At 71.8% G+C, this 56,256-nt stretch carries 53 protein-coding genes (2 of these 53 cut by a window edge); 23 read left to right on the top strand and 30 right to left on the bottom strand.

The genetic code is table 11. From position 1 onward, the window contains the following. Positions 1-453 carry the 3' portion of a beta-ketoacyl synthase N-terminal-like domain-containing protein gene (locus tag OG959_RS21585; RefSeq protein WP_326660806.1) on the top strand. Its footprint begins 678 nt before the window's first position, so only the last 453 of its 1,131 coding nucleotides appear in the window; its start codon lies off the left edge, out of view; its stop codon occupies positions 451-453. 139 nt (positions 454-592) lie between these two features. Continuing rightward, positions 593-2,269 carry a phytoene desaturase family protein gene (locus OG959_RS21580; protein ID WP_326660804.1) on the top strand — a complete coding sequence of 559 codons (1,677 nt, stop codon included), beginning with the start codon at positions 593-595 and terminating at the stop codon, positions 2,267-2,269. A 71-nt stretch (positions 2,270-2,340) separates the two neighbouring features. On the opposite strand, the gene OG959_RS21575 is transcribed toward OG959_RS21580, so the two are convergent. Then, positions 2,341-3,111, bottom strand: coding sequence for a 3-oxoacyl-ACP reductase family protein (locus OG959_RS21575; protein ID WP_219567258.1), 771 nt, complete (start codon positions 3,109-3,111; stop codon positions 2,341-2,343). Between the two features lie 276 nt (positions 3,112-3,387). Here OG959_RS21575 and OG959_RS21570 point away from each other — a divergent pair, with 276 nt between their 5' ends. From OG959_RS21570 to OG959_RS21535, 8 genes are all read left to right on the top strand, one after another. Further along, positions 3,388-4,404 carry a Gfo/Idh/MocA family protein gene (locus tag OG959_RS21570; RefSeq protein WP_326660801.1) on the top strand — a complete coding sequence of 339 codons (1,017 nt, stop codon included), beginning with the start codon at positions 3,388-3,390 and terminating at the stop codon, positions 4,402-4,404. Beyond that, positions 4,401-5,615, top strand: coding sequence for an ATP-grasp domain-containing protein (locus tag OG959_RS21565; RefSeq protein ID WP_326660798.1), 1,215 nt, complete (start codon positions 4,401-4,403; stop codon positions 5,613-5,615). Before OG959_RS21570 ends, OG959_RS21565 begins: the two co-directional genes overlap by 4 nt. A 39-nt stretch (positions 5,616-5,654) precedes the next feature. Beyond that, positions 5,655-6,938, top strand: a complete 1,284-nt coding sequence (locus OG959_RS21560) for an ATP-grasp domain-containing protein (RefSeq protein ID WP_326660796.1) — start codon at positions 5,655-5,657, stop codon at positions 6,936-6,938. Then, entirely contained in the window at positions 6,925-8,202 is a 1,278-nt protein-coding gene (locus tag OG959_RS21555; protein WP_326660794.1) for an MFS transporter, read from the top strand. The genes OG959_RS21560 and OG959_RS21555 overlap by 14 nt, the downstream gene beginning before the upstream one ends. A 92-nt stretch (positions 8,203-8,294) precedes the next feature. After that, positions 8,295-8,897, top strand: coding sequence for a phosphoribosylanthranilate isomerase (locus OG959_RS21550; protein WP_326660792.1), 603 nt, complete (start codon positions 8,295-8,297; stop codon positions 8,895-8,897). Between the two features lie 174 nt (positions 8,898-9,071). Beyond that, on the top strand, positions 9,072-10,484 hold the full coding sequence (locus OG959_RS21545; protein WP_326660790.1) for a phenylacetate--CoA ligase family protein: 1,413 nt from the start codon (positions 9,072-9,074) through the stop codon (positions 10,482-10,484). Next, the gene (locus tag OG959_RS21540) at positions 10,481-11,209 is read left to right on the top strand and encodes a hypothetical protein (protein WP_326660788.1); all 729 of its coding nucleotides are present in this window, start codon (positions 10,481-10,483) and stop codon (positions 11,207-11,209) included. Before OG959_RS21545 ends, OG959_RS21540 begins: the two co-directional genes overlap by 4 nt. Beyond that, positions 11,206-12,477: an amidohydrolase family protein gene (locus tag OG959_RS21535; protein ID WP_326660786.1), complete on the top strand. Its 1,272-nt coding sequence runs from the start codon at positions 11,206-11,208 to the stop codon at positions 12,475-12,477. Before OG959_RS21540 ends, OG959_RS21535 begins: the two co-directional genes overlap by 4 nt. Before the next feature lie 23 nt (positions 12,478-12,500). On the opposite strand, the gene OG959_RS21530 is transcribed toward OG959_RS21535, so the two are convergent. From OG959_RS21530 to OG959_RS21460, 15 genes are all read right to left on the bottom strand, one after another. After that, on the bottom strand, positions 12,501-13,166 hold the full coding sequence (locus OG959_RS21530; RefSeq protein ID WP_326660784.1) for a flavodoxin family protein: 666 nt from the start codon (positions 13,164-13,166) through the stop codon (positions 12,501-12,503). Beyond that, positions 13,136-13,735, bottom strand: coding sequence for an anthranilate synthase component II (locus OG959_RS21525; RefSeq protein ID WP_326660782.1), 600 nt, complete (start codon positions 13,733-13,735; stop codon positions 13,136-13,138). Before OG959_RS21525 ends, OG959_RS21530 begins: the two co-directional genes overlap by 31 nt. Next, positions 13,732-15,228, bottom strand: coding sequence for an anthranilate synthase component I family protein (locus OG959_RS21520; RefSeq protein ID WP_326660780.1), 1,497 nt, complete (start codon positions 15,226-15,228; stop codon positions 13,732-13,734). Before OG959_RS21520 ends, OG959_RS21525 begins: the two co-directional genes overlap by 4 nt. Before the next feature lie 141 nt (positions 15,229-15,369). Then, on the bottom strand, positions 15,370-16,035 hold the full coding sequence (locus tag OG959_RS21515; RefSeq protein WP_326660778.1) for a phenylalanine--tRNA ligase beta subunit-related protein: 666 nt from the start codon (positions 16,033-16,035) through the stop codon (positions 15,370-15,372). Further along, positions 16,032-17,345 carry a Gfo/Idh/MocA family protein gene (locus tag OG959_RS21510; protein WP_326660776.1) on the bottom strand — a complete coding sequence of 438 codons (1,314 nt, stop codon included), beginning with the start codon at positions 17,343-17,345 and terminating at the stop codon, positions 16,032-16,034. The genes OG959_RS21515 and OG959_RS21510 overlap by 4 nt, the downstream gene beginning before the upstream one ends. Before the next feature lie 66 nt (positions 17,346-17,411). Beyond that, on the bottom strand, positions 17,412-18,527 hold the full coding sequence (locus tag OG959_RS21505) for an Ldh family oxidoreductase (protein WP_326660774.1): 1,116 nt from the start codon (positions 18,525-18,527) through the stop codon (positions 17,412-17,414). A 45-nt stretch (positions 18,528-18,572) separates the two neighbouring features. Beyond that, positions 18,573-19,880, bottom strand: coding sequence for a M20/M25/M40 family metallo-hydrolase (locus tag OG959_RS21500; RefSeq protein WP_326660771.1), 1,308 nt, complete (start codon positions 19,878-19,880; stop codon positions 18,573-18,575). Continuing rightward, positions 19,873-20,775, bottom strand: coding sequence for a sugar phosphate isomerase/epimerase family protein (locus tag OG959_RS21495; protein WP_326660769.1), 903 nt, complete (start codon positions 20,773-20,775; stop codon positions 19,873-19,875). Before OG959_RS21495 ends, OG959_RS21500 begins: the two co-directional genes overlap by 8 nt. Before the next feature lie 5 nt (positions 20,776-20,780). After that, positions 20,781-21,905, bottom strand: a complete 1,125-nt coding sequence (locus OG959_RS21490) for a DegT/DnrJ/EryC1/StrS family aminotransferase (RefSeq protein ID WP_326660767.1) — start codon at positions 21,903-21,905, stop codon at positions 20,781-20,783. Next, complete coding sequence (locus OG959_RS21485) at positions 21,902-23,062, bottom strand: DegT/DnrJ/EryC1/StrS family aminotransferase (protein ID WP_326660765.1); 1,161 nt, start codon at positions 23,060-23,062, stop codon at positions 21,902-21,904. The genes OG959_RS21490 and OG959_RS21485 overlap by 4 nt, the downstream gene beginning before the upstream one ends. After that, positions 23,059-23,856, bottom strand: a complete 798-nt coding sequence (gene trpA, locus OG959_RS21480; RefSeq protein WP_326660763.1) for a tryptophan synthase subunit alpha — start codon at positions 23,854-23,856, stop codon at positions 23,059-23,061. Before trpA ends, OG959_RS21485 begins: the two co-directional genes overlap by 4 nt. Further along, a complete protein-coding gene (gene trpB, locus OG959_RS21475) occupies positions 23,853-25,040 on the bottom strand; it encodes a tryptophan synthase subunit beta (RefSeq protein WP_306070574.1) in 1,188 nt (395 codons plus the stop codon). Before trpB ends, trpA begins: the two co-directional genes overlap by 4 nt. Continuing rightward, the gene (locus OG959_RS21470) at positions 25,037-25,834 is read right to left on the bottom strand and encodes an indole-3-glycerol phosphate synthase TrpC (protein WP_326660759.1); all 798 of its coding nucleotides are present in this window, start codon (positions 25,832-25,834) and stop codon (positions 25,037-25,039) included. The genes trpB and OG959_RS21470 overlap by 4 nt, the downstream gene beginning before the upstream one ends. Continuing rightward, a complete protein-coding gene (gene trpD / locus OG959_RS21465) occupies positions 25,834-26,907 on the bottom strand; it encodes an anthranilate phosphoribosyltransferase (protein WP_326660757.1) in 1,074 nt (357 codons plus the stop codon). Before trpD ends, OG959_RS21470 begins: the two co-directional genes overlap by 1 nt. Then, positions 26,907-28,247, bottom strand: a complete 1,341-nt coding sequence (locus OG959_RS21460) for a nucleotide sugar dehydrogenase (protein ID WP_326660755.1) — start codon at positions 28,245-28,247, stop codon at positions 26,907-26,909. The genes trpD and OG959_RS21460 overlap by 1 nt, the downstream gene beginning before the upstream one ends. A 107-nt stretch (positions 28,248-28,354) precedes the next feature. Here OG959_RS21460 and pdxR point away from each other — a divergent pair, with 107 nt between their 5' ends. Further along, the gene (pdxR, locus tag OG959_RS21455; protein WP_326660753.1) at positions 28,355-29,755 is read left to right on the top strand and encodes a MocR-like pyridoxine biosynthesis transcription factor PdxR; all 1,401 of its coding nucleotides are present in this window, start codon (positions 28,355-28,357) and stop codon (positions 29,753-29,755) included. Between the two features lie 35 nt (positions 29,756-29,790). On the opposite strand, the gene OG959_RS21450 is transcribed toward pdxR, so the two are convergent. From OG959_RS21450 to OG959_RS21440, 3 genes are all read right to left on the bottom strand, one after another. Further along, positions 29,791-30,465: a response regulator gene (locus OG959_RS21450; protein ID WP_236064333.1), complete on the bottom strand. Its 675-nt coding sequence runs from the start codon at positions 30,463-30,465 to the stop codon at positions 29,791-29,793. Beyond that, entirely contained in the window at positions 30,449-31,549 is a 1,101-nt protein-coding gene (locus OG959_RS21445; protein ID WP_326660751.1) for a sensor histidine kinase, read from the bottom strand. Before OG959_RS21445 ends, OG959_RS21450 begins: the two co-directional genes overlap by 17 nt. Positions 31,550-31,612: 63 nt before the next feature. After that, complete coding sequence (locus OG959_RS21440) at positions 31,613-32,251, bottom strand: 4'-phosphopantetheinyl transferase family protein (protein ID WP_326660749.1); 639 nt, start codon at positions 32,249-32,251, stop codon at positions 31,613-31,615. A gap of 550 nt (positions 32,252-32,801) precedes the next feature. On the opposite strand from OG959_RS21440, the gene OG959_RS21435 reads away from it, so the two are divergent. Next, a complete protein-coding gene (locus OG959_RS21435) occupies positions 32,802-33,713 on the top strand; it encodes a UbiA family prenyltransferase (protein WP_326660747.1) in 912 nt (303 codons plus the stop codon). A 288-nt stretch (positions 33,714-34,001) separates the two neighbouring features. Continuing rightward, on the top strand, positions 34,002-34,940 hold the full coding sequence (locus tag OG959_RS21430) for an ACP S-malonyltransferase (protein WP_326660745.1): 939 nt from the start codon (positions 34,002-34,004) through the stop codon (positions 34,938-34,940). A gap of 158 nt (positions 34,941-35,098) precedes the next feature. Here OG959_RS21430 and lysS read toward each other — a convergent pair whose 3' ends face one another. Further along, on the bottom strand, positions 35,099-36,865 hold the full coding sequence (lysS, locus tag OG959_RS21425; RefSeq protein WP_326666531.1) for a lysine--tRNA ligase: 1,767 nt from the start codon (positions 36,863-36,865) through the stop codon (positions 35,099-35,101). Between the two features lie 169 nt (positions 36,866-37,034). On the opposite strand from lysS, the gene argS reads away from it, so the two are divergent. Then, positions 37,035-38,819, top strand: coding sequence for an arginine--tRNA ligase (gene argS / locus OG959_RS21420; RefSeq protein ID WP_326660743.1), 1,785 nt, complete (start codon positions 37,035-37,037; stop codon positions 38,817-38,819). A gap of 69 nt (positions 38,820-38,888) precedes the next feature. Here argS and OG959_RS21415 read toward each other — a convergent pair whose 3' ends face one another. After that, positions 38,889-39,317, bottom strand: coding sequence for a hypothetical protein (locus OG959_RS21415; RefSeq protein ID WP_326660741.1), 429 nt, complete (start codon positions 39,315-39,317; stop codon positions 38,889-38,891). A 246-nt stretch (positions 39,318-39,563) separates the two neighbouring features. Between OG959_RS21415 and OG959_RS21410 the strand changes: the two genes are divergently transcribed. The 4 genes from OG959_RS21410 (at position 39,564) to OG959_RS21395 (ending at position 42,867) form a co-directional block, all read left to right on the top strand. Continuing rightward, positions 39,564-39,974 (top strand): ATP-binding protein, encoded by a 411-nt coding sequence (locus OG959_RS21410; RefSeq protein ID WP_442805754.1) that lies wholly within the window; start codon positions 39,564-39,566, stop codon positions 39,972-39,974. A gap of 104 nt (positions 39,975-40,078) precedes the next feature. After that, positions 40,079-40,366: a DUF4190 domain-containing protein gene (locus OG959_RS21405; RefSeq protein ID WP_326660739.1), complete on the top strand. Its 288-nt coding sequence runs from the start codon at positions 40,079-40,081 to the stop codon at positions 40,364-40,366. 128 nt (positions 40,367-40,494) lie between these two features. Further along, positions 40,495-42,060 carry a hypothetical protein gene (locus OG959_RS21400; RefSeq protein ID WP_326660737.1) on the top strand — a complete coding sequence of 522 codons (1,566 nt, stop codon included), beginning with the start codon at positions 40,495-40,497 and terminating at the stop codon, positions 42,058-42,060. Positions 42,061-42,069: 9 nt separating this feature from the next. Next, the gene (locus OG959_RS21395; protein ID WP_326660735.1) at positions 42,070-42,867 is read left to right on the top strand and encodes a DUF4253 domain-containing protein; all 798 of its coding nucleotides are present in this window, start codon (positions 42,070-42,072) and stop codon (positions 42,865-42,867) included. Between the two features lie 6 nt (positions 42,868-42,873). On the opposite strand, the gene OG959_RS21390 is transcribed toward OG959_RS21395, so the two are convergent. Together OG959_RS21390 and OG959_RS21385 are read right to left on the bottom strand one after the other, a co-directional pair. Then, positions 42,874-43,851, bottom strand: a complete 978-nt coding sequence (locus tag OG959_RS21390; RefSeq protein WP_326660734.1) for a MarR family transcriptional regulator — start codon at positions 43,849-43,851, stop codon at positions 42,874-42,876. 376 nt (positions 43,852-44,227) lie between these two features. Next, positions 44,228-45,658 (bottom strand): helix-turn-helix domain-containing protein, encoded by a 1,431-nt coding sequence (locus tag OG959_RS21385; RefSeq protein ID WP_326660733.1) that lies wholly within the window; start codon positions 45,656-45,658, stop codon positions 44,228-44,230. 417 nt (positions 45,659-46,075) lie between these two features. On the opposite strand from OG959_RS21385, the gene OG959_RS21380 reads away from it, so the two are divergent. Then, entirely contained in the window at positions 46,076-46,837 is a 762-nt protein-coding gene (locus tag OG959_RS21380; RefSeq protein ID WP_326660730.1) for a DUF4232 domain-containing protein, read from the top strand. Positions 46,838-46,889: 52 nt separating this feature from the next. Continuing rightward, on the top strand, positions 46,890-47,615 hold the full coding sequence (locus tag OG959_RS21375; RefSeq protein ID WP_326660728.1) for a DUF4232 domain-containing protein: 726 nt from the start codon (positions 46,890-46,892) through the stop codon (positions 47,613-47,615). Here the strand turns inward: OG959_RS21375 and OG959_RS21370 are convergent. Beyond that, positions 47,609-48,040, bottom strand: a complete 432-nt coding sequence (locus OG959_RS21370; RefSeq protein WP_326660726.1) for a DUF3224 domain-containing protein — start codon at positions 48,038-48,040, stop codon at positions 47,609-47,611. The two genes, OG959_RS21375 and OG959_RS21370, sit on opposite strands and share 7 nt — an antisense overlap. Before the next feature lie 108 nt (positions 48,041-48,148). Here OG959_RS21370 and OG959_RS21365 point away from each other — a divergent pair, with 108 nt between their 5' ends. Then, a complete protein-coding gene (locus OG959_RS21365; RefSeq protein ID WP_326660725.1) occupies positions 48,149-48,949 on the top strand; it encodes a HEAT repeat domain-containing protein in 801 nt (266 codons plus the stop codon). A gap of 18 nt (positions 48,950-48,967) precedes the next feature. Here the strand turns inward: OG959_RS21365 and OG959_RS21360 are convergent, their stop codons facing one another. Continuing rightward, the gene (locus tag OG959_RS21360) at positions 48,968-49,363 is read right to left on the bottom strand and encodes an ATP-binding protein (protein WP_326660724.1); all 396 of its coding nucleotides are present in this window, start codon (positions 49,361-49,363) and stop codon (positions 48,968-48,970) included. A 152-nt stretch (positions 49,364-49,515) separates the two neighbouring features. Between OG959_RS21360 and OG959_RS21355 the strand changes: the two genes are divergently transcribed. Then, on the top strand, positions 49,516-50,301 hold the full coding sequence (locus tag OG959_RS21355) for a helix-turn-helix domain-containing protein (RefSeq protein WP_326666527.1): 786 nt from the start codon (positions 49,516-49,518) through the stop codon (positions 50,299-50,301). Next, positions 50,298-50,537: a DUF397 domain-containing protein gene (locus OG959_RS21350; protein WP_306070592.1), complete on the top strand. Its 240-nt coding sequence runs from the start codon at positions 50,298-50,300 to the stop codon at positions 50,535-50,537. Before OG959_RS21355 ends, OG959_RS21350 begins: the two co-directional genes overlap by 4 nt. A gap of 31 nt (positions 50,538-50,568) precedes the next feature. On the opposite strand, the gene hemB is transcribed toward OG959_RS21350, so the two are convergent. The 5 genes from hemB to OG959_RS21325 form a co-directional block, all read right to left on the bottom strand. Next, positions 50,569-51,567, bottom strand: a complete 999-nt coding sequence (gene hemB, locus OG959_RS21345; RefSeq protein WP_219573197.1) for a porphobilinogen synthase — start codon at positions 51,565-51,567, stop codon at positions 50,569-50,571. A 115-nt stretch (positions 51,568-51,682) separates the two neighbouring features. Further along, a complete protein-coding gene (locus tag OG959_RS21340) occupies positions 51,683-53,350 on the bottom strand; it encodes a bifunctional uroporphyrinogen-III C-methyltransferase/uroporphyrinogen-III synthase (protein ID WP_326660720.1) in 1,668 nt (555 codons plus the stop codon). Continuing rightward, a complete protein-coding gene (hemC, locus tag OG959_RS21335) occupies positions 53,347-54,333 on the bottom strand; it encodes a hydroxymethylbilane synthase (protein WP_326660718.1) in 987 nt (328 codons plus the stop codon). The genes OG959_RS21340 and hemC overlap by 4 nt, the downstream gene beginning before the upstream one ends. Continuing rightward, entirely contained in the window at positions 54,330-55,826 is a 1,497-nt protein-coding gene (locus OG959_RS21330; RefSeq protein WP_326660716.1) for a glutamyl-tRNA reductase, read from the bottom strand. The genes hemC and OG959_RS21330 overlap by 4 nt, the downstream gene beginning before the upstream one ends. Continuing rightward, positions 55,823-56,256: the 3' portion of a redox-sensing transcriptional repressor Rex gene (locus OG959_RS21325; protein ID WP_326660714.1), read on the bottom strand. The gene runs 340 nt beyond the window's last position; 434 of the gene's 774 nt are visible here — the last part of the coding sequence; the start codon falls outside the window, past its right edge; its stop codon occupies positions 55,823-55,825. The genes OG959_RS21330 and OG959_RS21325 overlap by 4 nt, the downstream gene beginning before the upstream one ends.

The raw sequence follows: 56,256 nt of genomic DNA, 5'->3' as shown, positions 1-56,256 counted from the left end.
GTCGTCCGGGCCGAGGAGTCCGCCGGTGAACCGGTCCTCGCGGAGCTGCTGGCCTGCGAGGTCGGCTTCTTCGGCTGGACCGGGGTCAACCGGCGGACCGGGCTCGGCCGCGGTCTGACGAACGGCCTGGTCACCGCGATCAACCGGGCCCTGGAGCGCAGCGCGGTGGCTGCGGAGGACGTGGCCGATGTGTCCCTGGGCGCCGGTGACCACATCGGGCTCGACCGGGTGGAGGAGCGTGCTGTGCGGCTCGCCCTCGGCCGTCTGCCGGACCCGGTGCGGGTCACCGAGGTGCTCGGCGAGACGTACAGCGCCGGCGGGGCCATGCAGTTCGCGGCACTCCTCGCCCGCTGGCAGGACTCCCCGGGCAGCGGGAAGCCCCGTATCGGCCTGATCACCTCGGTCGGCCACGACGGAAACGCCGGTGCGCTGGTCGTGCGCGAGCGGGTCTGACCCGCGACAGGAACGTCAGCCCCGCCTTGGTCCTGTCTGGAGTTCCAGCGCGGGAGAAGAAGCGGCGTCCGGTGCCGGACGCCGCGACGCCGCGGGGGAACTCCGGACAGGACCTACAGGAACAGGACGGTTGAGCCGCATGGTGAAGCGGGATGAGTGGGACGCCATCGTCGTCGGAAGCGGCATGGGCGGCCTGGTGTGTGCGGCGTACCTGGCCGTGAGCGGCCGCCGCGTCCTCGTACTGGAGCAGCACGACGTGGCAGGGGGGAACAGTCATGTGTTCCGCCGCCGCCGGGCCTACGAGTTCGACGTGGGCGTCCACTACCTGGGTGACTGCGGTCCGGGAGGGCTGCTGCCGGCGATCTTCTCCGGCCTGGGCCTCGAAGGCCGGGTGACCTACCGGGAGATGGACCGGGGCGGCTTCGACCGGATCGTGCTGCCCGGTCTCACGGTCGACGTGCCCGTGGGCTGGGAGGCGTACACGAAGCGGCTGACCCAGGCACTGCCGGGCCGGCGGGAGGGCATCGAGCGGTTCACCCGGATCTGCGCCGCCGTCGGTGCGGAGACCCGTTCGATGATGCTGTCGGACGGTGAGCCGTCGCTGGCCGGCCTGCTGGCGCGCACCCCGGTCACCGCCGAGTGGGGCCGCCGTACGCTCTCCGAGCTGTTCGACCACTGCGGGCTGGACCCGCGGGCGCGTACCGTGCTCGCCGCCCAGTCGCCCAACTACGGGATGGGGCCGCGCCAGGCCACCGTCTCCACCCACGCCGCCGTCACCGACCACTATCTGCGGGGCGCCTACTACCCCGAGGGCGGCGGCCAGGTGCTCGCCGCGGCGCTCGTCGAGGCGCTGGAGGCGCACGGCGGGGAGCTGCGGACCAAGAGCCGGGTGGAGCGCATCCTCGTCGAGGACGGCAGGGTCACCGGGGTGGGGATGACGGGCGGCGACGTCCACAGCGCTCCCCTGGTGGTGTCGAACGCCGACTACTCCCGGACCGTGTTCGACCTCGTGGGAGAGGAGCACTTCGGCCGCCGGGTGGTGTCGAGGACCCGGCAGGCGAAGATGGCGCTGCCGCTGGCCACGCTCTACATCGCCACCGACAAGGAGCTGCCGGCCCGTCCGAACGCCAACCTGTGGTGGTACCGGGACGACGACATCGAGGCCTACTACGAGCAGGTGGCGAAGGAGACCATCAGTCCGGTGCCCTTCCTCTTCGCGTCGTTCGCCTCGCTGAAGGACCCGGGTACCGCGGCCGTCTGCCCGCCGGGGCACAGCAACTTCCAGGTGATGACGCTGTGTCCGCCCGGATACGAGTACTGGGGGGTGGACAAGGGCCCGGCGGCCGGTGAGCGCTACCGGCGCAACGAGGGCTACCAGCGGCGCAAGGCGGAGCTGACCGAGGCGATGCTGAGCACGGCGGAGGAGGCGCTCGGCCCGTTCCGGGAGAACATCGTGCACCTGGAGACGGCGACCCCCATCACCCACGAGCGCTACACGCTGGCCACCGGCGGTACCCCGTACGGGCTGGCCGAGTGGGGCGGCACGGGCAGCCGCCCCGACACCCGCACCAGCATCGAGGGCCTCCACATGGTGGGGACCAACACCCGCCACGGCACCGGTATCACGGGCTCCGCGGCCGGCGGTATGGCGCTGGCCGGTCAGCTCCTGGGCCGCGGTCTGATGGCCGAGGTCCACCGCGGGGCGCTCCTGGGCGACCCGGACCTTCTCCCGGAGCGTGCGGAGGGCTGGGACCCGCTGGCCGTCTCCCGCGGTTCCGGCAGGCAGGGCGCCCGCGGTCTGGCCCGGATCGGCTGATGGAAGGAGCGCGGGAAGCCCCGGGGAGATGCTCCCCGGGGCTTCCCGCGTTGCCGGGCGGTGGAGCTGGACTACTTCGCCCGGCCGAGGCCGAGCTGGCCGGCCCATCCGCCGTCCACGCGCAGCAGTTCACCGGTGATGTACGTGGAGTCCTCGCCGGCCAGGAAGGACACCGCGCCGGCCACCTGCTCCGGGGTCGCGAACTCGCGCAGCGGCAGCTGCCGTTTGATGGCCTTGCCGCCGTCCTTCTCCAGCAGTCCGCCGATCAGGTCGGTGGTGGTGAACCCGGCGAGGACCGCGTTGACCCGGACCTCGAAACGGGCCAGCTCGACGGCGGCGGCCCGGGTGAAGGCGTTGACGGCGCCCTTGGACGCGGAGTAGTTGGACTGCCCGACCCAGCCTCCCTCGCCCATGACCGACGAGATGTTGATGACGTTGCCGTCGCGCTGGGACATGAAGTGACCCGCGACGGCCCGGGTGCAGTGGTAGACGCCGCCGACGTTGACCTTGAGCACCTCCCACCAGTCCTCGGGCGACTGGTCGAATATGAGCCCGTCCTGCGCCACTCCGGCGTTGTTCACCAGGATGTGCAGCCCGCCGAGCCCGGCCATGGTCTCGTCCACCAGTCGCTGGGCGGCGTCCGGGTCCGACACGTCGGCCTGAAGGGCGATCGCCCGCCCTCCCAGGGCGGTGATCTCCTCGACCGTGCGCTCGGCCTCGTCCTTGCGGGAGCGGTAGTTCACGGCGACCGCGGCACCGTCGGCCGCGAGACGGAGCGCGATGGCCCGTCCGATGCCGCGGGAACCACCGGTGACCAGGGCGGCCCGGCCTTCGAGGCTCATCGATTGACTCCTTCTCCAGGTGAATCTGATGGGTGCCGCAATGCGTGGCGAAATTCCGAGTACGTCGAACAACCGTATCCAGCATGCCTGTTGGGAATACCGCCGACCGATACCACCTCGGCGGCCGCACATGTTCCTTTCGAGGCACGAACAGGCACCACCAGCCGCGGAAAAGCCTTCCAAGTGGTCCGCCAGGGGTCCGGAGAATTGGCCTGGAAGTACCTCCCGGCCCGCTGCGAAGCTCCTTTCACTACGACAGCGAAGGGCGGTAAACAGATGAGGAAGAAAGGCAATTCACCTTCCGTCATCGTCGGATACGGACACGCGGGCCGCGATCTGCACCATCGCGCGCTGCGGGACATCACGGGCGGCCGGTCGACGGTGATCGCCGTCGATCCCCGGCCCGCCGAGGTGGCGGGAGGGGAATGGGTGCCGGACGTCCGCAGCGCCGTGACGGCGCTGTGGGCGGCGGGTCACCGGGTGGCCGACGCCGTCTTCCACGTGGCGGTGCCGCCCGACGCCCACCGGGACTGCCTGGAGCAGCTCCTGCACGTCGGGGCGCAGCGTTTCATCCTGGAGAAGCCGATCGCGCACACCGTGCAGGAGGCCGCCCATCTGGTGGACCTGACGGAGGCCACCGGGGCCGTGGTGCTGCCGATGAGCGTCTGGCCGGCCAGCAGGGTCACCGAGGCCGCCGAGGAGCTCGTCGCCTCGGGGACGATCGGTGAGCCGGTCTCGTACCACATGGAGCAGAGCAAGCCGCGCTTCCGCCGTTCGCTGCAGACCCAGGGGCACGGCAGTGCCTTCGAGGTGGAGCTGCCGCACCAGCTGCTGCTCGCCCTGCATCTCGCCGGGCCCGTCGCGGAGGTCACCGGCTCGCGCGGCTGGGACCTGCCGCTGCCGTCCGGCCGGCTGGCCAGGCTGGGCGGTGCCGAGGTCACGTTGCGGCACGCCTCCGGCGTACGGACCACGTTGTACACCGATCTGGCCTCGCCGGTACGCCGGCGGCGGCTGCACATCCACGGCACCGAGGGCACGCTCGTGGCGGACTACCCCGTCTCCGGCGACGACGACTTCGGTCAGGTCCGCATCGCCGGACGGCCGGTCCGCAAGGTCGTCCAGGACGCCCCGCTGACCCGGTTCATCGAGCAGGCGTACGCCCACTTCCGCGGTGAGGCCCCGGCGCCGCGCAGCAACCTCGCCCTGCACCTGGAGTCCATGGAACTCCTCGACACCGCCCGCGCCGCCGCGTTCGCGGACTCCGGCACCCCGGCCCCGCAGGAAGCAGCATGAGCACCGTTCTGATCATCGAGCCCCGCTCCTCCGGACTGGAACTGGTGACCCGCGCCCATGAACTCGGGCACGCCGCACTCGTACTGACCGCCGGCCTCGGGCCCGGCACCGCCCCGGCGAAGGCCGACCGGGTGATCACCGCGGACACCTCCGACCAGGCCGCCGTACTCGATCTCATCCGCACCCTGCACGCCGAAACGCCGCTGGACGCGGTCCTGCCCGGCTTCGAGCACTTCGTCTCGCTGGCCGCGCACGCCGCCGCCGCGCTCGGCCTGCCCGGCATCGACCCGGCGGGAGTGGAGTTCCTGCGCCACAAGCACCGGATGCGCCGGGCCGTGGACGCGGCGGGGCTCGACCAGCCCCGGTACCGGATCGTCTCCGGCGCACGGTCGGCCGCCGCCGCCTACGCGGAACTCGGACCGGTGTGCGTGGTCAAGCCCGTCGACCAGTCGGGAAGCCTCGACGTCCGCAGGGCCGGCAGCGAGGCGGAGGCCGTGGCCGCGTTCCGCAGGGCGCTGCGCTCCGGCCGGGCCGACGGCTCGCGCGGCGGCCTCGGGCTGGTGCTGGTCGAGGAGTACGTCGAGGGGCCCGAGTACAGCGTCGAGGGGTACGTCGAGGAAGGCCAGGTGCACATCCTCGGCATCACCGAGAAGATCCTCGGGGCCGAACCGCACTTCGTCGAGGTCGGCCACATCGTGCCCGCCCAGCTGAAGACGTCGGCGGCCCGGGAGATCAGGACGTACATCGCCCGCGTCCTGGACGCCGTCGCCCTGGGCATCGGGCCCTTCCACGCCGAGCTGCGGATGTCCGCGCGCGGCCCGCTGCTGATGGAGGTCGCGGCCCGGCTGCCCGGCGACCGCATCCCCGACCTGCTGCGCCTGGCCTGCGGCCACGATCTGTACGAGATCATGCTGCGCTGCTACCTGGGCCTGCCCAACCCCGAACCGGCCGTGTCCCGTACCGGCACCCGGGCCGGCATCCGCTACTTCCTGCGGCCCGGCCTGGACACCTACCGCGAGTTCCGCGTCGACCCGGTGATCGAGTCCGATCCGCGGGTGCGGGAGATAGGTGTCCTCCTGCCGCCGGGCAGCGCCCTGCCGGATCCCGGCAGCTCGGCCGGCCGGCTCGGTTACGTGCTCGCCGCGGGCGCCTCGTACCGGGAGACGGCGAGGGTGCTGCGGCGCGCCGAACGTGCCGTGACCTTCAGCTGAGTTATCCGCAGGACTGTCCACGAACCATCCGGAGACCCGATGAACCGCCATGTCCTCATCATCAACCGCTGGACCAACTCCTTCGCCGAGTACCACCGTTACATCGACCACACCGCCGATCGCGTCGCCTATCTGACCACCGCGGCGGGCCGTCCGCCGCTCGACGGGGAGCTGGCCGAGGACATCCGCGTACTGTCCGATCTCTCCGACACCGCCGACGTCCTGGCGCAGACCGCCCAACTCGTCGAGCTGTACGGCCCGTTCACCCATGTCCTCGCGCTCTCCGAGTTCGACCTGGAGCCCGCGGGCGAGATCCGCCGGCGCTTCGGCATCCCGGGCCGCGGCCCCGAGGAGGTCGCCGCCGTCCGGGACAAGGTCGTGATGAAGGGCCTGGTCGCGGCGGCCGGACTGCGGGTGCCCGCCTTCCGGGAGACGCCCACGGCCGGCCTGGTGCGGGAGTTCGCCGCACGGCACGGCTACCCGTTCGTCCTCAAGCCGCGCGCGGGCGCCGACAGCCAGGGCGTGCACGTGGTGCGTTCCGAGGCACAGCTGGACACCCTGCTGAACGTCGCCGGTCTCGCCGACGCCCAGTGCGAGGAGTTCATCGACGGGGCGCTCTACCAGATCGACGGGGTGGTGCAGGGCGGCAGGCTGCTCACCTCGCGGGCATGGCGCTGCGGCGGCAGCTGCCTCGACTTCGCCACCGGCACGGCCTTCAGCTCGGTCGCCAACGACGACCGGGCCTTCGAGAAGCGGGTGACCGACTTCGCCGAGCGCGTGTGCGCCGCCCTGGACCTCACCGACGACGTCTTCCACCTGGAGGTCTTCCGCGCCCCGCGGCCCTCGGGCGACGGCGACGACCTGGTGTTCCTGGAGATCGGGGCACGGGCCGGCGGCGGTCAGGTCCGGGTCATCTGGGAGGAGGTCTACGGGGTCGACCTGGTCGCCGCCTCCGCACGGGTACAGCTCGGCGACGACATGACGATCGCGCCGATGGACCTGGACGGTCCGGTCGCCGGGTATCTGATGATGCCCGAGCCGCCCGTACGCCCGGCCGTCGTGGACGCGGTGACCTCCCTGGTGGGCCAGGTGCCCGCGCTCTGCTCCGAGACCCTGCCGCCTCCCGGCACGGTGCTCAGCGGCAACGGCGGCGCCGTCCACACCGCCGGCACGTTCCGCTACCGGGCGGAGCGCTCCGAGCAGGTCGAGGAGGCCATCCGGCAGACGCTCGCCGCCTACCGGCTCGACTGGCACCCGCTGGACGAGCAGCCCGCCGACGCCCGGGGCCCGGCGACCCGGGAGGCCGTCCATGTCGTCGGCTGAGCTCCTCGACCGGGCCGGTCCCCCGGCCCCGGAACCACCGCCCCGCGGGCTCTGGCACCACCGGGACTTCCGCAGGCTGTGGGCCGGACAGACGGTCTCCCTGCTCGGCTCCCGGGTCACCGAACTGGCCCTGCCGGTCACCGCGATCGTGCTGCTCGACGCGAGCCCGGCCCAGCTGGGACTGCTGAACAGCGCCCAGTACCTGCCGGTGCTGTGCGTGACCCTGTTCGCCGGGGTGCTGGCCGACCGGGTGCGCCGCCGTCCGCTCCTGATCACCGCCAACCTCGGGCGGGCCGCGATCCTCACCGCGGTGCCGCTGCTCGCCTGGCTGGGCGGGCTCGGCATCTGGGCCCTGTGCGCCGTGGCGTTCGCGACCGGAGTGCTCACCGCCCTGTTCGACGTGGCCTACCAGGCATATGTGCCGTCCCTGGTGGCCAAGGAGCAGCTGGTCGAGGGCAACAGCAAGCTCCAGGCCAGCCGTTCGGTCGCCGAGACCGCCGGGCAGGGGCTCGGCGGGACACTGATCCAGGTGCTCACCGCGCCCGTCGCCATCCTGGTCGACTGCCTGGGCTACCTCTTCGGCGCGGCCATGCTGCTGCGGATCCGTACCCCGGAGACCCGGCCGGTCCGCGCCGCCGGGGCCCGGTCCTCGGTGCGCAAGGACATCGCCGCGGGGCTGCGCATGACGCTGAACAGCCGGCTGCTGCGCGTGATCATGCTGCACGCCTCCCTGTACAACCTGCTCTGGGACGTCGTCCTGGTCGTCTTCCCGCTCTACGCCATCCGCGTGCTGCACCTCGGCCCGGCCGGCCTCGGCATGGTCATCGCGGTCGGCAGCGTCGGCGCGTTCGGCGGCGCACTGTCCGCGGGCCGGCTCGGGAAGCGGCTCGGGGTGGGCCGCGCCATGGTGTTCGGCATGGCGGTCGCCTCCTCGGCGACCCTGCTGCTGCCGCTGGCGGCCGGTACCGGCACCGGGCCCGGATACGCGCTCCTGGGCACCGGTTACGTCCTCAACGGCTTCGGCATCGCGATCTTCAACATCCACTCGATCACGCTGCGCCAGGCCACCGTGCCCCCCGAACTCATCGGCCGGGTCAGCGCCACCTTCCGGTTCCTCACCTGGGCGGTGATCCCGGTGGGCGGCCTGCTCGGCGGGCTGCTCGCGTCCGCGGCCGGCCCGCGGACCGCGCTGGCGCTGACGGCGGGCGGGCTGACCGCGGCGGCCGTGGTCTTCCTGTGCTCCCGCACCGCCGTCCGGTCATGAGCGCCGACCCTGACAGCATGGACGTCCCCGGCAGGGTTCATGCCCCCGTCCCCGTTCCCGTCCCCCCTCACATTCCGGATCCAGGAGAAGACATGTACGTCAAGGTGTGCGGCCTGAGCCGCCCGCAGGATGTGGCGGCCGCGGTCGAGGCCGGGGCCGACGCGATCGGCTTCGTCCTCACGCCGAGCCCCCGCCAGGTCGCCCCCGCCGACGTCCGCGCGCTGGCCGCCCTCGTACCGGAGGGGACCGCCACGGTCGCCGTCTTCCGCGGGGAGCCGCTCGACGAGGTGCGCCGGGCCGCCGCCGAGGCGGGCGTCGACACCGTGCAGCTGCACGGGGCGGAGCCCCCCGAGGCGTTCGCCGCGCTGCGCGCCGACGGGTTCCGGCTGATCCGGGCCACCTCCCCGGAGGGCGGCGCGCCGCTGGAGACCGGAGCGTACGGCGAGGACCTGCTGATCATCGACTCGCCCCGGCCCGGCTCCGGCGAACGCTGGGACCCCGCCGCGCTCGGCGTCTCCCCCACCGGACCGTGGCTCCTCGCCGGCGGTCTCGCCCCGGACAACGTCGCCGGGGCCGTCGCCGGCCTGCGGCCCTGGGGAGTGGACGTCTCCAGCGGCGTCGAGCGCACCCGCGGCGTCAAGGACCCGGAGCTGATCAGGCAGTTCGTGTCCGCGGCCAAGAAGGCAGCCGCATGACCGGAGCACTGCCACCAAGAGCGAAGGGACTGTCTCCTAAGGCTAATTGAGGGCGCATCGGTGCGGACCGCAGTATCGGATAGCCGCTTCCCGGACGCGTACGGGCGCACCCGGCCACATGCCCGGTGCACGGCACTGACGTCCACCGCACCCGCCGAATCACCTGGGGGATCCATGTGGCTGCCCACATCCGGGAAGCACCGCGACTTCATCGAGCGCTATCTGACGCTGCACGACCGGTACACCGCGGGTGAACTGGGTGAGGAGGAGTGGCGTACGTGGGCGCAGCGGCAGCTGCGCGACGTCGTCGCGCTCGCGCAGGACGGCTCGCCCTTCTACGCCCGGCACCTGGCCGGTGTGCCGGCTGCCCGGCTCACCCTCGACGACGTGCGCTCGCTGCCCTTCACCACGAAGGACCATCTGCGCACGGCCATGTCCGACGTCCTGAGCCGCGATCTCGACGAGGCCTGTTTCTTCTACGAGACCACCGGCACCACCGGACCGGCCACCCCCTGCCCCCGTGACCCGCGCGAGGTGATCGCCTCCAACGCCCATGTGACGGAGAGCTGGCGGAACATCTTCACGGACGTCTTCGGCGACCGGGCCCCGCGCGTCGGCGTGATGGGCCCCACCGAGGTGCACTCGCTCGGCGACACCCTGGGTGACGTGGCCCGCAACGTGGGTTCGGCCGTCGCCAAGATCTGGCCGTACTCCCCCGTCATCGGCTTCCCCAAGGCCCTGCAGCTGATGCGGGACCTGGCCCTGGACGTCGTGTTCTGCACGCCGAACGTGGCGCTCTCGCTGGCGCGGGCCGCCCGTGAGCAGGGGCTCGACCCGCGCCGCGACTTCGCGGTGAAGGTCTTCCTGGTCACCGGTGAGATGTGCACCCCCGACCTGGCCCGCCAGATCGACCAGGCCTGGGGCGCCCGGACGTACAACGCGCTCTACGGCTCCCAGGAGACCCTGGTCATCGCCTCGGCCTGCGCCCACGGCCGGCTCCACCTGGCCCGGCCCAACTACATCGCCGAGCTCGTCGATCCGGACACCGGCGCCGCGCTCGGCGACCGGGGCACCGGCGAACTGGTCGTCACGATGCTGATCGACGGCATCAAGCCGCTGATCCGCTACCGGACCGGCGACCTGGTCGAGCTCTCCGACAACGTGTGCGGCTGCGGCATCCGGGGCCCCGTCATGCGGGTCGTCGGCCGCACCCGCGACCGGATCGTGCTCGGCGGGCACAGCTTCCAGGCCTGGCAGATCGAGCAGGCCGTCCTGCGCCGGATCGACCACAGCTACGGCTACCAGGTCGTCATCGACCGGGCCGAGGACGGCGAGGACCTGATCACGGTCCGGCTCGACCTGCCCGACGGGCCCGTGCCGGGGCTGGAGGCCGCCCACGCGGCACGGGTCGCCGACGCGCTCGGTGTGCGCTGCCGGGTGGAACTGCCGAGCGAACTGGACCCGGTCACCACGACCGGCGCCTTCGTCAGCTGGAAGGCGGCGCGCATCCACGACCGGCGTACGCCCATCGACCACGAGACGGCCGCCGCCCGCCGGCTCGCCGGAGCCCGGGGGCACCGCGCATGACCGAGCCACTGCTCCACGCCCAGAGCGCCTTCGGCACCGACTCCGACGCCGACGCCGACACGACACCGTTCCCCATCCTGTGGGAGCCAGCCCGGATACCCCACTCACCGCTGCTGCGGCCCGGCACCCTGCGGGTCGGCACGCTCGGCCCGGACGGCACCACGTCGATGGTCGCCCTCTCCCGCCTCGGGTACCGGCTGGCCCACCTCGGCGGCCCCGTGGTGGAGCCCGTGCCCTACGACTCCTTCGAGGAGCTGCTGGCCGCCGTCGGCAGCCGCGGCGGTCCCGCCTACGCCCTGGTGCCGGGGGCCGCCGAGTGCGCGACCCGCTTCTTCTGGTCGCCCCGGCTGCGGCTGGACGCCACCTTCTCCACGCCGACCCCGGAGTACGGCATCGCCTCCGGTCCTTCGGGGCTGCGCGAGGGCATCCTGCGCCTCGCGACGCTGCACGAGACCCGCCGTCTGGTGGAGCTGCTCGACGGGGCCGAGGGCGGGCGGGGCGGTTACGACATCGCCTGGGTGCCCGCCGAGTCCACGATCCACGCCGCCCAGCTCGTCGCCGAGGGACGCGCGGACGCCGCCGTCACCAACGAACCGGGGCGCGTCGCGCACCGGCTGGAGTTCCAGGTCTCGCGTCCGGGCGTCCCCATGGTGTGGATGGTGTTCGGACCCGCGGTACTCGCCCGTTCCGAGGATGCCCGACCGCCCGTGGGGAGCCGGCCGTGACCACTGACCGCCGACTGCTGCTGCACGACGTCACCGTCCAGGAGGGGCTGGGACGCGCCTCGTCGCCCGCCCGCTCCGTGCTGGTGTCGGGCGAGCGCATTGAAGCCGTGCTGCCGGCCGCTGAGGCCCCCGCCGAGGGTGACTTCGTCCGCTGGGACCTCGCCGGGGCCACCGTGATGCCCGGCATGACGCTGGGCCACACCCACATCGCGTACGTCAATGTCACCACCGGCCGCGAGACTCTGTTCAAGTACCGGGTGCCCGAGGTCGCGCTGCATGCCGCACGGCACGCGGCGGACCTGCTGAGCTGCGGTTACACGGCGTTCGTCGGGGCCGGATCGGTCGCCGGGATCGACATGGCGCTGAAGAACGCCATCGAGGCCGGCGTCATCGCGGGCCCGCGCATCACCCCGTGCAGCCGCGACCTGATGGTGTCCGGCCCGCCGGGACGGCGCTCGCCCGAGCTCAAGGAGCGGATGCCGCGCGAGCTGATGCCGGTCGTGGACGTCCTGGGCGACCTGGTGAAGTACACCGAGGAGGAGATCGACGAGGGCGCCGAGATCATCAAGGTGTTCTCCTCCGGGGACGACACGTTCCCGAACGCCCGCTCCGAGGAACTGCTCTTCACCCGTGAGGAGTTGAGCACCGTCGTGGAGACCGCGCACCGGCGCGGTGCCCGGGTGCGGGCGCACTCCCGGGGCCTGGCCGGCATCCGCAACGCGCTGGCCGCCGGGGTCGACGTCATCGACCACGCCACGTACGCGGACGACCGGGCGCTCGACCAGATCGCCGAGCGGGGCGTGTTCGTGGTGCCGAGCCTGTTCCAGCCGGACCGGCTGCTGGCCCTCGGGGAGCGGTTCGGCAAGGCTCCCGACTATCTGGAGTCGCTGGACTTCCGGGACGAGATCGAGAACACGCTGCGCTTCCTCCCGACGGCCGAGGGCCGCGGCATGAAGATCGTGCCGGGCGACGACTTCGGCTTCGCCTGGACCCCGCACGGTACGTACGCGGACGAGCTGGTGATGTACGTGGAGCGGGCCGGGATCGCGCCCGAGACGGTCATCAAGTGGGCCTGCGCCAACGGGGCCGAGCTGGCCGGGCGCGGTGCGGACGCCGGAGTGGTCGCGGCGGGCCGCCTCGCCGACCTGGTGGTGTGGGACCGCGACCCGGCGGCGGACCTGACGGTGCTCCAGGACAAGGGGGCGCTGCGTTCGGTGCTGGTCGGCGGGCGGCACGCGGCGGGTCCGGTGGCGCCGCCCGCATCCTGAATCCCGGGTCGTGGCCGGGCTGCTCACCCCGTGGGGCTGAGCAGCCCGGCCCTTTCGTTGCGGGGCAGGGACAGCAGCCGCGCGGTGTCGCCGCGGCCGCCGTGCGGCAGGAGCAGGATCCGCATCAGGTCGATCATCCGGTCCATCAGTCCGCGTGCGGCGGCCAGGCCCTCCTGGTCCTCGGCCGGGGCGAACTGGTCGTGCACGAAGGCGGGGAAGCCGCTGCCCGGCACGATCATCCGGTTGAGCAGGACGTTGTCGATGAGCTGCCCGTAGACCCGGTCGTGGCTGTAGCGGCGGCCGGTGACCACGACGCCGGCCACCTTGTTGGCGAGCGGGCGGTCGAAGCGCAGGTGGCCGACCCCGGCCCGCTCGATGAAGTTCTGCATGACACCCGCCAGCCCGAAGCCGTGCACCGGCGCCGCGTACAGCACCCCGTCGGCCCGCACCAGGCGGTCCACCAGGGCCGGTACGTCGTCGTCCAGGGCGCAGGGCAGCGGGCGCACATTGCAGTCGCCGCACGGCCCGCAGGGCGTGATGTCGTACTCGGCGAGCGGGATCACATCGAGGTGCACCCCGTGCTCGGCGGCCTGGGCCGCCAGCATGCGCAGCACCCTTCCGGTGAGTCCGTCGGGCCGTTCGGAGCCGTTCAGGGCGGCTATCGACGCCCAGGGACCGTGGTCGACCATGGCTGTATCCCTTCGAGGAAGTTGGCGATGAACGCGGATCCGGTCTGTGTGGTGATGCTTTCGGGGTGGAACTGCACGCCCTCGACCGCCAGCCGGCGATGGCGCAGCCCCATCACGCAGCCGTCCTCGCGGGCCCGTGCGGTCACCAGGAGATCGGCGGGCAGCGGGTCGGCGACGGCCAGTGAGTGGTAGCGGGTGACCTCGGTGCCGTCGGCGAGACCGGCGAGGATCCCGGAGCCGTCGTGGTCGAGGCGGCTGGTCTTGCCGTGCACGGTGCGCGCCGCCCGTTCGATCCGGCCGCCGAAGGCGAGCCCGATGGCCTGGTGGCCCAGGCAGATCCCGAGGAGCGGCACCCGTCCGGCGAAGTGGCGTACGAGTTCCGGGTGGCCGGAGTCGGCCGGGTGGCCGGGGCCGGGGCCGAGGACCACCGCGTCGGGGCGGCGGGCTTCCAGCTCGGCCGGGGAGTGCGTGAGCGCGGTGACGACGTCCGTGCGGGCGCCCTGCTCGCGCAGATAGTGGTCGATGATGTGGACGAAGCTGTCGCGTGCGTCGACGAGCAGGATCCTCATGCCGTCAGCACCTCGCCCGTCAGGGCGGCGTACACCGCGCTCATCTTGATCAGGGTCTCGCGCCATTCGCCGTCGGCCGAGGAGTCGGCGACGACGCCGGCGGACGCCTGCAGCGCGTACGTCCCGGTGTCGGGGTCGTGGACGGCGGTACGGATGCACAGGGCGAGGGTCGCCGCGTGCCCGCGTACGTCGATCAGGCCCAGCGCGCCCGCGTAGGCGCCGCGCGGCCGGCCCTCGATCTCCTGGATCAGCTCCATGGCGCGGACCTTGGGCGCCCCGGTCATGGTGCCCGCGGGGAAGGTGGCGCGCAGGGCGGACCACACGTCGGCGTCGTCGGCCAGTTCGCCGCGGACCGTGGAGACGAGGTGGTGGACCTGGGCGAAGTGCTCGACGGCCATCATCCGCTCGACGGCGAGGGTGCCCGGCACGGACACCCGGGCCACGTCGTTGCGGCACAGGTCGACGAGCATGATGTGCTCGGCGCGTTCCTTCTCGTCGGCGTGCAGCTCGGCGACCCGGCGGGCGTCCTCGGCGGGGTCGGCGGCCCGGGCGATCGTGCCGGCGATGGGCCGCATCGCCAGGGTCCGGCCCTCGATCCGCAGCAGGAGTTCGGGGCTGGCCCCGACCAGGGTGCGGCCCGCCCACGGCACCAGGTACATGTACGGCGACGGGTTGCTCCGGCGCAGCCGGCGGTAGGCGTCGATGGCCGGCAGCGGGGTCCTCACCTCGATGCGGTGGCCGATCTGGATCTGGTAGACGTCGCCCGCCCTGATGTGCTCCAGGCAGCGGCGGACCCGGTCGGTGAACTCGTCCCGGCGGACGGTGCGGCGCACGCTGTACGCCGGCGGGGCGGGCGGCACGGGGGCCGCCTCCGGCTCGGGCGGCAGGGTGGACACGAGCGCGGAGAGATCGGGGCCCAGGAGACCGGGCCCGCCGAACTCGGGCGCCTCCGCCAGGAGTTCGTGGCTCCGGCCGGTCGCCAGGTTGTAGGTGACGACGTACCGGAAAAGGGTGAGGGTGATCTCCGGGTCGTGGCCGGGGGCGCGCGGCGGCAGCGTCTCCAGGTGCCAGGCGGCCTCGTAGCCGAGCACGGCCAGGAACCCGAAGGCGTAGGTGTCGAGGGGTACGTCGGTCTCCACGACGAAGGCCCCGTTCACCGCCTCCAGGAGGTGCCGGACGTCACCGCGGGCGCGGTCGGTGAGCGGGCGCAGCCGCTCCACGAGCTCCGGGATGCCGTCCAGGCCGATCCGCCCGTCCCGCACGGTGATCCGGGCCAGCGGCTCGGCGCCCACCGCGGCGAAACGGCAGTCCTCGTCGGGGCCGGCCAGACTCTCGAAGAGGAACACCTGGTCCTCACCGAGCAGCCGGCGCAGCTCGGCGCCCAGGGCGAGCGGGGCATGCGGCGGCAACGGGGTGCGCGCCACGGTCACCCGCAGGGGTACGGCGACCGCCCCGGGTGGTGCTGCGGCGGGCTCGACGGCGGTCATGGTCATCGTGGGCGGTCTCTTTTCGGTACGAGGGTCGGTCAGCGGCTCGATCCCAGCCAACCAACAGCGCGTACCTGCCCGGCAGTCCACTGTTCCGGGCCGGCGGCGGACCACTTGACCGCCCTGCCCGGGAGACCCCCGGGACCGCTACCGCGCGGTTCCGCCCAGGAGCGCCGCGGCGGCCAGCAGAGCGTCCCGGCAGGTGTCCTCGTCGACGCCGGGGACCGAACAGGCCAGCAGCAGCACCCGGCGGGTCTGCGCGGTCACCGCCTGGTGGACGCCGTCGCGGTGGGCGAACTGCGACAGCACGCGCTTCTCGTCGGCGAGCACCAGACCGCCCGCCTCCAGGGTCACCGGCCCGTCCGCGCCGAGTGCGGTGAACTCCTCGGTGCCGTCGGTCAGTCGCAACGCCACCTCGCCCTCCAGCATGTCGCGGTCGAACAGGCCGAGCGCCACGAGGTCGCGTACCGCCACCGCGTTGACCGCGTCGACGGCCGGGTTGATCTTCGGCCAGGCGCCGAGCGGCTTGGCCCGCAGCCCCCGGTCGATCAGCGCCTGCACGGAGGGCGGCCGCTTGTCGGGGTGGCTGCCGAGCAGGCGGCTCAACTCCCGGTAGGCGGTGACGTTCGGCGCCGCGCGCACCTCGGCGCGGCTCGCCCCGGTCCACCGCGCGTGCGCCTCGGCCCAGACGTCGTCGGCCGGTGCGGGGCCGGCGGCGGGGATCTGCGCCTCCAGGGTCAGCACCTGGACGCCGGGCACGAGTGCGCGGGCCTCGGGTGTCACGGCGACCTTGCGGAAGGTGGGGGTGGTCATCGGGTTCCTCCGGAGAAGGTGAAGGTGTCCAGCGTATGCAGGTCCAGGTCCTCGGCCGTGAGGACGCGTTCGGTGTCGATGAGGATGTTGTAGTGGTTCGGCGCGTGGCACTCGTCGAATCCGGCCACCCGTCCGATCGGCCCGTGCGGGCCCGACACCACGTCGCCCCGGTCGATGACCGTGCCGGAGGGGAACTCGGCGAAGCCCAGGAATCCCACGTGGTCGACGCGGTCCCCGGTGGTGGAGGGCCGGTCGGTGGTGGTGACCAGCTCGTGGACGTCGCCGGCCCGCACGCAGCGCGACTGCCAGGGCGACAGCCGCATCCCGCGGTCCGTACGCCGGTGGAACAGCAGCTTCACCAAGTGGGCCGAAACCGGCTCCTTGGCGGACATCCGCAGCCGCTGCTCCTTGGTCCGTCCGATGCCGTACGCCTCCTCGACGAGGTCGACGATGTGCGGGCCCCGGTCCGGTCCGCTGCGCCCGTCCCGCACGACCCGGTGGAAGTCCGCCATGATGCCCGCGTACTCGTGGTCGAGAGAGGACTTGAACGCCTCGAAGCCGTCCAGCATGTCGGCGTGCAGCTCCCGGCCGTCCTTGAGGTGCACGGTGATGTCCTTGCGCTCACCGGTCTCCAGGGCCCAGTCCAGGTCCACGTGGACGGGTATGCCGTCGGCGGTGGCCAGGCCGAGTTCGGCGCAGAACTCGACGCCGGACCTGACGTCCCCGATCGTGGCGTCGGTCAGCGTGAGGGGGCCGAGCACGGTCTCCAGGGCGTCCAGGGCGTTGGGGCCGTTGTCGATGATGCAGCCGCCGCCGCAGCGGTCGAGGTCCTGGTACCAGCGGTCGGCGCCGGTGTGCTCCTCGATCTTCTCCTGGTAGCGGCTGGTGACGTGCGAGATGAGCTCGGGCTCCGGCAGCCGGTCAGCCAGGTCCTGGACATGGGTGTTGTAGCGGCGGTGGAAGGCGGTGAACAGGGTCGTGCCGTGCTCGTCGGCCAGCTGGATCAGCCGGTGCGCGTCCGCGGCGTGGACGGTCAGCGGCTTCTCGCAGCAGACGTGCACTCCGGCCCGCAGGGCGTCGGCCACGACCGGGGCGTGCGCGTGGTTGGGCAGGGTGACGACCACACCGTCCACCAGACCGGAGGCGAGGAGGTCGCGGTGGTCCGTGAACATGACGGTCCCCGGCGGGAATCCGGTCAGCTTCGCCTGGTCGAGGTCGCAGACCGCGGTCAGCCGCAGCTCCGGGTCGTCCTCGATGGCCTGCAGGAAGAAGGGCGCGATGACGCCCACTCCGATGACTCCGATACGCATGATGGTTCGGTCCTCTCCGTGTCCGTGGTGGTTTCGGGTGGCGGGGCCGCTAGGCCCCTCGGCGCTTCAGGCGACCGGCTGGAGGCTGCGTCCGGTCAGCGCGGCGGGCGCCCGGACCGTCAGCTGCTCGGCGAGCGCGGCCAGGCCCTCGGCCACCGGTCCCGGCAGCTCGACGCCCTCGCGCTGCGACTGCGCGTACCGCAGGGCCTCGGGGGCCCCCGGGTAGGTGACGCCCCGCGTCGCGTACGCGGCGGCCGGGGAGTTCGCGACCGTGTCGAGCAGGATCCGGTTCTCGGCGGCGATGGCGTGCGCGGAGCCGAACGCCGACGGGTCGATCACGATCGCGGTGTGGCCGACGTTGTCGTCGCCCGCCGGCTCGCCCTTCAGCACGCCGGGCCGGGGGCCGTACGCGGCGCCGGAGAGCGGGCCGCACAGCAGGTCCACCAGGAGGGCGAGCCCGAAGCCCTTGGCGCCACCGGTCGCGGCGGGCCCGCCGAGCCAGGCGACGTCGGCCTCCTCGGCCATGAAGTCGGCCGGGTCGGACGTCGGGGTGCCGTCGTGGCGGACCAGCCACTCCTGCGGGACCTCCTGGCCCTCCCGGTGGGCGGCCTTGATCTTCCCGGTGGCGACCACGGTGGTGCTCATGTCGAGGACAAAGGGCGCGCCCTCGGTCACCGGGACGGCCGCGCTCAGCGGGTTGGTGCCGAGCATCCGGACGGTGCCGCCGAGCGGCGGGGCGACGCCCTGGGCGCCGCAGTTCGTCATCGCCAGGCCGATCAGCCCGGCTGCGGCCGCCTTCTGCGTGTAGTAGCCGGCACTGCCGAAGTGGGTGCTGTTGCGGACGGCGACCATGCCGATGCCGGTCTGCCGCGCCTTGGCCATGGCGATGTCCATGGCCAGGTCCATGGTGACCAGGCCGAGCCCGCGGTCCCCGTCGAGCAGGGCGGCCCCGGCGGTCTCCTGCACGATGCGCGGTGCGGCGCCCGCGTCGATCCGGCCGTCGAGCAGGCGGGGGGCGTAGATGTTCACCAGCCCGTTGGTGCCGTGGGTGGTGAAGCCGTTCGCGTCGGCGTACGTGATGACGTCGGCGGCGGTACGTGCCGATTCGGTGTCCAGGCCGCACTCCGTGAGGACGTTGCGGACGAAGGCGGTGAGCTCGGCGAGGGGAACACGGACGGTCATGGCAAGTCCTCTGATTCGTAAGGGATACGGGGAAGGAAGGGGGGTTCAGGCGGTGTGCGCGGCGAACGCGTGCACCAGGTCCTTGATGCGCAGGGCGTACGTGTCCAGGTCGTCCAGGTGCACGAACTCGTCCGCGGTGTGCGCCCCGTTGGCGTCGAGGCGGCCGGGACCGCAGACGACGACATAGCGGCCGGGGCCCGGCGCCCAGATGGCGTCGCAGGTGAAGGCGGAGCCGTCGGCGAGGCCGTCGTGACGGACGAACCCGGCGTCGTTCAGCAGGAGTTCGGCTTCGGGATCGCGGTTGTTCAGGGTGGGCAGGCCCTGCTTCAGCCAGTCGAGGCGGACGATGCGGCGCCAGTCCTTCACCGTGCGCCGGCTGAACGGGTCATGGGCGTGCAGATGGGCGAACTCGGTACGGGCCTCCTCGATCAGCACTTCGAGGGAGGCTGCGAGCAGCTCCGCCTGCTCGGTCGCCGGGTAGGCGATGTTGAGCAGCAACTGCCCCGATCCGTAGACCCGGTTGTGCGCGTTGCCGGTGTGCAGGCCCGAGACGCAGAGCTTGGCTCCCATGCCGTGGGCGAGCGGGCCGAGCCGGCGGGCGAGGAAGTCCGCGAGGAAGCCCAGCAGCACCGTGGCGTTGTGCCCGTCCGCGGGGTGGTCGTCGGTGGAGTCCTGGCCCGCCACCGTGATCCGCGGGGTCATCGCGGCGGTGCACCCGTCCATGAAGGTGTTGCCGGTCGGCTCGGCGAACACCATCAGGCGGCCGGTGTATCCCGCGTCGATGAGCGCACGCGTCCCGTACGTGCCCATCGCACCGCCCTCCTCACCGGGCACGGACGCGATCTGCACCTCGATCCGGCCGTCGAGCCCCGGGTCCTCGGCGAAGGCGGCGGCGATCCCGGCCGCGGCGGCGACACCCGGGCCCTTGTCGTCGACGGCGCCCCGGCCGTGCAGGACCCGGCCCTCCAGGCGCGGCGGGACGTGCGGCCCGACCGTGTCCATGTGGAAGTTCACGACCAGCCGGCGCTCCTGCGGCTGCGGGGATCCGTAGGCGACCACCACGGAGGGCTGCCCCTCCAGGAACGCGGACAGGTCCCGGCCGGCCACCTCCCGTACCGTGGCCGGCACTTCGGGGCGCTCCAGCAGCTCGGCCGCGGGCGGCCCGTGCAGTGCGGTGCGGAAGCCGCGCTCGGCGGCGCCGGCCAGGAACACCCGCTGCGCGCGGGCCGCTCCGTCCAGGGGGCCGCCCTCCAGGGGCGAGACCGAGTCGACGGCCATCAGCTCGGTCAGCCACTGCAGGTCCGCGGCCGCGAGGCCGCCCTCGGTGCGGGTCGTGCGGGCCGTCTCAGCCATGGTGGCTCTCCTCCCAGTACGTACGGCTGTCCGTGATGTCGATGCCGAGCAGCGCGGCGCAGCGCCGGGTGTACGCGCGGTATCCGTCGGCGAGTGCGGCCGGATCGCCCGAAAGGCCGAGGTGCGGGATGTGGGCCAGATGGGGCTCCAGGCTGTAGTAGCCGCGGTAGCCGTGCTCCTCCAGCAGCCGCACGCACGCCGCGACGCGGGCCGTGCCCTCGCCGGGCATCGTGAACTCGGCCTGTCCGCCGGAGCGGATCCCGTCCTTGATGTGCACGTGCTCCACCCACGGCAGCACCCGGCGCAGGAAGTCGAGGGAGTCGTAGCCGTAGGCGAGACCGTTGCCCGTGTCGAACAGCAGCCGCAGGCGGGGGCTCGCGACCTCCTCCAGCATGCGCACGGTGTGCGCGGCGCTCTGCCCGGCCCAGCCCTGGCAGTTCTCGTGCAGCAGCGTCACGCCGAGGCGCTCGGCCTCCCGGGTCAGCGTCCGCATCCGGCGCAGCGACTCGGTGCGCCACTCGCGCTCCGGCCGGCCGTCGTTGGGGTACGACATGACGCGCAGCCGGTCGCAGCCGAGCAGCGCCGCCGCCTTCGCGGAGCGCTCCAGCGCCGCGAGCTCGCCGTCCATGCCCGTGCCGACGGTGGTGGACCAGGAGCCCACCGGGGTGTCCACGACCGGCACCCGCAGACCCGCGACGATGGTGCGCCGGGCCAGGTCGGCGGCGTCACCGGCGGGCAGCTCGTGCAGTCCGAGGCCGTCGACGGTACGCAACTCGATCGCGCCCATGCCCAGTTCGTGGTGGATGGCCAGCTGGCCTGCGAGATCGGGGGCGGCCTCGTCCCCGATGCCGCACAGCCGGTCCGCGGTGACGCCCAGGAGGTTCGGCACAGACACCGCGCTCACCTCCCCGCTGCGTAGAAACGGCTGACGGCTGCCACGACCTGCTCGGCCGCTCCCGGCGCCATGTCCGGGTGCAGGGGCAGTGCGAGCGCCTCACGGGAGAGCTGCTCGGCCACGGGGAAGTCACCGGGCCCGTACCCGAGGTGCGCGAACGCGGGCTGCAGGTGGAGGGGGCGCGGATAGTAGACGGCCGTCTCGATGCCCTGGCCGGCCAGCTGGGCGCGCAGCTCCTCGCGCTGCTGGGCGCGCACCACGTAGGTGTAGACGGAGCGGCCCTCGAACCCGGCCGGCGGGGGAAGCAGCGCCGGAGCGAGCGGGCGCAGGCCCTCCTCGTAGATGGCGGCGATCTCGCGGCGCTTCTCCAGGAGCCCGTCCAGGTGCGGGAGTTTGCGCAGCAGGAAGCCGGCGGTCAGCTCGTCCATCCGGCAGTTGAAGCCGAGCAGCTCGTGGTAGAAGCGCTTGCCGGCCGGCTGGCCGTGGTTGCGCAGCATCCGGGCGGTACGGGCGAGGTCGTCGTCGTCCGTGACGATCATCCCGGCGTCGCCGATGCCGCCGGCGGGCTTCGCCGGGAAGAAGGAGTAGACCCCGGCGTGCCCGTGCCGGCCGGCGGGCTTGCCGTCCACCTCGGCGCCCAGCGCGATCGCGCTGTCCTCGACCAGGTGCAGCGAGTGCCGGGCGGCGATCTCCGCGAAGGCGCCCATCTTCGGGGAGCCGCTGAACAGATAGGCCGGCAGCAGCGCCCGGGTGCGCGCGCTGACGGCGGCCTCGGCGGCGGCCGGGTCGAGCAGGCCCGTCTCGTACTCGACGTCGGCGAAGACGGGGCGGGCTCCGCGCAGGGCGACGGTGGAGGCGGTGGAGACGAACGAGAACGCGGGGGTCACGACCTCGTCCCCGTCGCCCAGGCCGAGCGCGGCCAGGATCACGGTCAGCGCTCCGGTGCCGCTCGCCACGGCGACGGCGTGCGCCGCCCCGGTGCGTGCGGCGATCTCCGCCTCCAGCCGCTCGACGCGGGACTTCAGGATGAACTCGTCGCTCTCGGCGACCTCCTGGAAGACCTCCACGAGGTCGTCGGCCCAGTCGGCCGCGCGGGCGGGCCAGTCGAAGTACGGGATGACGGTGGTCACGATGCGGCTCCGTAGAAGGCGTGGACGAGGGCGGCGACGCGGTCGGCCTGCTCATCGGTGAGGTCGGGGTAGAGAGGCAGCGCCAGGGCGCGTCGCGCGGACGCGTCGGACACCGGGACGGGGTGGCGGGAGCCGGGCAGCGGGGCGAGCAGAGGCTGCTGGGTGAGCGGGCGCGGATAGTACGCCTCGGTCCCGACCCCGTGGGCCTCCAGGTACGCGGCCAGTTCGTCGCGGCGGTCGCACTCGATCAGGTACACGTAATAGACCTGGTTGCTCGGCGTCTTGGCGGGCGCCATCCACGGCGTGGTGACCGTCCCGGCGAGCGGGGCGAGCAGCCGGTCGTAGCGGGCGGCCAGTTCGGAGCGCCGCCCGATCTCCTCGCCGAGGCGCTCCAGGCGGTGCAGCAGGAACGCCGACTGCAGTTCGTCGCAGCGGCTGTTGTAGCCGATGTCCTGGTAGACGTACGCACCGTCGGTGTCGTACGCGCCGTCCGTGCCCTGGCCGTGCAGACGCAGTCGGCGGGCGGACGCGGCGATGTCGTCGTCGTCCGTGAGGAGCATGCCGGCGTCGCCGAGCGAGCCGAGGGTCTTGGTGGGGAAGAAGGAGAGCACCCCGCCGCTGCCCCACAGGCCGGCGTGCACTCCGCCCGCCCGCATGTCGATGCCCTCGGCGCTGTCCTCCAGCAGGAGGAGCCCGTGCCGGTCGGCGAGGTCCTTCAGCACCTCCATGTCGGCCATCTGGGAGAACAGGTGCACCGGCATGATCGCCTTGGTGCGCTCGGTGATCGAGGCCTCGGCGCGCGCCGGGTCCATCGCGTAGCTGCCGGGCAGCACGTCCACGAGCACCGGCTCGGCGCCCACGTGCAGGACGCACGACGCGGTGGCGAAGAAGGTGTACGCGGGGACGATGACCTCGTCGCCGGGGCCGATGCCCGCCGCCCGGAGGAGGATCACGAGGGCGTCGGTCCCGTTGGCGACGGCCACCGCGTGCCGGGCGCCGGCGCGCTCGGCGATCGCGGCCTCCAGTTCGGCGGTGACTGGGCCCGAGGTGAACCGGCCGGAGGCGGCGACCTGGCGGACCATGGCCTCCAGTCGGTCCCGGTCCCGGCGGGCGGACACGGCCCCGCTGAAGAACGGGATGGCGGTGGCGTCACTCATCGCGTGGCCGCCTTGAGGGAGGAGATCAGCCCCGTGACGGCCTGGCGGCGGCCCGCCGCGTCCCGGGCGGCACCGATGGCCTGGAGCAGCGCGCTGCCCACGATCACGCCGTCCGTCTTGCCGTGCAGCGACGCCACGTGCTCCGGGCGGGAGATCCCGAAGCCGACGGCCATCGGGGTGTCGCCGGCCGCGCGCACCCGCTCCAGATAGGAGTCGAGGCCCGGGTCCAGGTCCTTGCGGACTCCGGTGACGCCGTTGGCGGCCAGGACGTACAGGAAGCCGCGGGAGGCGGCGGCGGATGCCGCGATGCGCTCCGCCGAGCTGCCGGGAGCGGTGAAGAACGTCTGGCCCAGCTCGTTCGCCTCGGCGTGCGCCAGCCACTCGGCGCCCTCGCTGACCGGCAGGTCGGGGACGACGAACCCGTCGACGCCGGCCGACCGTGCGTCGTCGTACAGCTGGGTGAGGCCGTAGCGCAGGAACGGGTTGCAGTAGCCCATCAGCACGATCGGCGCCTCGACCCCGGCGGCACGCGCCTCGGCGACCACGTCGAGGGTGGCGGCGGCGGTGGTGCCGGTGTCCAGGGCGGCCTGGCCGGTGGCCTGGATGACCGGGCCGTCGCCCAGCGGGTCGGAGAACGGGACACCGAGTTCGATCACATCGGCGCCGGCCTCCACCGCGGCGGAGATCAGGCCGACGGTCTCGCCGAGCAGCGGGTAGCCGGAGGTGATGTAGGCGACGAGGGTGGTCTCGTCCTTGGTCCGGTTGTCGGTGAAGGTCTGTTCGATGCGCTTCATCGGGCGTTCTCCTCACGCTGCTTGAGGGCGGCCATGGCGGAGGTGAGGTCCTTGTCGCCGCGGCCGGAGAGGTTGACGAGGACGGTGCTGCCGGGGGCGCACTGGCGGGCCACCTTCAGGGCGCCGGCCACCGCGTGCGCGGACTCCAGGGCCGGGAGGATGCCCTCCTGGGAGCTGAGTGCGACGAACGCGTCCAGGGCCTCGTTGTCGGAGGCGGAGATGTACTCGACCTTGCCGGTGTCCTTGTAGTGGGAGTGCTCGGGGCCGACGCCCGCGTAGTCCAGTCCGGGAGCGATGGAGTGGGTGAGCTGGATCTGCCCGTCGTCGTCCTGCAGCAGATAGGTGCGGGTGCCCTGGAGCACGCCCGGGTCCCCGTAGAGCAGCGGGGCCGCGTGCCCTCCCTGGCCGCCCTTGCCCTCGCCGGCCGCCTGGACGCCGACGAGGCGGACCGGGTCGTCGAGGAAGGCGCTGAACATCCCGGCCGCGTTGGAGCCGCCGCCGACACAGGCCACGACCGCGTCGGGCAGCCGGTCGTTCTCCTCCAGGAACTGGGCGCGGGCCTCCCGGCCGATGACCGACTGGAAGTTGCGCACGATCGTCGGGAAGGGGTGCGGGCCGACGACCGAACCGAGCAGGTAGTGCGTGGTGTCGGGGCGTGCGATCCACTCGCGGATCGCCGCGTTGATGGCGTCCTTCAGCGTCGCCGTGCCCAGGTCGACCAGCTCGACGCGGGCCCCGAGCAGCTCCATCCGCTGCACGTTGGGGGCCTGCCGCTCGGCGTCGACCCGGCCCATGTAGACGGTGGCCTCGAGGCCGAGGTAGGCGCAGGCCGCGGCCACGGCCACACCGTGCTGGCCGGCGCCGGTCTCGGCGATGATCTGCTTCTTGCCGAGGCGGCGGGCGAGCAGGGCCTGCCCGATCGAGTTGTTGATCTTGTGCGCGCCGGTGTGGGTGAGGTCCTCGCGCTTGAGCCAGAGCTTGACGCCGTTCTCCGTGGCCCCGAGCCGGTGCAGCTCGGTGATCGGCGTGGGCCGGCCGACGAACATCTTGAGCAGCTTGTCGAGCTCTGCGGTGAACTCCGGATCCAGGAGCGCCTTCTGGTACTCCTCCTCCAGCTCCTGAAGCGGGCCCACCAGGGTCTCCGCGACGAACTGTCCGCCGTACTCGCCGAATCGGCCGTTCACGAGGCCACCTCCAGAATCTGGACCCCGGTGTAGGACCGCAGCTGGGCGGCGGGGTCGGGGCTGCTGAGCAGGGACTCGCCGATGAGCGCGGCGTCGAAGCCGTGCGCGGCGATGCGTTCGATGTCGGGGCGGCCGGACAGGCCGCTCTCGCTGACGGTCAGCACGCCGCGCGGGATGTCGCGGCGCAGCCTGGCCGAGTTGTCCAGGTCGACCGAGAAGGTCTGCAGATCCCGGTTGTTGATGCCGACGATGCGGGCGCCGGCGGTCAGGGCCCGGTCCACCTCGTCCTGGGTGAAGGTCTCCACCAGCGCGTCGAGGCCGAGGCCGTGCGCGGTGCGCACCAGGTCGGTCAGCAGCGCGTCGTCGACGGCGCGGGCGATGATCAGGATGCCGTCGGCGCCGCTGTCGTGGGCCAGCGTCACCTGGCGGACGTCGACCAGGAAGTCCTTGAACATGACGGGGACGGTGATGTCCGGGTGCTCCGCCACCGTGCGGACCAGCTCGGGCGAGCCGCCGAAGTAGGGCGTGTCCGCGAGTACGGAGATGGCCGAGGCGCCTCCCGCGATGTAGCTCCGGGCGGTGGGTACGGCCAGCTCGGGGTCGAGCAGCTGACCCTTGGACGGGGACTTGGGCTTGATCTCGGCGATGACCGAGATCTCGGCGCCGCCGAGTGCGGCGGCGAACCGGCCGGGTACGGCGGGCGTCCTGCGCCCGCGGGCCGCGGCGTCGGCTGCCGCCGGTCCGCTCCAGGCGGCACGTTTGGCGGCGACGATGTCGTCGAGGTGCGTGGCCATCAGCTGTTCTCCGGGGTGATCGGGGTGGTCGCGGCGACCGGGGTGATCGGGCTTCGGGCGAGCCGGCCGGCCAGAGCGGCCGGGGCTCCCTGCTGTACGGCGCTGCGCGCGAGGGCGACGCCGGACGCCATGTCCGCTGCGTGACCGGCCAGTTGGAGCACGGCCGCCGCGTTCAGCAGCACGGTGTCCAGCAGCGGGGCGGGAGCGGTCCCGTCGAGGACCTGGCGGGCGAGCACCGCGTTGCGTGCCGCGTCACCGCCCGCCAGCTCGGCGCGGCCGGCCGCCCGCAGCGGCAGCCCGGCCGGGTCGACGGTGAACTCGGTGAGCTCGCCGCCGTCCACCTGGAGCACCCGGGCGGGGCCCGCCGTGGTCAGCTCGTCCATGCCGTCGAAGCCCTGGATGACCCAGGTCCGCCGGTAGCCGAGCAGCTGGGCGGCCTGCGCCAGGACCTCCTGGTCCTGGCGGGTCGCGGTGCCGATGAGCCGGCCGGTGAGCGGGACCGGGTTGGCGAGCGGGCCGGACAGGTTGAACAGGGTGCGGAAGCCGAGCCGGCGGCGGACCGGGGCCAGCCTCCGCAGCGCCGGATGGAGCGCGGGTGCGAAGAGGAACGCGAACCGGTGCTCGGCCAGCAGCTCCGGGAGACGCTCCCCGGGGTCGAGGTCGATACCGAGGGCCTCCAGCAGGTCGGCGCTCCCGCACTGCGAAGTCGCCGCCCGGTTACCGGCCTTGGCCACGGTCGCCCCGGCGGAGGCGGCGACCAGACCGGCCAGCGTGGAGATGTTGACCGAACCGCTGCCGTCACCGCCGGTGCCGACCACATCGACCGCCGGGCCCGTCCAGGCGACCGGCCTGGCCACCGCCAGCACCGCCTGGACCGCTGCCGCCACCAGGACCGGGCTCGCCCCGCCCACCGCGACCGCGGTCAGGAACGCAGCGGCGTCCACCTCGTCCGTGGTCTCGTCCAGCAGCTCCGCCACCGCCGCCCGGGCCGCCTCGGCCGACACCGTACGACCGGCGACCGCGTCCCGGGTGACGGTGGGGAGCGCACGGCCGGCGAGCAGGGTGGCCGCCATCACAGCACCGCCACATTGCTGGCCGCCGCGAGCTTGTTGTGGGTGTCGAGGACGACCGGCGGGATGCCCCACAACAGGTCCTGCTCCAGGCCGGGTACGGGGGTGACCATCACCGCCGCGTCCAGCTGCGCCAGCTCCACCACCGCCCAGTCGGCCGCGGTGACCGGCTCCCCGTCGACCACGAGGCCCGGGACCAGCGGATCGTGGTACGAGACGACGGCGCCGGCGGCCCGCAGACCGCGGATGACGTCCAGGGCAGGCGCGTTGCGCAGATCGGCGACGCCCGACTTGTAACTGACGCCGACCACCAGCACCTTGGCGCCGCGCAGCGAGGACCCGCGCGCCTCCACCAGCTCCGCGAGCCGCTCCACGACCTGCCACGGCCGCTGCTCCACCCGCTCGAACGCGGCTGCCACCAGCTTCATCTCGGTGCCGGCCCGCTCCGCGGCCTCCCGCAGGAACAGCGGGTCGACCGGGATGCACTCGCCGCCCACGCCGGGCCCGGGGTAGTGCGGGAGGAAGCCGTAGGGCTTGGTGGACGCGGCGTCGATCACCTCGCGCACCGGTATGTCGAGCTGCCGGCACAGGTCGGAGAGTTCCAGCGTGAGGCTGATGTTGACCAGCCGGAAGGTGTTCTCGAAGACCTTGGACAGTTCGGCGACCTCGGTACGGGACACCGGGACCACCGTCTCGCAGACCAGCCCGAACAGGGCCGCCGCGCGGCGGGTGCACTCCTCGGTGAGGCCGCCCACCACCTTCGGGGTGTTCGAGAGGTTCCAGCCGCTCGTGTTGGCGGGGTCGACCCGCTCCGGGGCCATCGCCACGTGGAAGTCGGTGCCCGGCTCCAGGCCGGTGGTGCGGGCCAGGGCGGCCGCCGCGGCCGCCGTGGTGCCCGGCGGGACCGTGGACTGCAGGATCAGCAGCGTCCCGCGGCGCAGCAGCGGAGCCACCGAGTCCATCGCGGCCTGCACGTAGTCCAGGTTGGCCTGCTGGTCGCCGGTGACCGGAGTCGGCACGCAGACGATCAGGACGTCCGAGCCGGCCAGCTCCCCGGACTCGGTGGTCGCCTTCAACCGGGCGGCCACTGCGGCAAGTTCGCTGTCGCTCACATCGGGCAGATACGAACTTCCGCGTGCCACCCGGTCGACCCGCTCGGCGTCGGTGTCCATGCCGAGCACCGGAAGACCGGCCGTGGCGAATCCGAGACCGAGCGGCAGACCGGTGTAACCGAGGCCGACGATTCCCACGCGCAGGGTGCGGCGTTCGATCTTCTCGTCGAAGACGCTTGCGCCGTCCCGCCCATGGATCACGGGAGCGAGTACGCCAGTCATTTCAGCCATGGGGTTCTCCCTCTGAGTGCTATAAATAAAGGCCGTTGGCGTGATCAAGTAGGCCAGTGGGCGAGGGGGACCACCCAGACCACTGCGGGGGAGACGGAGCAGACCAGATGGCCTGGCATCTGTCGGTGCAAGTGGACCGGGACTCGGCGGTGCCACTCACCGCGCAGCTCCAGAACGCCATCAAGACCAGGGTCGAGGACCGGGTGCTGCACCCCGGCTCACGCCTGCCGTCGAGCCGTCAACTCGCCCTGGACCTGGGGCTTTCGCGCAGTGTGGTGGTCGAGGCGTACGAGCAGCTGATCGCCGAGGGCTATCTGGACGCGGTCCGCGGATCGGGCACCCACGTCGCCCGGAAGATGCCCGACAGCGTCGGCGACACCTCCCTGCTGGACTCCCGCCCGGCGACGAGCGCGCGCTGGGATCTGCGGGTCGGCATAGCGAACCTGTCGAACTTCCCGCGTCAGGAGTGGCTCAACTCCTATACGAAGGTGCTCCAGAACGTCGGCCGCGAAGGCATGGACTACCCCCCGGTCGCCGGCATCGCCGAACTGCGCAACGAACTCTCCGGCTATCTCGGCCGGGTGCGCTCGGTACACACCGAACCCGGCCAGGTGATGGTCACCGCCGGGTTCGCCCAGGGCCTGGCCCTGCTCTCCGACTCCCTCCAGCGCCTGGGCATCCATGAACTGGCCATCGAGGAGCCGGGACACGGCGGCCAGCGCCGCTTCATCCTGGACACCGGGCTGACCCCCGTGCCGGTCCCCGTCGATGAGGAGGGCCTGATCGTCGAGGCCCTGGAGCGCTCCGGCGCCCGCGCGGTCCTGGTCACCCCCGCGCACCAGTTCCCGACCGGGGTCATGATGTCGCCGGAGCGCCGCAAGCAGCTCCTGGCCTGGGCGCGGGCCCGGGACGGCTGGATCATCGAGGACGACTACGACGGCGAGTTCTGGTTCGACCGCGGGATCAGGCCGACCGCGCTGCAGGAGGGCGACCCGGAGCGGGTGGTCTACGCGGGCACCACGAGCAAGGTCCTGGTCCCCGGTCTGCGGCTGGGCTGGCTGGCGATACCCCCGAAGCTGTACCCGCTGATGGAGCGGGTCCGCTCCCGCCAGGACCAGGGCTCCGACACCCTCACCCAGCTGGCCTTCGCCGAGCTGATGCGCAGCGGCCTGCTGGACCGGCATCTGCGCCGGGTCCGCTCCCGCTACCGCTCCCGCCGCGAGGCACTGGCCGCGGCCGTCCACGAGTCCCTGCCGGAGGCCCGCATCATCGGCTGCGCGGCCGGTCTGCACAGCTACGCCGTACTGCCCCCGGGCACCGACGAGGCGGCCGTGGTGCACGGCGCCCTGCGCCGCTCGGTCCTGGTCCGCAGCGGCGCGGCGTTCCGCTTCGGCGGGCCGCCCGGGGAGCCGGGCCTGCTCCTGGGGTACGGCTCACTGCCCCTCACCGGCATCTCCGAGGCCGTGGCGGCCATCGGAGCGTCGTACGAGGAAGCGCGCCGCGGCTGAGCCGCTGAGTGCCCCTCAGCGGCCCCCACGGCCCCTCAGCGCATCGAACGGCCCCGGGGCGCCGCGATCAGCTTCTGGGCCAGCGCCTTGTTCACCGCGTCGATGCGCGACACCGCGTCCAGCTTGTCGAAGATGTTGCGCAGGTGACGCTTGACGGTGCCTTCGGTGATCCCGAGCCTGGCCGCGATCTGCCGGTTGCTCATGGCCTCCGCGACACAGGTCAGCACCTCGCGCTCGCGCGGCGACACGGGCCCGGCCTCCTGGTCGTGCGCCTGGTCACCGCCCGCCGTGTAGCCCGAGCGCGGCACCAGGATGGTGATCTGGTCGTCCTCCCGGGCGGCGTTGCGGACCGCGCTCAGCAGGGCCGCCCGGGAGACGCTCTTGTGCAGATAGCCCCGGGCGCCCAGCTGCAGCAGCTCATGGACGAGCGGCTGGTCGTCGTACATGGTGAGGATGATGATCCGCAGGCTGGGGAATCGTTCCAGCAGCCCGCGCACCGCCGCCCTGGGGTGGTGGTCCGGCATCTCCACGTCGAGCAGCACCACATGCGGCTGGTGCCGCTCAACCAGCTCAACGAGCCCCCGCCCGCTGCTCGCCTGGGCGACGACCTGCAAGTCGTCCTCCGCGTTGAGCAGTTCGGCCAGCGCCGTACGCAGCAGCGTGTGGTCGTCGGCCGCCAGGATGCGGATCAGTTCAGGTCGCGCGTTCAACGGAATCACCTGGGAGGTCCATCAGGGGGATCGTGAGCGTGACCCGGGTGCCCTCGGGTGCACTGGCGAACAGGATGGTGCCGCCGAGCAGTTCGACCCGCTCGGTGCACGACGCGATCCCGTTGGCCCGGCCCGCCGTGGCGACCTCCGAGACGTCGAAGCCGCATCCGTCGTCCTCGATCAGCGCCTGCAGTTTGTACGGTGCGATGTCCACCGTCGCGAGCACGTGCTCGGCCTCGGCGTGCGCCAGGGAGTTGCGCAGGCACTCCCGCACCACGAGGAACACCTCGTCGAGCACGTCCTGCGGGGCCCACTCCTCACTGCCGTTGACCTTGATCCGGACCTTGGAGGGAGTGATCTCCATCGATTCCAGGAACGCGGTGAACGCCGACTCCAGCGTGCCTTCGCGGTCGGCCCGGCGCAGCTGGGTCACCAGGTCGCGGATGATGCCGAGGGCCTCGGTGAGGGTGTCCTTGACGGCTCCGATCCGTACGGCGACCTCGTCGGGGCTGGATTCCCAGGTCAGTTCGTGCAGCTCGATACGGCGCAGGGCGAGGCTGACGTGGTTGCCGAGGTGATCGTGTATCTCGCGGGCGAGCTGCCGCTGACTGGCCGCGTTGACCTCCCGCACCGTGTTCAGCAGATAGGTGTCGTGGCCGATCGCGCCGGCCTCCAGCCGTCTGCCGATCCCCTGCTGCAACGTACGCACACCGGCCTGGAAACCGTCGAACGCGGCGGGTGAGTCGACCATCGCCTTCCCGAGCGCGTCGAAGACGATGTCGAAGAGGATCATCCCGGCACGGATGGAGTGGACGGCGTCGATGCCCTGGGTCGCCCGCGCCACCCCCAGGCCCTCGACCTGCTGGATCAGCCGGTCGCGCACATCGGCCCGGCCGCTGCGCAGGCTGTCCGCGCAGTCCCGGATGATCCGCTCGGCCTGCAGGGCGCAGGTGTGCCAGGTCTCTTCGTTTGCGACCAGTGGGCTTTTGATCTTTTCGAGCCGGCCCCGGTAGTCGGACAGTAATTCGTGCGTCCGGCCCAGAAGTTGTTCGGCCGTGTCGGATTCAACAAAACCGGAATGCATCAAAAGAGCCCCCACCCTCATCCGAAACCGACTGTCGGATCATCATCGTACGGTTACAGAATGTCAACACGGGTCCACCCGTCCCACGTTCTGAGACAAGTCTCCTGACGGCCACGAGAAAACGCTTACCGCAGCCCTTGGGATCGCCGTGGCAACGCAACCCACATATCCGTCGGGGCAGTCCACATCGTGAACGTACCAGTCGGCGGAATCACCCGACCGGTGCGCGCGCCGCAGCCCGCCCGCCTCGGGAGCGCCGACGGACACCGGTATACGCAGACCGGTTCCCGCCGCTTTGCCCACCGCCTCGACCGCGGTCCAGGTGCGGAATCCAGCAATCCGGTCTTGCGCCCCCACCGCGGGCACCCGGCCCCAGTCGAAGGTCGCGCGGAGCCGCTCGACGTCCACGCCGACCGCGCCCGGTTCCCCGGCCACACCCACCAGGGCCGCGGCTCCGGAATGAGACAGGCTGAAGCCGAGATCCGGCCACGGCCCGTCCACGAGCACGGGCCGCCCCCGGCCGCAGCCGCCGCACACCTCCGGCTCGGGGCAGCGCCGGGTGAAGCGGGGCTGGCCGGGCGCGACGCCGAGGTAGCCACCGAGCACGGTGCGCAGCGCGAGGTGCGCCCGGCGGTAGCGCCACTGCGCGCGGGGATGACGGATGCGCGCCGCACGGGCGCGTTCGCCGGGATCGAGGACCATGTCCGCGCGCTCGGGCGGCACATGGTCCAGAGGGACGGACCAGACGTGGATCTCCCCCGGTGCGAGAACCGAGATGCTCGGGAAAGGAGACGAAGAGGGCAGGGACGGGGACAGGAGGGTACGCATGATGGCTTCCCGGGGTCGGAAACGGACCAGGGCTGCCAACGGCCCATTACGGGAAGCGGGGTGCCGGAAACGACGGCGCCCGCCTGCTCACCAGCGAAGCGCGGGCGGCAGACGGGCGGGGGGTCCACTTCGGCGGTGGACCGGCGTACCAGAACGGAGGGCGCCGGACTCCGGCGGTGGACCGGCTTACCGGAACGCAGGCACCGGACTCCGGCGGTGGGCCGGCTTACCGGAACACAGGCATAGGACTCCGGCACAGCCGGTTCCCGCACGGCCGGTTCCGGCACAGGGGAATTCGGAATCCGACCCGCCGGTATTCCATGCCTCTTTAGTGGTAGCCATGGCTCATTTGCAGAACAGTCAGGTACCCCTGCCCATGCCTAGGCTCCTGGGCATGCCTATGGCGACGATACGGCCACTGCCTGTGACTGCACCCAGTGGCTCGAAGTACCGGATTCCCAGCATTCTGCGACTCTGCATCGAAGAATCCCGCCCCGCCGTTCTGATGGCCTTCCAGCTCCGCTATTTCGCCGGTCTCGCACTGGCGCTCGCGGCGGATCCGGCCCTCGGCACCCGACCGGTTCTTCAGGCGGTGTTCGGCTCCTTCGCATGGTTCGGCGCCATCTTCTACACCTACCTCTACAACGGATGCACGGATTACCACGAGGACCAGGTCAACGGCTCGACCCGCCCGATAGCGAGCGGCCGGCTGCCCCGTCACACCGCACTGCTCGTCGCCCGCGGTGCGGCCGTCGCCTCGCTGATATCCGCGGCGTGCGCCGGGTTCGGCCCCCTGCTCCTGTGCACGGCCATGCTCCTGCTCGGGCACGCCTACTCCGCACCCCGCACCGTCTGGAAGAACAGCACACCCGCGGCCATGGGCGTCGTGTTCCTCTCCGGACTGCTCACCTACGCCGCCGGGCCCCTCGCCCTCGGCGTCTCGCCCAGCTCACCCGCGCTGTTCCTCACGGCCCTCGCCATGTCCCTGTGGATGGCGCTCGTCGGTGCGGTCGCCAAGGACTTCTCCGACATCGAGGGCGACACCGCGGCCGGCCGCCGCACCTGGGCCGTCACCCTGGGCGAACGGCGCACCCGCGTCCTCGTCGCGGCCGGCGCCGTGGCCGTGGGCACCTCCTTCACCGCCGGAGCGCTGCGCTGGGCACCGGAGCAACTGCCCACCGCCTGCGTGGTCCTGGTGGGCGGCCTGGCCCTCGCAGCCGTGACGCTCGCGGGCCACGCCACCGACGACCGCCATCTGCGCCGCCGCCCGTACCGCTTCTTCATGGTCACGCAGCACTGCGCACATCTGGCCCTGCTCGGCCAGGCCGTCGCCTGATATCCGGACCGACACGCGGAATCAGCCCGGAAACACAAAGGAACACCCCCCCTTCCAAAGGCGCATTCAGCCACCACTCAAGTGCAACGCAGAGTCCTGACAGGGTGGTTGAAGTGGTTTCATCACCGGAGAAAGCAGCGGATCGCAACAATGCGATCCGGACCGCGGAATCCGGGAATGGGAAAGTCACTGACGCCAGTGGCGGGGAACGCGTGTCAGTGGACGGTGACGCGTCACCCACCACGCAGTGACATATCGCCCCCGGCCGCAGGAAGGAGACGGAAGACGATGGCGAGCACCCGACTGGCGCTCATGTTCCCCGGCCAGGGAGCGCAACGTCCTGGCATGGGCCTGCCCTGGCACCGCACCCCCGGCTGGTCCGTGGTGGCGGAGGTCTCCGAGGCCGCCGGCCGGGACATGGAGGCCCTGCTGCTGGACGCCGGCACGGAGACGCTGCGGCGCACCGACAACGCCCAGCTGACCACCTTCACCCTGGCCATGGTGGCGCTGACGGAGCTGCGCCGCCAGCACCCGCTGGCCGCCTTCCCCGGCGCCTGCGCCGGACACAGCCTCGGCGAGTACTCCGCACTCGTGGCCGCCGGGATCCTCGACCCGCAGGACGCGGTCCGGCTGATCGTGGCACGCGGCGCGGCCATGCAGACGGCCTGCGCCCGGGCGGACGGAGCGATGGCCGCGATCCTCGGCCTGGACGCCGCACAGGCACAGGACCTGGTCGACGAGACCCACGCGGACGGCGGCCAGGTGTGGGTGGCGAACCTCAACTCACCGCAGCAGACGGTGATCGCGGGCCACGCGGCCGACGTGGAACGCTGCTCCCGGGCGGCGGAACGGGCGGGAGCGGCCAAAGTGGTGGCCCTGACGGTCGGCGGCGCCTTCCACACCCCGCTGATGGCCGAAGCGGTCGAGCCCTTCGCCGCGGCCCTCGCCACGGCCCGGTTCATGCCGGGCCACTCCGCGGTCGTCTCCAACGTGGACGCCCGCGCGCACCGCGGCGGGCCGCACTGGGCCGAACTGCTCCGTCACCAGCTCACGGCACCGGTGCGCTGGGCGGACACGCTGCACACCCTCACCACGGATCTGGCCTGCGACCGCCTCATGGAGATCGGCCCCGGCAGGACCCTGACGGGCCTAGCCAAGGCCACCGTCCCCCGGGTCCCCCGAGACACGTTCTCCGACCCGCAGACCTCCCTGGCCCCCACGGCCTGAACCCACCACCCCACGCACCGCCGCACCCCCCAAGAACCCCCACACGTGCCTCACCCCCGTGAGGCGCACCCCCCGCGACTTCCCCCGCGCGGGGGGAACACGAAGGGCCGTCACCCGGATCCCCGGGTGACGGCCCTTCGCCCTGTGTGCGTCCGCGGTCAGGCGCCGAGCAGCGTCCGCACCCGGTCCGCACCCACCGCGAGCAGCAGCGTGGGCAGACGCGGACCCGTGTCCCGGCTGACCAGCAGCCGGTACAGCAGCGCGAAGAACGACCGCTGCGCCGCCTTCAGCTCCGGCGTCGGCTTGGCATCCGCCTCCAGCCCCTCCATCACCTTCGGCACGCCGTAGACGAGCGTGGTCAGCCCGTCCAGCGACCAGTGCGAGTCCAGCCCCTCAAGCAGCAGCCGCAGCGACTCGCGGCCCTGCTCGTCCAGCGAACCGAGCAGCTCCTTGTCCGGCTCGCCCCGGACGATGGTGCGGGCCTCGGCCGGGACCTGGGTGGTGATCCAGTTCTCGGCCCGGTCGAGCCGCGGCCGGGCCTCGTCCAGCGACGTCAGCGGGCTCGAAGGGTCCAGCTCGGTGAGGATGCGCAGGGTCTGGTCCTCGGCCCCGGCCGTGATGTCGGCGACCGACGCGAGGGTCCGGTACGGCAGCGGACGCGGCGTGCTCGGCAGCTCACCGGCGGCCGTACCGATGGCCCGGGCGTACGCGGCGGCGTCCGCCGGCAGCACGGAACCGTCGGCGACCTTGCGCCCCAGCGAGTCCCACTCGTCGTAGAGCCGCTGGATCTCCTGGTCGAAGGCGATCTTGAAGGACTGGTTGGGCCTGCGGCGCGCGTACAGCCAGCGCAGCAGCGGCGCCTCCATGATCTCCAGCGCGTCGGCCGGGGTCGGCACGCCGCCCTTGGAGGAGGACATCTTCGCCATGCCGGAGATGCCGACGAACGCGTACATCGGCCCGATCGGCTGCACCCCGTCGAAGATCTCGCGGACGATCTGGCCGCCGACGACGAACGACGACCCGGGCGAGGAGTGGTCCACCCCGCTCGGCTCGAAGATCACGCCCTCGTACGCCCAGCGCATCGGCCAGTCGACCTTCCAGACGAGCTTGCCGCGGTTGAACTCCTTGAGCCGCACGGTCTCCGCGAAGCCGCAGGCCGTGCAGGTGTAGTTCAGCTCGGTGCTCTCGTCGTCGTACGACGTGACCGTCGTCAGGTCCTTCTCGCAGTTGCCGCAGTAGGGCTTGTACGGGAAGTAGCCGGCCGAGCCGCTGCTGCCGTCGTCCTCGCTCGCCGCACCGGAACCCGCCTCGGCCTCCAGCTCGGCCTCGTCGACCTTCTTCTGCTGCTGCGGCTTCTTGCCGCCCTTGGCACCGCCGGCCGCCGGGTCCTTCTTGGTCCGGTAGCGGTCCAGGACAGCGTCGATGTCCGCACGATGGCGCATCGCGTGCAGGATCTGCTCGCGGTACGTCCCCGCCAGGTACTGCTCCGTCTGGCTGATCCCGTCGTACTCGACACCCAGCTCGTCCAGGGCCGCCGTCATGGCGGCCTTGAAGTGCTCGGCCCAGTTCGCGTGCGCGGAGCCGGCCGGGGCGGGCACCGAGGTCAGCGGCTTGCCGATGTGCTCGGCCCAGGACGCGTCGACGCCCTCGACCCCGTTCGGCACCTTGCGGTAGCGGTCGTAGTCGTCCCACGAGATCAGATGCCGGACGGTGTACCCGCGCCGGCGGATCTCGTCGGCGACCAGGTGCGGGGTCATGACCTCGCGCAGGTTGCCCAGGTGGATCGGGCCCGACGGGGAGAGGCCGGACGCGACGACGACCGGTTTGCCAGGCGCACGACGCTCCGATTCGGCGATGACCTCGTCCGCGAAGCGGGAGACCCAGTCGGTCTCGGTGCTGCTCTGACTCTGAGCCACGGTCGGCACGTCCTTCTCTCTTGTAGGACTCATAGGGGCGAGGACCATTCTCCCAGGTACCGCCCACAGCGCGAAAACGGCTTTGCGGGGGCGCGCGGCCGGAGGCGTAAACCGCTTTACAGCCCGTGGGATACTTGGGGTCATCCCTTGTACCCCTACGGAAACGGCAGCCCGTCCCATGCCTGAGCACGGCTCGGTCAATTCCCTCGCTTCCACGCTCCAGCAGCAGCTGGCGGACGCCCTGACGGCAGCTCTGCCGGATGCCGGTACCGCGGACCCGCTGCTGCGCCGAAGCGACCGGGCCGACTTCCAGGCCAACGGCATCCTGGCGCTCGCCAAGAAGCTCAAGGGCAACCCGCGCGAGCTGGCCGCCCAGGTCACCGGCGCCCTCCCGGCGAGCGACCTGATCAAGGACATCGAGGTCTCCGGACCCGGCTTCCTGAACATCACGCTCTCGGACAAGGCGATCATCGAGACCCTCGCCGCCCGTGCCGCGGACGACGAGGACCGGCTCGGCGTGCCGTACAACGCCTCGGCCGGCACGACCGTCATCGACTACGCCCAGCCGAACGTGGCCAAGGAGATGCACGTCGGCCACCTGCGGTCCGCCGTGATCGGCGACGCGATGGTGCAGATCCTGGAGTTCACCGGCGAGTCCGTCGTACCCCGGCACCACATCGGCGACTGGGGCACCCAGTTCGGCATGCTCATCCAGTACCTGATCGAGCACCCCGACGAGCTGGACCACGAGGACGACAAGAAGGCCGACGGCGAAGCCGCCATGTCGTCCCTGAACCGGCTCTACAAGGCGTCGAGGGCCCTCTTCGACTCCGACGAGGAGTTCAAGGACCGCTCACGGAACCGGGTGGTCGCCCTCCAGGCCGGTGACCCGGAGACGCTCGCCCTGTGGCAGCGGTTCGTCGACGAGTCGAAGGTCTACTTCTACTCCGTCTTCGACAAGCTCGACATGGAGATCAACGACCCCGACATCGTCGGCGAGTCCGGTTACAACGACATGCTGGAGGAGACCTGCCGGATCCTGGAGGAGACGGGCGTCGCCGTCCGCTCCGAGGGTGCGCTGTGCGTCTTCTTCGACGACGTGAAGGGCCCGGACGGCAACCCGACCCCGCTGATCGTCAAGAAGACGAACGGCGGCTACGGCTACGCGGCCACCGACCTCTCCGCGGTCCGTGACCGGGTGCAGAACCTCGACGCGACCACCCTGCTGTACGTGGTGGACGTGCGGCAGTCCCTGCACTTCCGGATGGTCTTCGAGACGGCCCGCCGGGCCGGCTGGCTGAAGGACGGCGTCACGACGCACCAGCTGGCCTTCGGCACCGTGCTCGGCAAGGACGGCAAGCCGTTCAAGACCCGTGAGGGCGTCACGGTCCGGCTGGAGGACCTGCTCGACGAGGCGGTCGAGCGGGCGACGGCCGTCGTCCGGGAGAAGGCCGAGAAGATCGGCCTCTCCGAGGAGGAGATCGTCGAGAACGGCCGGTACGTCGGCATCGGCGCCGTGAAGTACGCGGACCTGTCGACCTCCGCCGTACGGGACTACAAGTTCGACCTGGACCAGATGGTGTCGCTGCACGGCGACACGTCGGTGTACCTCCAGTACGCGTACGCGCGTATCCGCTCCATCCTGCGCAAGGCCGGCGACGCGAAGCCGGTCGCGCACCCGGAGCTGGAACTGGCACCGGCCGAGCGGGCGCTCGGCCTGCACCTGGACCAGTTCGGCGAGGTGCTGTCCGAGGTGGCGGCGGGCTACGAGCCGCACAAGCTGGCCGCGTACCTCTACCAGCTCGCCTCGCTCTACACGACGTTCTACGACCAGTGCCACGTCCTGAGCGACGAGAACCCGGCCGAGGTGGTGGAGAACCGCCTCTTCCTCTGCGACCTCACCGCCCGCACCCTGCACAAGGGCATGGCGCTGCTCGGCATCAGGACCCCCGAGCGCCTCTGAGCACGGACAGAGACGGGGCCCGGCACACTTCGGTGTGCCGGGCCCCGCTGTCTTTCCGTCCGTCTCCGGCTACTCGGGCCGCCCGAGCGCCCACCCGGACACGTCCGCCAGCCGGCCCCGCCACAACGGCAGCCCGATCGGGGCCGCGCCTCCGAGGACGAGCGTCGCGTCCCGCAGATGGATCCAGCGGGGCAGCTGCCGCACGCCCTCGTCGGACCGCAGCTCGTCGATCCCCTGGTCCACCGTCTCGGGGAACTCCGCGATGAGGTTGGCGCCCTCACCCTCGACCTGGCGCAGGCTCCTGGCCCATTCGGCCTTCCACGCCTCGTGGCCGATCACATCACCGTGCAGCACCCCGGCCGGAAGGGTGAGCGTGAGCGGCAGCCCGGACCGCATCTCCTTGTCGAGGAGCTGGATCAGCAGCTGGAGCTGGAGATCGGGCACGGGCTCGACGACGACCGCGGTCGAGTCCGGCGCGCGTTCGACGGACTCGTTCATGGTGGAATCCCTTCGCAGCAGATCGGATGTCTCGGGCACACACCTGCCCGGAAACCCGCGGGACACGCATTTCCCTCCTCCTGCTTTCCTCGCACAAAGAATCTCGGATACACCGAAATACCCCGGGTACACGCAACAGGAACCCGCCTCCACGTACGACTCACGGGGTGAGAACAGATGACGAAACAGTGCGCCGCTCCCTTTTCCGCCACCGAAGTCCCCGCCACCGAAGTCCCTTCCGCCGGAATCTCCACCACCGGAATCTCCACCACCGGGAGGGAGATCGCGCGGTGTCCGGCACCTCCACCCCACCGAGCGGCGGAAGCACGCGCGGCAGCCGCCGACTTCGCGGCGCGGCTGCATCCCGCACCGTCGGCCCGCACCGTCCAGAATCTGCTGCTGCTCTCGTCGGAACTGGTCACGAACGCGATCCAGCACGCCGGAGCGGTCACAGCCCTTTCCTTCAAGGCCGACAGCGACACCCTGCACGTCCGGGTCGCCGACCCGAGCCCCGCACATCCGCAGTCCCGCGTCCCTGACATGAGCGGCCGGACGGGCGGCTTCGGCTGGCCGATGATCCTGCGGCTGGCCCATCGCGTGACCATCCGCCCGCTCGGCCAGGAAGGAAAGATCATTCTTGCCGTAATGGCGCGCTGACCGCACCGTGACCACCGCACGGATTCCCTTCCCCGGCATGCGTCAACTCATCAAGGGCACAAGACGATTCCAGCACCGAACCGATAATTCAAAGGGAGAGTGCAATGACGCCTGACAACAGTTCGTACTCCGCCCCCGCCGCCCGGTCCGGAACGAACGGCTTCGCGGTAGCCAGCCTGATCTGCGGAATCATCGGCCTGCTCTTCTTCGGCATCGTCCTCGGACCGGTGGCCATCGTGCTCGGTGTCGTGGGCCTGCGCCAGCTGTCCGCGAAGGGCGGCACGGGCATGGCCAAGGCCGGCCTGGTGCTCGGTGTCATCGACCTGCTGATCGTCGTCGTGCTGGTGATCGCGGCCGCCTCCGGCGGATTCAGCTGGTACGTGGGCGGCTGACGCCACCGCCCCCGCACCCCGCCCGACCTGCGAACCCCTCCCCGACAGCCATTGACCGGCCTTCGGCCGACAGGCGATAGTGACGCGGCCGATCTCTCGTCGGCCGCGTCACCCGGGGTGGGGATCTCATGCAGGACACCGAGCACGGCACGTCGCCCGAAGAGGCACCGGAAGCAGCCGCGGCACAGGAGGCGGCGGCCGCCGCGGAAGCGATCCAGGCAGCCCTCAGCGGCAGGAGACCCGCCGACGCCCGCGCCCGGGCGACCGCCGCACTGGAGCGGTACGGCCCCGATCCCCTCCTCTACACGCTGCTGGGCCGGGCCCACGTCGCCGAGAACGAGGACGACCACGACGACGCGGCCGAACGCGCCTACCGCCGGGGCCTGGACGCCTTCCCCGACGACGTCGGCCTGCTCGCGGCCTACGCCGAACTCTGCCTGGAATCCGACGCGCTCGACCGCCCCGGCCGCCACGCCCGCGGCCCCGGCCTCGTCGCCCGGGTCGGCGAACTGGCCCCCGACTCAACGTACGTGCGCCGTCTGGACCGGATCAGCAAGGGCATCGGCGGCATCATGGCCGCGACGGGTGGCGGCAGGCCCTCCCTCGCCACGCCCATCCCGCTCTCCGCCGCGCACACGCAACGCCACGACGTCCGCACCGCCCTGACCACCGCCCCGAACCTCGCCGAAGCCACCCGCCTCGCCGCGGAGGAGTCCCAGCACTACCTGTACGACCTGCGCCGGATGATCCGCGCCGAAACCCTGGCCGCGCTCGGCCGCCCGGGCCGCCGGCTGCTCGTGGCACAGGTGCGGGCCCCGATCCTGCTCGTGCCCCTCGCCCTCGCGCTGGGGGCCTTGGCCATGATCCCCAGGTCCGCGTCTCCCCTGTCCCTGTGGGCCGGAGCCGCCGCCCTGCTCGTCTTCCTCCCGCACCGCCTGCTCGGTGCCCTGGAAAGCCGTGCCCGCACCCGCGCCGCGTCCCGCCTGCAGCCGCCCCCGGCCGACAGAGACCCTTCGTACAGCCTTCTGCCGCCACCGCCCGCACCCGGCGCACGCGATGCCGTCGCGCTCGTGGCAGCCGTCGCGCTGGGGTTCTTCGCGCTGGTCTCACCTTCGTGGCTCGTGACCTCCTCGGACACCGACGACCCGCACACCACGGCATCGGCACCGGCACCGGCCTCGTTCCGCGGCCAGCCGCTGCTCTCCGCGCAACCGGCCGTCGACGGCCTCGACTCGGAGATGGCCGGGATGTGGACCAATGCCTTCGACACGTCGTTCGCCTACCTCTACGGCTCCATGGAACAGCTGGCGTCCTACGGCGCCCAGCCGGCCGCCTACGTCTTCGGCTCGACCGGTGACGCCCTCGACGCACCGCCAGCCGTGGTCAGTGGCACCCAACTCGGTCTCACCGAGTCCGACGCCGCCATCGACGACACCTGGGAAGCGAGCCCGGGCATCGCGGGCGGCCGGCTGCACTGCGCCTCGTACGCGACCGCCACGGAGGAGAAGGGCGCGCACACCGCCTGCTCATGGACCGACAGCCGCAGCTACGGCACGGTCGTCCTCAACGAAGCGGGCCTGGACCACGAGACCGCTGCGGCGGCCGCGCGCGAAATGCGGGACGCGATCCTCCGACAGGAGACCGTGAGTGATACGCAGGCCCTGGGCGGTCCGGATGTCAGCGGCGACGCCTAGGGTTTCGGCATGGCGACGCTTCCGAACCCACTCAGCTCCCCCGCCGACGCAGACCTGCACCTGCCGCCCGGCACCTTCGTGGACGCCACGATCGACGAGGTGTGGCACGAGCCCCTGCTCTGGTACGCGGACGCGCCCGCGTCCCCCGGCAGTTGGACCGCGCTGCGCACCACCGGGCGGCCCGTCGGTCTGCTGCCCGTACTGATCGACGGCGGCACGCGCGACCAGTGGCCCGAGGCGTGGGACCTCGGCCCGGCCAGGACGTCGTACCCCGGCGATCACGACGCCGAAGAGGTCCTGAGCGAGGCCTGGGAGGCGTACGCCCCCGAGGAGCTCGGCCTCGACGACTCCGAAGCCGACTGGCCGGGCCTCGCCCCCGTACCGGCAGAAGCGGCGAGCGAGGACCCCGACACCTCGGCGGCGGGCCTCGCGGACTTCCTGACCGACCCGAGCGGCCCGATGACCGGACTGCGGGCGGCTCTCGTGCCCGCGCGCCGCAGCGCGGACATAGCGGCGGCGATCGGCTGGTCGGGACCGCTCAACCACGAGAACGACGTGGCACGGCTCTGCGCGGTGCTGCGTTCCTGGGAGGACCGGTTCGGAGCGCGGGTCGTGGTGCTCGGCTTCGACACGATGGTCGTCTCGGTGAGCCGCCCGCCGACCACCATCGCCGAGTCCGAGGCCCTGGCCGCCGAGCACTTCGCCTTCTGCCCGGACAACATCCAGCAGTCCACGCTGAACAGCCTGGACACCTACGCGGAGAAGGCCGTGCTCAACCAGCGGACCTGGGCCTTCTGGTGGGACTGAGCCGTCTCAGGGCGCCTTGAGGAGGTCCCGGAGTCCGGCGACGAGTGCGGTGACGTCCCGCTCGGCGGGCGGGTCGGGCACGGGCTCTGCGGGAGCGGCCTGCCGGCGGCAGGAGCGGCAGAGGCCGTCGGGGAGTGCTTCGGCGGGGCCGGGTGCACCGCAGTCGGTGCACTCCATCATCACGTGGCGGACGGGGGATCCGGCCGATGGCGGTGTGGGGGCGGTGGGCAGCGCGGGCGGCAGCTTGTCCATGAGCCGGCGTCGGACGAAGCCGACGGGCGAGTCGACCTGGGCAGGCAGTCCGGCGGTGAGCGCGCTGGTGAGGTAGTCGGCGTTCACCCCACGTGCGAACCACCGCCCGGCCAGGTCCTCCAGGGCCGTGCAGTCGTCGGCGGAGAGCGTGAGCCGCCTGTCGATGCGCCCCAGACCGGCGAGGGCCAAGTACGCGGGCGAGGAAGCCTCACGAACCGGCGCCGCCACAGGCACTGCCGTGCGCTGCGGGGGCAGGGCACATGAAGCAGGCTCGGAAACGGGAACGGGAACGGGTACGGGAACGGGTACGGGCGCCTGCACCGGCTGCGGCACTCCCGGGGTGAGGTGGTTCGCCCACCACTCGTTGTCGCGTGCCGTACGGGACCAGAACGTGCGGAACACCCACCGCACCTCGTCGCCGACGCCGATCGCACAGCGGACGCGCCGCAGGTGGCCGGCCACGGACAGGGCGGTCAGCGCGGAGGCGATGGCCTGCTGCCCGTAGAGCGGGATCTGCCTGGCGAGGCACTTCACGCTCATCGACGCGCCCTCGGGAAGGTGCTCGATGAACCCGGCGATGTACCGCTCGCGCAGGGGCAGCAGAGCGAAGTCATCCGGCTGGGCGGGGAGTTGGTCCTGTGCGGAGCGCTTGCCGTAACCGGGCTGGGCCATCGGGTACGGGGCCGCCACTGCGGGCGCGGGCAGGGCGGGACTAAAATTCTGGGCAGCCACGGGATCGCCTTTTCCGATCTTGGGGTCAGACCCCGGCTCGGTGGTTCAACACCGCGTCGGGGTCGATGCGTTCTCGCACCGTAAACACTCGCCACGCTCCGTCGCAAGCCGTCACCATTAGTCATACTTGCTCGCCGCTACGGGTCAGGGAGGTCGGGGAGGTTTTACCAACCCCCCTGTATTCAGTGGCCGGTTAAAAGAAGGCGCTCGCATCTCGCGGCTCGCGTCTCGGAGCCCGGGTCCCCAGCCCCGAGCTTCGGGCCGAACCCGGCCCGAGACGGGTCCACCACCCCTCGAACGAGTGACGGTCGCCGCCCGAAGCCCGAGCCCCGAGCCCCGGGCTTCGAGCTTCGGGACCCGAGCTCCGCAGGGGCGGTCAGCTTCCCTGCCCCTCCAGCGACTCCGAGATGTCCTCCCACTCGGCCGTGTCCTGCCGGTATTCGTACACGGGCCGGTCCTTCATGCTGCTCGTACGGAACGGCTTGCCGTTGTCGTCGATGCGCAGCGTCCCGGTCCGGCCCCCGCTGGACCAGTCCAGCTCCAGGTACCAGGTGACGTCGTGGTCCTCGGTGTGGGCGTTGACGTGGAACACCTCCACGTCGGTGGAGCTCACCCGGTACGGGAAGTTCTTCGCCGGGACGACCTTGCCCGCGTCCTCACCGGCGACCGGCCGCGAGACGGGCCGGCTGTCGTCCAGGTCGATGTTGAACGACTGCGGCACGATGCCGCCCCCGCAGCCCTCCCCCATGGAGTACGCGGGCCAGTCGTTGGCCGCCTCCTGCTTCACCACCCGGACATGGAGCGCCTTCAGGACGACCGCCTGCTCCGACGCTCCCTGGAGGGTGAGTTCGATCAGCATCTTCCCCCCGTCCACCCCGCCCAGCTGCGCCGCCCAGTTGCGCCTGGCCCGGTCCTGGACGTCGGGCACCGGCGGCATGCCCTTGGGGTCACGGTCGAGGACGTAGTACTGCCCGCAGGGCCAGTCCCAGTTGTACGAACTCAGGGTGGAGGTCACCGGCACGCCCTGGAACCCGGTGTTCTTCTCGCCCTCGCCGTCCGACCCCAGGGGGCCGGTGGACTTCTTCGCCGTGGCGGAGGGTGAGGCGGAGCCACTGGTCGCGGACGGCGAGGGCTTCGAAGGACTCGGCGACGGAGACGTGCTGCCGCTGCGGCTCGGTGTGACCGGCGCGCTGCTGCGGGGCGTGTCCATGCCCTCCTCACGGGTGCGGTCGCCCGAGTAGTGGTTGATCGCCAGAGCGGTGGGCACGGTGAGCGCCACGACCGCAGTGGTCGCGAGCAGGACCCGCAGCCGCTTGGAGGACAACCGGCCCCGGGCGGGACGCGCGGCACCGACGGGGCGCGCATCCGGCGTCACGTCGTCGGCCGCCGACTCCGACTCCGACTCCGACTCCGGTTCCGCTTCCGGCTCCCGCAGGCCCGCGGGCGGGGGCACGGGCACGGGTTCGGGCCCCGGCTCCGGCTCCGGCGGAGCCGTGAGCTCCGGCGTCACCGCCACCGGCTCGGCCGCCCCGGCGGCCTCCGTCTTCCGGGTGGCCCCTCGCCGCTTCGCCTCGTCGGCCAGGATCCACTGCCGGTGCAGGCGCATCAGCTCGTCCGACGTCGCACGGCACACACGCGCGAAGCGCTCGACCGGCGCGTAGTCGTGCGGGACCGCCTCGCCGTTGCAGTACCGATGAATCGTGGAGGTGCTCATGTGCAGCTTCTGGGCGAGCGCTCCGTAGCTCAGCCCGGAGCGCTCTTTCAGCCCCCTGAGCAATGCCGCGAAGTCCTGGATCTCCGTGCTCACCCTGACCGTTCCCCTCTCCTACCCTCCCGGAACGGCGTCCCAGGCAGGTGATGTCATCGCAGGTCAGAGGCCATTTTCCCGTTCCAGCGTCCCGTACAGGCCGTGATCCGTTGCCACTGGATTCACGGACCGGACACGATGGTGGAACACACCGCAGCGGCACCCCGGCCAGGGCGAGCAGCGCGACTCGTACACCCACCAACTCTGCCCGCCACCGGGAGCCGCCGTGCGTACTCGTCCTCAACTCAGCCTGACCGACGCAGTCGCCACAGGAGTTCTGATCGCCTCTGTCGCGACCGTCATCGCACTCCTGTGGCACCTCTGACCACACGTCATTGTCCAGTACAGCTGTTAGCCGCTGACGCACCAAAGCGGCGCCCCACACTCCGCAACACTCGACGAACGGAAATCCATCTCATGCGTACCCTCAACTTCCGCCGCGCCGCCCGCACCTCCGCCCTCGGCGCTGTCGCTCTCATCGCCTCCCTGTCCCTGACGGCCTGCCAGGGCGACGACCCGGAGCCGTACGACGCCCTCCCCTCCGCTTCGGCCGGCGCGGCTTCGAAGACCCCGGCGGAGAACTCCGGCGCCTCCGGCGACAAGGGCACGGCGGCCCCGGACTCCGACCAGGGCAAGGACTCAACCGGCTCGGGCTCCGGCGGCGGCACGTCCACGACGAAGCCGAAGGGCGACGGCGGCAATGGCGGCAACGGCAACGGCAACGGCGGCAACGACGACAGCGCCGACACGGCCACGGTGACCTGCACCGGAGGGAACACCAAGCTGTCGATCACCGAGGTGAGCCGCCCCGTCAACCACATGCTGCTCACGATGACCAACACCGGTTCGAAGGCCTGCAACGCCTACTACTACCCGTACCTGAAGTTCGGCGAGGCCCAGTCCGTGCCGAACACCTTCGACGAGAGCAAGCCGCAGGCCGTGGTGACCATCAACCCGGGCGAGTCGGCCTACACCGGTGTCATGACCTCGGCGGCCGACGGAAGCGGCTCGAACGGTTACTCCACCCAGGACCTGAGCGTCAGCTTCCAGAACCGCGACGGCAACTCCGACAACACCGGCTCGTCGGTCAGTGTCCCGCTCTCCAAGAGCGTCCACGTCGACAGCAGCCTGACCGTCTCCTACTGGCAGATGAGCATGGACGACGCCCTCACCTACTGATCCACCACAGACCACCACCACTTCACTGCACGACTACACGGGGAGCACCACCATGCGCAGCAACCTCATCCGCACCACCACCCTCGCCGCCACCGCCCTCCTGGCCGCCCTCTCCCTCACCGCGTGCGGCAGTGAGACCGGCAGCAGTGAAAGCGCCAGTGCGGGATCGGCCGCTCCGGCCGCCCACCAGGCCGTCAAGGAGTCCCGGCCCCCGGCGGCGACCGCCGCTCCGGAGGAGAAGACCACCGGCACGGGCAGCACACCCGAGAACACCACTGCCCCCGCCCGGAGCGACGGGAAGAACACCACCGGCTCCACGAAGCGGACGGGCAGCGGCACCAAGCCCGACCGCACCCCCACCACCTGCACCGGCGGAAACACGCGGACCACCGTCACCACGGTGAGCCGCCCCCTCAACCACCTGCTGCTGACCCTGACCAACACGGGTGACGGCCCCTGCTACGCGTACTACGCGCCGGCGCTCCGCTTCGACGACGCGCAGGCCGCCTTCCCGGTCCTGGACGACAGCAAGCCGCAGGCCGTCGTGACGCTCGACCCGGGCCAGTCCGCGTACGCCGCCATCGGTCTGACCGGAGAGCCCGGCGCCGGCCCGGCCCCGCGCAAGGCCACGCGCCTTCAGGTGCACTTCTCCGGCAGGAGCGGCCAGGGATCCACGGGCACCCCGGTCAATCTGACGCTCCCGTCCGACACCTACTGGGACGACAACGGCTTCGTCACCTACTGGCAGACCGAGATGGCGGACGCGCTCGCCTACTGAGCGTCTGCTGCGGGGCCGGCGTCGAAGTCGAAGTCGAACCAGATCCGGTGGGTGCCGTCCTCGTCGACGGCCAGCCCGCCGCCCCCGCGGATCCCGGCCAGCGCGCCGGTTCCGCTGGACGGCGCGATCGCGAAGAACTCGTTGCTGCGGTCGTCGCCGCTCGTCGAGGCCGAGTGCACGAAGTTGAACGTGCCCTCGCGGCCGTCGACCGCCCCTTCGAAGGACTCAATCGCCACGTACGTGCCGGCGCCGGCGGCCTGGTCGAAGGCGGCGGTGAACAGGGTCGTCGAACGCCCCATGATCTCGCCCTCGAAGCTCTTAACGATGGTCGCGACGCCGACGGGGAGTGCGGTGGTCACCTCGGGGTCGGGCTTCAGATCGGCCGGGACGAACGAGGTGACGGTAAAGGTTCCGGAGGCTCTCATGGCGTCGATCGTAAGGACACGGCCGGTGTACGCGGCAGAGAACCCGCAGATACGGTCCATGCCCGCCAACGGCAGGAGGCTCCGGCCGGTCCCTCTACCATCGGCGCCATGGCCATGTTCGTCCACCTGACACCCGCAGCCAACGCGGCCCGTATCCGCAAGTCCGGGATACGGGCCGTCAGTCATGGCCGGGACGACGACAAGGGACTGTTCTGCTTCCCGGTCCTGCCCTCCTACACACTGACCCACCAGTGGCTGCGCGAACTCGCCCGCCACGGCGGCCCGCGCGGCCTCGTCGCCGTCCACCTGCGACTGCCGGACGACGAACCCGTCACGGTTGGCCACTACAGCAACCGCCCGGGCCGGTCCCATACCCCCACCACGGCAAGCGAAGCCGTCCGCCGGCTGGCCGCCCTGGAGGACCCGCGCGGCTGGGAGGTCTTCCTCCCCAGGGCCGCGACCCGGGCCGAGATCCACCGCGTACGCGCCGTCCGCCAGGTGACCGGCTGGCGCTACTTCCCCGGCTCCAACGGCACATCGCCCTGCACCTGTTACGGCTGCCGGGTACGCGGTGAGTACGGTTCCCAGCGCCTGCGCCACCGCAGGCCGCATCCGCTGGACGGGCCCGCACCTGCGCCGTCCGTCCTGCTCGCCCGGATCACCGAAGCAGGCGACGCCGCCCAGCTGTGCGCGACCCTGTACTGGTTCGGCTTCCGCCGACGCGGTCCGATCGACCAACTCGCCCACCTCGCCGACCATCCCGACGCGGACGTACGCGTGGCCCTGGTCGAGGCCGTGGCCCGCTGGCGTACCCCCGGAGTCGACGAGCTCCTCAAACGTCTCTCCGAGGACCCGGACGAGGACGTACGCGAAGCGGTCGACTTCACCGACCGCCTGAACCCGGCCTGAGCCGGCCGCCGAGCCCCCTCAGCCGAACTCGCACCACACGATCTTCCCGGGCGACCGCTCTCCCACCCCCCACCGGTCCGCCAGCGCCTCCACGATCACCAGCCCCCGCCCCGACTCCCCCTCCGGCTCCCGCACCCCGGGCTCCCCGTCACCGCTGTCGTGCACCTCGACCCGGACCTGCCCCTCGCCCCGCAGCCACAGCATCAACCGGTAACCACGCCCGGGCGGCACCCCATGCACGAGCGCGTTGGTGGCCAGTTCGCTCACGCACACCAGCACCTCGTCAGCCCGCACCTCGCCGAACCCCCAGTCGGCCAGCGCACTCCGTACGAACTCCCGGGCCTCCCGGACCGACCGGCGCTCCCGCCGGAAGAACCGCTCGCGCAGCAGCGGGAGTTGCATCGTCTCGTTCATGGAACCAGCGTCACACTCGGTGACTAGGCTGTCGCAGTGTGCGCGCCCGTACAGATTTCTTGTACGGGTCGCGCGCGCGTGAAGCACGAATGCGGGTGGGAAGTGGGGACCGTATGCAACCCAGGAAGCGGCAGCGCAAGAACGCATCGGCGATGAGGCTGGTGGGCGCACTGGTTGCCCAGTTCCGCACCGCCGCCGGAATGACCCAGCGTCAACTGGCCGAACAGACCTGCACCCAGCCGGAGACCATCGCCTCCGTCGAACAGGGCAGACGCGCCCTCCAACTGCCGCTGGCCCGCCGCATGGACACCCTGCTGGAGACGAAGGGGGCGCTAGCCACGGCGGTGGAGAACATGCCGGAGGTGGACCTGATTCCGGCGTGGGCGGAGGAGTACATGGACCTGGAGCGGGAGGCGCTCGCACTGTCCTGGTACGACAACCAGGTCGTTCCCGGGCTCCTCCAGACGGAGGCGTACGCGCGTGCGGTGTTCCGCAACAGGGTCCCTGTCTTCAGCGAGGAGAAGATCGGGGACCAGACCGCAGGGCGCCTGGGGCGACAGGAGATCCTGCGACGCGACCCGCCCCCGACCATCAGCTTCGTGATCTGGGAGCCGGTCGTGAGACTTCAACTCGTCGACGACGAGGAGCATGCGGAGCAACTGCGTCACCTGCGGACGTGCGCCGCACTCCCCGGTATCTGCCTCCAGGTGCTCCCCCTGAACCACCGCACACATGCAGGGCTCGACGGGCCCTTCATCCTGCTGGAGACACCGGACTACCAGCACGTCGCCTACTCGGAAACGCAGCGCGGGAGCCTGCTCGTCTCCGACCCCGACGAGGTCAGCATCCTGTCCCAGAAATATGCGATGCTGCGAGCTCAGGCCCTCAACCCCGAATCCACCGTGGGCCTGTTGGACAGCCTGCTGGGAGAGCAATGAGCACTGCACGCACGTGGTTCAAGTCCAGCTACAGCGGCGACGAGGGCGGCGCCTGCCTCGAAGTCGCCTACGACTGGCAGAAGTCGAGCTACAGCGGCAGCGAGGGCGGCGCCTGCGTCGAAATCGCCGCCCACCCCGCCGCCGTCCACGTCCGCGACTCCAAGAACCCCGAGGGCCCCACGCTCACCCTCGCCCCCACCACGTGGACGGCCTTCGCCGCGCACATCGGCTCCTGAGGCACCCGCGCCAGGCCCCGCCGGACCTCCGTCAGGAACGGCGCAGCTTCTGCGCGACCTCCGTCGCCCAGTACGTCAGGATCATCTGCGCGCCCGCCCGGCGGATCCCGGTCAGGCTCTCCAGGATCGCCGCGTCCCGGTCGATCCAGCCCTTCTCCGCGGCGGCCTCGATCATCGCGTACTCGCCACTGATCTGGTACGCGGCGACCGGCACGTCCACCGAGTCGGCGACCTTCGCCAGGACGTCCAGGTACGGTCCGGCCGGCTTGACCATGACCATGTCCGCGCCCTCGGCGAGGTCGAGCGCCAGCTCGCGCATCGACTCGCGGAGGTTGGCCGGGTCCTGCTGGTACGTCTTGCGGTCGCCCTTGAGCGAGGAGCCGACGGCCTCGCGGAACGGGCCGTAGAACGCGGAGGAGTACTTCGCCGTGTACGCGAGGATCGACACGTCCTCGTACCCGGTCTGGTCCAGCGCGTCGCGGATCACGCCGACCTGGCCGTCCATCATGCCGCTGGGGCCGACCACATGGGCGCCCGCGTCGGCCTGGACCTGGGCCATCTCCGCGTACCGCTCCAGCGTCGCGTCGTTGTCGACCCGGCCGTCCTCGGTCAGCACACCGCAGTGGCCGTGGTCGGTGGTCTCGTCCAGGCAGAGGTCGGACATGACGACGAGGTCGTCACCGACCTCCTCGCGCACCGCGCGCAGACCGAGCTGGAGGATGCCGTCCGGGTCCGTGCCGGCCGTGCCGCGGGCGTCCTTCTTCTCGTCCAGCGGGACGCCGAACAGCATGATGCCGGAGACACCCGCCGAGACCGCGTCGACCGCGGCCTTCCGCAGGGTGTCCAGGGTGTGCTGCTGCACGCCGGGCATGGCCGAGATGGCGACGGGCGCGTCGATGCCCTCGCGCACGAACGCGGGCAGGATCAGGTTCGCCGGGTCGAGCCGGGTCTCGGCGACCATCCGCCGCATCACGGGGGTCGTCCGCAGCCGTCGGGGGCGAGAGCCGGGGAAGTTTCCGTACACAGTCATCCTTCGAGACTAGACCCGTACACATCACGCTCTTACCGACACCTCTGCCGGGAAAACGGGCGGGGCCCGGCCGCTTCACGAAGAAGCGACCGGGCCCCGAACCCGCTCCACCTGATCAGGTCGTCGTACGACGCCGCCGCGCACCCGGACGGCGCTCGCTCGGCCGCGTCACCGGGTCACCGGCCTCCTTCGCCGCGTCCCGGCGCTGCGCGCCGAACTCGGCGAGGGCCTCAGCCAGCTTGTGCACCGAGGGCTCCGGAGAGAGGACGTCGACGCGCAGACCGTGCTCCTCGGCGGTCTTCGCCGTGGCCGGGCCGATACACGCGATGACCGTCACGTTGTGCGGCTTGCCGGCGATGCCGACGAGGTTGCGCACCGTCGAGGACGAGGTGAAGAGCACCGCGTCGAAACCGCCGCCCTTGATGGCCTCACGCGTGTCGGCGGGCGGCGGCGAGGCGCGGACCGTGCGGTACGCGGTGACGTCGTCGACCTCCCAGCCGAGCTCGATGAGACCGGCCACCAGCGTCTCGGTGGCGATGTCGGCACGCGGCAGGAAGACACGGTCGATCGGGTCGAAGACCGGGTCGTAGGGCGGCCAGTCCTCCAGCAGACCCGCGGCGGACTGCTCACCCGAGGGCACCAGGTCCGGCTTCACACCGAAGTCGACGAGCGCGGCGGCGGTCTGCTCGCCGACGGCCGCGACCTTGATCCCGGCGAAGGCACGGGCGTCGAGCCCGTACTCCTCGAACTTCTCGCGGACCGCCTTCACCGCGTTGACCGAGGTGAACGCGATCCACTCGTAGCGGCCCGTGACCAGGCCCTTGACCGCCCGCTCCATCTGCTGCGGCGTACGCGGCGGCTCGACGGCGATCGTCGGGACCTCGTGCGGCACGGCACCGTACGAACGCAGCTGGTCGGAGAGCGACGCCGCCTGCTCCTTCGTACGCGGCACGAGCACCTTCCAGCCGAACATCGGCTTGGACTCGAACCACGCGAGCTGGTCGCGCTGGGCGGCGGAGCTGCGCTCCCCGACCACGGCTATGACGGGCTGGTGCCCGTCCGGCGACGGCAGGATCTTGCCCTGCTTGAAGACCTGGGCGATCGTGCCGAGCGTCGCCGTCCAGGTGCGCTGGCGCGTCGTCGTGCCGGCGACCGTCACGGTCAGCGGGGTGTCGGGCTTGCGGCCCGCCGAGACCAGCTCGCCGGCGGCCGCGGCCACCGCGTCGAGCTGCGTCGAGATCACGCACGTGGAGTCGCTGGCGCCGACCTCGCTCCAGCAGCGGTCCGAGGCGGTACGGGCGTCGACGAACCGGACGTCCGCGCCCTGCGCGTCGCGCAGCGGTACCCCGGCGTACGCGGGCACACCGACGACGTTGGCGACGCCCGGCACGACCTCGAACGGAATGCCCGCGGCGGCGCAGGCCAGCATCTCGCCGCCCGCGTTGCCGTCGAGACCGGGGTCACCGGAGACGGCACGGACGACCCGCCTGCCGCCCTTCGCGGCCTCCATGACAAGATTGACCGCATCCCTGAGAACGGGAACACCGGCGGCTGTTGACTGCGCGTCAACAACCGTCAGCTCAGGCGTGCTTACGCCTGCCCGCGCATGGCAGCGGACGACGCCGAGAACGTCTGGCTCGGCGACAAGAACGTCCGCGCTCGCAAGCGCCTCGACGGCGCGCAGAGTCAGCAGTCCCGGGTCGCCGGGACCGGCGCCGAGGAAGGTGACGTGCCCTGCGGACAGGACCGGGTAATCGGATGCGGCGTGGCCGGTGGGGCTCAAAGTGCTCGCTCCCCCATAAGACCGGCCGCACCCTTGGCGAGCATCTCGGCCGCGAGTTCGCGACCGAGGGCCGCCGCGTCGTCGTGCGACGTGGGGACGGGACCGGTGGTGGACATCTGTACCAGCGAGGAACCGTCGATGGAACCGACGACACCGCGCAGGCGCAGTTCGTTGACAGCCTGGCCGTCGGCCAGGAGGTCGGCCAGCGCACCCACAGGTGCGGAGCAGCCGGCCTCCAGGGCGGCGAGCAGGGATCGCTCGGCGGTCACGGCGGCCCGGGTGTACGGGTCGTCGAGCTCGGCGAGCGCGGCGGCGAGGTCGGCGCTGCTGGCAGCGCACTCGATCGCCAGTGCTCCCTGGCCGGGAGCGGGCAGAACGGTGTCGACCGACAGGAAATCGGTCACCTCACCGCTCCGTCCGAGGCGGCTGAGCCCGGCCGCGGCGAGTACCACCGCGTCGAGTTCACCGCTTCGTACAAATCCGATACGCGTATCGACGTTGCCGCGGATCGGCACGGTCTCGATGTCGAGGCCGTGACTGCGGGCGTACGCGTTGAGCTGCGCCATGCGGCGCGGCGAGCCGGTGCCGACGCGGGCGCCGGACGGCAGCTGCTCGAAGGTCAGCCCGTCGCGCGCCACCAGGGCGTCACGCGGGTCCTCGCGCACCGGCACGGCGGCCAGTACGAGGCCCTCGGGCTGCGCGGTCGGCAGGTCCTTGAGCGAGTGGACGGCGAAGTCCACCTCGCCGCGCAGCAGCGCGTCGCGCAGCGCGGCGACGAAGACGCCGGTGCCGCCGATCTGCGCGAGGTGCTCGCGGGAGGTGTCCCCGTACGTGGTGATCTCGACGAGTTCGACGGCGCGCCCGGTCACCTCGCTGACCGCGTCGGCCACCAGGCCGGACTGCGCCATGGCGAGCTTGCTGCGCCGGGTCCCCAGCCTCAGCGGCTGGGTTGACCCCGCGCCCAGGGGTGAGTTGTCGGTCATGACCGCCCTCGATTCGGGTCGTTCAGGTCTGCCCGGGAGACGGCGGCGACCGTCTGCGGGTCGAGGTCGAAGAGTTCCCGCAGCGCATCGGCGTACCCGGCGCCGCCGGGCTCGCTGGCGAGCTGCTTGACCCGCACGGTGGGCGCGTGCAGGAGCTTGTCGACGACGCGGCGCACGGTCTGCGAGATCTCGGCGCGCTGCTTCTCGTCCAGGTCGGGAAGGCGCCCGTCCAGGCGTGCGATCTCGCCCGCGACCACTCCGGCGGCCATCGTGCGCAGGGCGACGACGGTGGGAGTGATGTGGGCGGCGCGCTGGGCGGCACCGAAGGCGGCGACCTCGTCGGCGACGATGCTGCGCACCTGGTCCACATCGGCGGCCATCGGGGCGTCCGCGGACGCCTCCGCGAGCGACTCGATGTCGACGAGGCGCACACCGTCGAGGCGGGCGGCGCCGCCGTCGATGTCGCGCGGCATGGCCAGGTCCAGCAGGGCGAGCCGGACGGGGCCGGTGGACTGGGCCGGGATCCGGCGGACCGCGCGGGCCTGCGCGGTCGCGGTGGCGGAACCGTTCTCCACCCACGCGGCGTGCTGCTCGTCCGGCTCGACGGGCGGCCCGGCGACGGGTACGGCGGGCGCCTCGTACGCGGGGGCCGGGTCAAGACCGAGCGCTCCGGCGACGGCCTCGGCGCTCAGGACGAGCCCGGTGGCGCCGGTGCAGGAGACGACGACGTCGGCACGTGTCAGTTCGTCGGAGACGGCGGCCATCTCCACGGCGTGGGCGGCCACACCGGTGCCGCCGGCCTGGCCCAGGATCTCGACCAGGCGGTCGGCGCGGGCACGGGTGCGGTTGGCGACGACGATCTCGGCGACACCGGTACGGGCCAGGGTCGCGGCGGCCAGCGAGGACATCGAGCCCGCGCCGATCACCAGGGCGCGCTTGCCCTTCGCCCAGGCCACGGGGTCACGGCCGTCGGCGAGCTGTTCCAGGCCGAAGGTGACGAGCGACTGCCCGGCCCGGTCGATCCCGGTCTCGCTGTGGGCGCGCTTGCCGACCCGCAGGGCCTGCTGGAAGAGGTCGTTCAGCAGCCGGCCGGCGGTGTGGAGCTCCTGCCCCAGCGCCAGCGCGTCCTTGATCTGGCCGAGGATCTGACCCTCGCCCACGACCATCGAGTCCAGTCCGCAGGCCACCGAGAAGAGGTGGTGGACGGCCCGGTCCTCGTAGTGCACATAGAGATAGGGAGTGAGCTCGTCCAGGCCGACGCCGCTGTGCTGGGCGAGCAGCGTGGACAGCTCGGCGACGCCCGCGTGGAACTTGTCCACGTCGGCGTACAGCTCGATGCGGTTGCAGGTGGCGAGGACGGCGGCCTCGACAGCGGGCTCCGCGGCGAGGGTGTCCTGCAGCAGCTTGGCCTGGCTGTCGGCGGACAGCGAGGCCCGCTCCAGCACGGAGACGGGGGCGCTGCGGTGGCTCAGCCCTACGACAAGGAGACTCATGCCGGCATCACGGCGGGCATGTCCCCGTCGGGTCCCTTCCGGCTGCTGGTCGCGGCGCGCACGGGCGGCGCGTCCGGGTCCGGGCCGCTGTCGGAGGAAGCGGCCTCCTCACCGGCCTTGCGCTGCTCGTGGAAGGCGAGGATCTGCAGCTCGATGGAGAGGTCGACCTTGCGCACGTCGACGCCGTCGGGCACCGAGAGCACGGTCGGGGCGAAGTTCAGGATGGAGGTGACGCCCGCGGCGACGAGCCGGTCGCAGACCTGCTGGGCGGCGCCGGGCGGGGTCGTGATCACACCGATCGAGACGCCGTTCTCGCTGATGATGCGGTCCAGGTCGTCGGCGTGCTGGACGGGGATCCCGGCGACCGGCGTTCCGGCCATCGCGGGATCGGCGTCGATCAGCGCGGCGACCCGGAAGCCGCGGGAGGCGA

Origin of the sequence: Streptomyces sp. NBC_00385 (assembly GCF_035917155.1) — a bacterium.
Classification (GTDB): domain Bacteria; phylum Actinomycetota; class Actinomycetes; order Streptomycetales; family Streptomycetaceae; genus Streptomyces; species Streptomyces poriferorum.
This window is presented reverse-complemented; position numbering and strand designations above follow the sequence as displayed.

What these genes read in the sequence shown, in the direction of transcription:
- OG959_RS21460 (WP_326660755.1), bottom strand. Translation starts at nt 28,247, where the DNA reads ATGGCTGAAATGACTGGCGTACTCGCTCCCGTGATCCATGGGCGGGAC.
- OG959_RS21530 (WP_326660784.1), bottom strand. Translation starts at nt 13,166, where the DNA reads ATGGTCGACCACGGTCCCTGGGCGTCGATAGCCGCCCTGAACGGCTCC.
- OG959_RS21520 (WP_326660780.1), bottom strand. Translation starts at nt 15,228, where the DNA reads ATGACCATGACCGCCGTCGAGCCCGCCGCAGCACCACCCGGGGCGGTC.
- OG959_RS21360 (WP_326660724.1), bottom strand. Translation starts at nt 49,363, where the DNA reads ATGAACGAGACGATGCAACTCCCGCTGCTGCGCGAGCGGTTCTTCCGG.
- OG959_RS21400 (WP_326660737.1), top strand. Translation starts at nt 40,495, where the DNA reads ATGCAGGACACCGAGCACGGCACGTCGCCCGAAGAGGCACCGGAAGCA.
- OG959_RS21570 (WP_326660801.1), top strand. Translation starts at nt 3,388, where the DNA reads ATGAGGAAGAAAGGCAATTCACCTTCCGTCATCGTCGGATACGGACAC.
- OG959_RS21440 (WP_326660749.1), bottom strand. Translation starts at nt 32,251, where the DNA reads ATGGTCCTCGATCCCGGCGAACGCGCCCGTGCGGCGCGCATCCGTCAT.
- OG959_RS21470 (WP_326660759.1), bottom strand. Translation starts at nt 25,834, where the DNA reads ATGGCCACGCACCTCGACGACATCGTCGCCGCCAAACGTGCCGCCTGG.
- OG959_RS21580 (WP_326660804.1), top strand. Translation starts at nt 593, where the DNA reads ATGGTGAAGCGGGATGAGTGGGACGCCATCGTCGTCGGAAGCGGCATG.
- pdxR (WP_326660753.1), top strand. Translation starts at nt 28,355, where the DNA reads ATGGCCTGGCATCTGTCGGTGCAAGTGGACCGGGACTCGGCGGTGCCA.
- OG959_RS21415 (WP_326660741.1), bottom strand. Translation starts at nt 39,317, where the DNA reads ATGAACGAGTCCGTCGAACGCGCGCCGGACTCGACCGCGGTCGTCGTC.
- OG959_RS21545 (WP_326660790.1), top strand. Translation starts at nt 9,072, where the DNA reads ATGTGGCTGCCCACATCCGGGAAGCACCGCGACTTCATCGAGCGCTAT.
- trpA (WP_326660763.1), bottom strand. Translation starts at nt 23,856, where the DNA reads ATGAAGCGCATCGAACAGACCTTCACCGACAACCGGACCAAGGACGAG.
- argS (WP_326660743.1), top strand. Translation starts at nt 37,035, where the DNA reads ATGCCTGAGCACGGCTCGGTCAATTCCCTCGCTTCCACGCTCCAGCAG.
- OG959_RS21540 (WP_326660788.1), top strand. Translation starts at nt 10,481, where the DNA reads ATGACCGAGCCACTGCTCCACGCCCAGAGCGCCTTCGGCACCGACTCC.
- OG959_RS21430 (WP_326660745.1), top strand. Translation starts at nt 34,002, where the DNA reads ATGGCGAGCACCCGACTGGCGCTCATGTTCCCCGGCCAGGGAGCGCAA.
- OG959_RS21445 (WP_326660751.1), bottom strand. Translation starts at nt 31,549, where the DNA reads ATGCATTCCGGTTTTGTTGAATCCGACACGGCCGAACAACTTCTGGGC.
- hemB (WP_219573197.1), bottom strand. Translation starts at nt 51,567, where the DNA reads ATGACTGTGTACGGAAACTTCCCCGGCTCTCGCCCCCGACGGCTGCGG.
- OG959_RS21370 (WP_326660726.1), bottom strand. Translation starts at nt 48,040, where the DNA reads ATGAGAGCCTCCGGAACCTTTACCGTCACCTCGTTCGTCCCGGCCGAT.
- trpD (WP_326660757.1), bottom strand. Translation starts at nt 26,907, where the DNA reads ATGGCGGCCACCCTGCTCGCCGGCCGTGCGCTCCCCACCGTCACCCGG.
- OG959_RS21555 (WP_326660794.1), top strand. Translation starts at nt 6,925, where the DNA reads ATGTCGTCGGCTGAGCTCCTCGACCGGGCCGGTCCCCCGGCCCCGGAA.
- OG959_RS21575 (WP_219567258.1), bottom strand. Translation starts at nt 3,111, where the DNA reads ATGAGCCTCGAAGGCCGGGCCGCCCTGGTCACCGGTGGTTCCCGCGGC.
- OG959_RS21505 (WP_326660774.1), bottom strand. Translation starts at nt 18,527, where the DNA reads ATGACCGTCCGTGTTCCCCTCGCCGAGCTCACCGCCTTCGTCCGCAAC.
- OG959_RS21550 (WP_326660792.1), top strand. Translation starts at nt 8,295, where the DNA reads ATGTACGTCAAGGTGTGCGGCCTGAGCCGCCCGCAGGATGTGGCGGCC.
- OG959_RS21330 (WP_326660716.1), bottom strand. Translation starts at nt 55,826, where the DNA reads ATGAGTCTCCTTGTCGTAGGGCTGAGCCACCGCAGCGCCCCCGTCTCC.
- OG959_RS21510 (WP_326660776.1), bottom strand. Translation starts at nt 17,345, where the DNA reads ATGCGTATCGGAGTCATCGGAGTGGGCGTCATCGCGCCCTTCTTCCTG.
- OG959_RS21485 (WP_326660765.1), bottom strand. Translation starts at nt 23,062, where the DNA reads ATGAGTGACGCCACCGCCATCCCGTTCTTCAGCGGGGCCGTGTCCGCC.
- OG959_RS21500 (WP_326660771.1), bottom strand. Translation starts at nt 19,880, where the DNA reads ATGGCTGAGACGGCCCGCACGACCCGCACCGAGGGCGGCCTCGCGGCC.
- OG959_RS21380 (WP_326660730.1), top strand. Translation starts at nt 46,076, where the DNA reads ATGCGTACCCTCAACTTCCGCCGCGCCGCCCGCACCTCCGCCCTCGGC.
- OG959_RS21405 (WP_326660739.1), top strand. Translation starts at nt 40,079, where the DNA reads ATGACGCCTGACAACAGTTCGTACTCCGCCCCCGCCGCCCGGTCCGGA.
- OG959_RS21565 (WP_326660798.1), top strand. Translation starts at nt 4,401, where the DNA reads ATGAGCACCGTTCTGATCATCGAGCCCCGCTCCTCCGGACTGGAACTG.
- OG959_RS21515 (WP_326660778.1), bottom strand. Translation starts at nt 16,035, where the DNA reads ATGACCACCCCCACCTTCCGCAAGGTCGCCGTGACACCCGAGGCCCGC.
- OG959_RS21375 (WP_326660728.1), top strand. Translation starts at nt 46,890, where the DNA reads ATGCGCAGCAACCTCATCCGCACCACCACCCTCGCCGCCACCGCCCTC.
- OG959_RS21365 (WP_326660725.1), top strand. Translation starts at nt 48,149, where the DNA reads ATGGCCATGTTCGTCCACCTGACACCCGCAGCCAACGCGGCCCGTATC.
- OG959_RS21355 (WP_326666527.1), top strand. Translation starts at nt 49,516, where the DNA reads ATGAGGCTGGTGGGCGCACTGGTTGCCCAGTTCCGCACCGCCGCCGGA.
- OG959_RS21395 (WP_326660735.1), top strand. Translation starts at nt 42,070, where the DNA reads ATGGCGACGCTTCCGAACCCACTCAGCTCCCCCGCCGACGCAGACCTG.
- OG959_RS21350 (WP_306070592.1), top strand. Translation starts at nt 50,298, where the DNA reads ATGAGCACTGCACGCACGTGGTTCAAGTCCAGCTACAGCGGCGACGAG.
- OG959_RS21525 (WP_326660782.1), bottom strand. Translation starts at nt 13,735, where the DNA reads ATGAGGATCCTGCTCGTCGACGCACGCGACAGCTTCGTCCACATCATC.
- hemC (WP_326660718.1), bottom strand. Translation starts at nt 54,333, where the DNA reads ATGACCGACAACTCACCCCTGGGCGCGGGGTCAACCCAGCCGCTGAGG.
- OG959_RS21560 (WP_326660796.1), top strand. Translation starts at nt 5,655, where the DNA reads ATGAACCGCCATGTCCTCATCATCAACCGCTGGACCAACTCCTTCGCC.